We start from the raw sequence: 57671 nt of genomic DNA, 5'->3' as shown, positions 1-57671 counted from the left end.
GGTGGCGACCGTGGCGGCTTCCGCCGTGACGACCGTCCGTCGGGTGGTTTCCGTCGTGATGACCGTCCGTCGGGCGGTTTCAACCGTGACCGTGACGACCGCGGTGGTTTCCGTCGTGACGACCGTCCGTCGGGCGGTTTCAACCGTGACCGTGACGACCGCGGTGGTTTCCGTCGTGACGACCGTCCGGCCGGCGGCGGTTTCCGCCGCGACGACCGCCCCTCGGGTGGTTTCCGTCGTGACGACCGTGATGACCGTCCGCGTCGTGACGACCGTCCCTCCGGTGGCTTCAACCGCGATGACCGCGGTGGCGACCGTGGCGGCTTCCGCCGCGATGACCGTCCGTCGGGTGGTTTCCGTCGTGATGACCGTCCGTCGGGCGGTTTCAACCGTGACCGTGACGACCGCGGTGGTTTCCGTCGTGACGACCGTCCGGCCGGCGGCGGCTTCCGCCGCGACGACCGCCCCTCGGGTTTCCGTCGTGACGACCGTGATGACCGTCCGCGTCGTGACGACCGCCCCTCCGGCGGCTTCAACCGCGATGACCGCGGTGGCGACCGTGGCGGCTTCCGCCGCGACGACCGCCCCTCCGGCGGCTTCAACCGCGACCGCGGCGACCGCGGCAGTGACCGTGGCGGCTTCCGCCGTGACGACCGGGGCGGCGACCGTGGCGGCTTCCGTCGCGACGACCGCCAGGGCGGCGGCTACCGCCGTGACCGCGACGACCGCGGTGGCGACCGTCGGGACTACGACGACCGCCGGGGCAACTACGAGCCCGTCAAGCGCCTGCCGATCCCCGAGGACGTCACCGGCTTCGAGCTGGACGCGGACGTGCGCCAGGAGCTCAAGAGCCTGCCCAAGACCCTCGCGGACGACGTGGCCCGCAACCTGGTGATGGTGGCCCGCCTGCTCGACGGCGAGCCGGAGGAGGCCTACCAGTACTCGCGCATCGCGCTCCGGCTGGCTTCCCGTGTGGCCGCCGTCCGTGAGGCGGCCGGCTTCGCCTCGTACATGACGCAGCGTTACTCCGAGGCGCTGACCGAGTTCCGTGCCGCCCGTCGGATGACCGGCCGCGCGGACCTGTGGCCGGTGATGGCCGACTGCGAGCGCGGTCTGGGCCGTCCGGAGCGGGCGCTGGCGATGGCCGGTGAGCCCGAGGTAAAGCAGCTGGACAAGGCCGGCCAGGTCGAGATGCGCCTGGTGGCGGCCGGTGCCCGCACCGACATGGAGCAGTTCGACGCCGCCGTGGTGACGCTGCAGAGCCCGGAGCTGGCCTCCAGCGCCGTGCACTCGTGGACCGCGCGCCTGCGGTACGCCTACGCCGAGGCCCTGATCGCGGCCGGCCGGGCCGACGAGGCCCGTGACTGGTTCGCCAAGGCCGCCGAGGCCGACACCGACGGCACCACCAACGCCTCGGAGCGGCTGGCCGAGATCGACGGCGTGGAGTTCACCGACACGCTCGACCCGGAGCTGGCCGAGGACGGGGCCGAGTCGGCCGACGCCCCGGCGAAGAAGCGCACCGGTGGTGACAACTCCGAGGACCGCGTGATCTTCGAGGACGAGGAGGACGTCGAGGAGTTCTACGACGAGGACGACCTCGAGATCGACGACGACTTCGACGGCGTCGTCCCCGAGCGCGCCCAGGACTCCAAGGACGTCCAGGACGCCAAGGACGAGGAGCCGAAGGCCGCCAAGGCGGACGCCGACGCCGACGCCGACAAGAGCTGACCGGCTCGCCAGGCAAAGCCGTGAGGCCCTGCCGTTCCCCGGAACTCCGGGAACGGCAGGGCCTCACGGCTTTCGGGCCCGGCGCTCAGCCCAGCGCGAGGTTGCGCAGCACCAGCCCGGTGGCCGGCTTCGGTCCGAAGGAGGTGGACTTGCGCGGCATGGTGACGCCCTGTTCGGCCAGTCGGCGCACCACGGACTCCCGGACCGGGTGCAGCAGGACGGCCGTGCCGCCGGTTCGGGCGGCCTCCTGTTCGGCGGCCGCGGCGGTGTGCAGGTAGCCGATGTCGTCCGGGCCGTCGGGGACGTGCCAGGTGCGGTCGAGCAGGGTGGCGTGCAGGACGGTGGCGTCCAGGTGGCGCCACTCCTCGGGCCTGCCGTGCGGCACGGTGGCGTCGAGCAGGGCCTCCTCGGGCTCGCCGACCAGCCAGTAGACGCCGTTGCCGCCGGTCAGGACGAAGCCGTTGCCGCCGTGCCGCTTCTGCTCGGCGAGGGCCTGGAGCGCGGCGGACAGCGGGCCGGGGACCTCCTTGACCTTCCACTGGTCGCCGAGCCGCTCCAGCGCCTCGGCCACCGGCAGCCGGTACAGCACCCGGTGGATGGCCCGGACCCGCAGCGGATAGCGGGCGGTGTCGACCAGGAGCACCATGCCGCGGTCCCAGGGACTGCGCGGCAGGTGGCGGTGCTCGCGCTGGAGGCGCAGGTACATCTCCCAGCGGTGGTGGCCGTCGGCGATCAGCGCCCGACAGGTGGCGAGGTCGCGGCTGATCTCGGCGATCTCGGCCGGGTCGGTGACGGCCCACAGGCGGTGGTGGGTGTCGTCGCTGGTGGCGGTGGAGAGCAGCGGCTCGCGTTCGGCCGTCCGCTCGATCACGCCGGAGGCGCCGCCGTTGCCCCGGTAGGTGAGCAGCAGCGGTTCCAGGTTGGCCCGGGTGGTGCGCATCAGGCCGACCCGGTCGGCGACCGGTCGCGGCATCACGTCCTCGTGCGGGAGCACCACGCCGCCCTCGCGCCCGCTCACCGCGAGCGCGCCGATCAGGCCGCGCTGGAGGAGCTCGGGGGAGTCGGCGGTCGCCGGCACCCGCTGCTCGTAGACGTAGAGCGCGGGCTCGGGATCGGCGGCCAGGACGCCCTCGCGCTGCCAGGCGGCCAGCAGCCGGGCGGCGTGCCGGTAGCGGGTGTCGCGGTCGGGGCGGTCGCCGGCGTCCTCGGGCTCGGGCCTGGGCAGGATCAGCCGGACCACGTTGTGGGGGTCGGCGGTCTCCAGGTCGAGCCGGCGGCCCGGGTCCACGACGTCGTAGGGCGGGGACATCACCGCGGCGAGGGCGCCGACCCGGTCGGGGACGTAGCGCAGGCCGCGGAAGGGGGACAGGGACAGGCCGGCGGTGGCGACGTGCCCGGGATCACCGGGGCCGCCCTCGGGAGTCTCGACTCCGTCTTCTGCACTGGGTGTGCTCATTCTGGGCATCGTAACCGGGTACGCGTTGTTGAGAGATCGGAATGCCCGTGCCGGTTCCTGGGGCGGGTGTGCGACCGAGGGCGAGGTACGGCATGGACGACGGGCAGGAACGGGTGGACGGCGGCGGCCCGGCCGAGTCGGGCGGGTCGGCCGGTGCCACCCGCGGGGACGCCCCGGTCGACGGCGCACCGGGCCGCGCACCGGCCGGCGGCGCGGTGGACGACGGTGCGGCGGGCGACGGCACGCCGGTCGGCGGGGTGCCCCGGCAGAGCCGCACCGGGGAGCCCACCGGGGACGTGTACGACTGGTTCCGCCGGGGCGCCCTGCTGCTGGCGCAGGGGCACCCGGCGGCCGCCGAGCAGCTGCTGGCCCGGGCGGTGGAGGCCGAGCCGCACTCGCGCAGCATCCGGGAGGCGCTGGCGCGGGCCCAGTTCGACGCGGGCTCGTACGCGGCGGCGCTGGAGAACTTCCGCGCCGTGGCGCTCGCCGACCCGGCGGACGACTACGCTCAGTTCGGATGGGGCGTCGCGGCGGCCCGGCTGGGCGACTTCGAGACCTCCGCCGAGCACCTGGCGCTGGCCGTGGCCATGCGGCCGGAGAGCGACCACTACCGGCAGGCGCTGCGGCAGACCCGGGCGACCCTGGCGGCCCGCGCCGGAGCGTACGGCCCGCTGCTGCCGGGAGCCCCCGGGCACGTGGCGCCCCCGGCGGGCGCCGGTGGCCCGGCCGGCGGACCGGCGGACGACGCGGGCGCCTGACCGGGCGGCCCGACGACCGGTCCGACGCCGCGAGGACCGCCGCACCGGACCGCCGGGCCGGACAGCGGGCCGGACCGCCGGAGCGCACGAGGGCGTGCGCCCCGGACGACGCAGTGAACGACGACGCAGTGACGACGCAGTGAATGAGGTAGCGCAGCCATGACCGAGACGGCCACCCCCGTGCGACGGACCGCCCCCGGCGGCAGCGAGCGGCCGCTGACCGACGCGTACGACACCGCGCTGCTGGACCTGGACGGCGTGGTCTACGCGGGCGCCCACGCGATCGAGCACGCGGTGGAGGCGCTGGACGCCGCCCGGACGGCCGGGATGCGGCTCGCGTACGTGACCAACAACGCCTCCCGCCCGCCGCGGGTGGTGGCCGAGCACCTGACCGAGCTGGGCGTGCCCGCCGAGCCGGCCGACGTGATCAACTCGGCCCAGGCCGCCGCGCGGCTGGTCGCCGAGAAGGTGCCCGCCGGCTCGAAGGTGCTGGTCGTGGGCGGCCCCGGCCTGGAGGAGGCGCTGGCCGAGCTGGGGCTGGTCGCGGTCCGCTCGCTGGCCGACGGGCCGCTCGCGGTGGTCCAGGGCTTCGACCCCTCGGTGGGGTGGGCGGACCTCGCGGAGGCCTCGTACGCCGTGCAGAGCGGCCTGCCGTGGGTGGCGTCCAACCTGGACCTGACGGTGCCGAGGGCCCGCGGCATCGCGCCCGGGAACGGCACCCTGGTGGCGGCGGTGCGGGCGGCGACCGGGGTGGAGCCGGAGGTCGCGGGCAAGCCGCTGCCGCCGATGCACCGGGAGACCGTACTGCGCACCGGCGCGGAGCGGCCGCTGGTGGTCGGGGACCGTCTGGACACCGACATCGAGGGCGCCTTCAACGGCGGGGTGGACAGCCTGCTGGTGTTCACCGGCGTGACCACCCCGGAGCTGCTGCTGGCGGCCCCGGTCGAGCACCGGCCGACCTACCTGGCGGCGGACCTGCGCGGACTGCTCGTCCCGCACCCGGCGGTGGCGGCGGTGGCCGGCGGCTTCGGCTGCGGCGGCTGGGTCGCGGGCGTCGAGGGCGGCGTGCTGCGGCTGTCCGGGGCCGGGGACCGCTGGGACGGGCTGCGGGCGCTGTGCGCGGCGGCGTGGACGGTGCTGGACGCGGGCGGTGCGCCGGTGGACGGCCGCAAGGCGCTGGCCGACCTGGGGTTCTGAGCGAGCGGGTGCCTTGACCCGGGTTCAGACGGACCCGGGTCGAGGCACCCGGGTTCAGACCGGTGCCGGGGCCGGGTTCGGAGCGCCGGGTTCAGAGCAGGGTGCGCAGCCGCAGCAGGTCGCGGAAGCCCGCCTCCAGCCTGACCCGGCCGCTCGCCCACGCGGAGGCGAAGCCGAGCCGCCCGTCGACCATCGCGACCAGGTCGTCGCTGCTCATGGTGAGCCGGATCTCCGCCTTCCCGGCCGGCGGGCCGGGGGCGGCCACCACGTCCTGGATCCGGCCGTCGCGCAGCCGCCCGTTGAAGGTCAGGTCGAGGTCGGTGATCCGGCAGCTGAGCGAGCGGTCGAGGGCCGCGGCCTTGCGGACGTCGCCGGTGGACTTCGCCATGTTCCGGCTGAGCTGCTCCAGTGCCTCCCGGCACTCCTCGGCGTTCGCCACGGCGCGGCCACCTCCCCGTGTCGCTACGGTGCTGACGCGGGCCACGGTACCTCAGGAGGGTTTTGGCGGTAGCGTCGTCGGTGGGGTGCCCGAACGGCGCCCGGGTACTGACGGCGCGGAGCGACGCGCACAGGCGATTGGGAGGCACCCGGATGCTGCCGAGGACGGTTCGGGGAGTGGTGGAGACCGCTGCCGGGGTGGTCGAGGAGGTCGGCAAGCTGGTCGTCGGGACGGCGACCTCGATCCTGGAGAAGGCCGGTGTCGACGTCGCCGGGGTCGAGCGCCGGCTGGGCGGCCAGTTCCCGCCGTCGGTGGAGACCCTGCAGACCCTCGCCGGGGAGGCGGTCACCGCCGGGCGCGCCGGGGTGGACCTGGCGGTCGGCGTGGCGCGCAACGAGGCGGAGAAGGTCTTCGAGAAGGTCGGCGACCAGGTGACCAAGGTCGGCGTGGTGCTGGCGTACCTGGAGACCAAGCTGCGCGAGGTCGAGGAGGAGGCCCCGCCGGCCGGGTCCGGGCCGGGGGCGGACGAGGCCGAGGAGCCGGTGCCGGCGCCGCGGGCCGCGGACCTGTTCGGGCGCGGCTGGGAGTTCGAGGAGGAGCGGTCGGAGGCCCCGGCGTCCGGTGAGCCGATAGTCGCCGAGCGGGTGGAGGTGGACGAGCCGGTCGAGGTGGACCCGCCCGTACCGCCGCTGTCCGCGGCGACCCCGGTGACCCCGGTTCCGTCGGAGGAGCCGGCCGCGGAGAAGAGCGCCGCGAGGAAGCGCACGGCGAAGAAGGCCGCGGCCGGGAAGCCGGCGGCGAAGACGAAGAAGACGGCGGCCAAGCAGGCCGCGGCGAAGAAGACGACGACCGTCAAGAAGACCTCCACCGCCAAGCAGGCCGAGGCCCAGCCCGGGACGCCCGCCAAGCGCGCGGCGACCAGGAAGACCACCGTCCGCAAGGCCACCAGCACGAAGAAGCCCGATGCCCGAGACGAGTGAACCGCCCGCGTCCGCCCGGCAGGCCGACCCCGTCCGCCCGGCGGAGTCCGTCCGCCCGGTCGGGACCGACCACCTGCCCGCGTCCGTCCGGCAGGCCGAGCCGCTCGGCGTCGACCTGGCCCCCACCGGCCACCCCGGGGTGGATGCCGGACTGGCCCGGCTGGAGGCCCTGGACGGGGTCCCGGCGGAGGCACACGTCGCGGTGTACGAAGATGTTCACCAGCGGCTCGTCGACGCACTGGCCGCGCTCGACCAGGAATGACCCGCAGGATCCGTAGGAGCTGAAGCACCAGTGGCAGTGGCACGACGTCGACTCGACGCGGAATTGGTCCGCCGCAAGCTGGCCCGGTCGCGCGAGCACGCGTCCGAGCTGATCGCGGCCGGGCGGGTGACCGTCGGCGGCACCACCGCGACCAAGCCGGCCACCCAGGTGGAGACCTCGGCGGCGGTCGTGGTGGCGAAGGACGAGAACGACCCCGACTACGTCTCGCGCGGCGGCCACAAGCTCGCCGGCGCGTTCGCGGCCTTCGTCCCGCAGGGCCTGGTGGTCGAGGGCCGCCGGGCGCTGGACGCGGGTGCCTCCACCGGGGGCTTCACCGACGTGCTGCTGCGGGCCGGGGCCGCGCACGTGCTGGCGGTGGACGTCGGCTACGGGCAGCTCGCCTGGTCGCTGCAGAGCGACGACCGGGTCACCGTGATGGACCGCACCAACGTGCGCGAGCTGACCGTGGACCTGATCGGCGGCACCCCGGTGGACCTGGTGGTGGGCGACCTGTCGTTCATCTCGCTGGGCCTGGTGCTCCCGGCCCTCGCCTCCTGCGCGGCCGCGGACGCGGACCTGGTGCTGATGGTCAAGCCCCAGTTCGAGATCGGCAAGGAGCGGCTGGGCAGCGGCGGGGTTGTGCGCAGCCCGCAGCTGCGCGCCGAGATGGTGCGTCAGGTCGCGGGGCAGGCGTGGGAGCTCGGGCTGGGCGTGCGGGCCGTCACCGCGAGCCCCCTGCCGGGGCCGTCCGGCAACGTCGAGTACTTCCTCTGGCTGCGCCGGGACGCTCCGCGGCTGGACCCCGCGGACGCGGACCGGGCCGTGGCGGAGGGGCCCCGGTAGGGTGCCTTGCGAGCGTCCGGTCCGCCGTGTTCGGATGGCGCGGCCGCACCGGGGCCAAGGGCGACCCGGTAGGCGTTAGGGAGAGGGCAGCGGCATGAGCGATGAAGAACGTACGGTCTTCCTGATCGCGCACACCGGCCGGGAGACGGCGCTGCGCAGCGTCGAGGCCCTGGTGCAGGGGCTGCTGAAGTCGGGGCTCCGGATCAGACTGCTGGAAGCCGAGGCGGTGGACCTGGACCTGCCCGAGGGCGTCGAGAAGGTGGCCGAGGGCCCCGGTGCGGCGGACGGCTGCGAGCTGATCCTGGTGGCCGGCGGGGACGGGACGCTGCTGCGCGGGGCGGAGCTGGCGCGCTCCCACGGGCTGCCGATGCTCGGGATCAACCTGGGCCGGGTGGGTTTCCTCGCCGAGGCAGAGCGGGACGACCTGGCCGTGGTGGTCGAGCGGGTGGTGGACGCCGACTACGAGGTCGAGGAGCGGATGACGATCGACGTCATCGTCCGCACCAACGGCGACGTGGTGCACGAGGACTGGGCGCTGAACGAGGCCTCGATCGAGAAGGCGGCCCGGGAGCGGATGCTGGAGGTGGTGACCGAGGTGGACGGCCGCCCGGTCTCCAACTTCGGCTGCGACGGCGTGGTGTGCGCGACACCGACCGGGTCCACCGCGTACGCGTTCTCCGGCGGCGGGCCGGTGGTGTGGCCGGAGGTGGAGGCGCTGCTGATGGTGCCGATCTCCGCGCACGCGCTGTTCGCCCGCCCGCTGGTGACCTCGCCGGAGTCGGTGCTGGCGGTCGAGGTGCAGCCCAAGACCCCGCACGGCGTGCTCTGGTGCGACGGGCGCCGTTCGGTCGAACTGCCCGCCGGGGCGCGGGTGGAGGTCCGCCGGGGCCGGACCCCGGTGCGGCTGGCCAGACTGCACCGGGCGCCGTTCACCGACCGGCTGGTGGCCAAGTTCGCGCTGCCGGTGACGGGTTGGCGTGGCCGGGCCGACCACCCCTGACGGCGGTACGGCCCGGCAGCGACCGCACTCCCGTGCCGAAGCCGGTGCGCGCCAAGGGTTCTGATCCTCCGTGAGGTGGCGCACCGGCCCCGGCGGGCCCGTCAGACCGCCAGCGGCTGGGCCTCGTCGGCCGGTTCGAGCCGGCCGCCGGCCGCCGCTCGGGCGGCCAGGGCGGCGAGGCGCTCGACGGCCTCGGGGACGGTCGTGGCGGCCACGGTGACCGGGATGCGGATGTGGTGCTCGAAGGCGCCGTCCGAGCCGAAGCGGTTGCCGGAGGCGATCCGGACCCCGGCGAGCTCCCCGGCCCGGGCCAGCGCGGCGCCGGACAGGCCGTCGGTGGAGACCCAGAGGGATAGCCCGCCCGGCGGCATGGTGAAGCTCCACCCCGGTAGCCGCTCGGGCAGGGCGGCGGCGAAGGCCCGCGCGGTCGCCCGCAGCCGGGCCAGCTGGTGCTCCCGCACCTCGGGCAGCGGCTCGCCCAGCAGCTCGGCGACGATCAGCTGGTCCAGCACCGGGGTGCCGACGTCGCTGTAGACCCGCTCGGTGGCCAGTCGGCGCACCAGCGCGGGCGCGGCCCGGACCCAGCCGATCCGCAGACCGCCCCAGAACAGCTTGCCCGCCGAGCCGACGGTGACCACCTGGGCGGAGCGGTCCAGTGCCGCCGTCGGGCGGGGCAGCGGGGTGCCGGGCGGCATGCCCCAGCCGAGCTCGGCGGTGGTCTCGTCGGCCAGCACGATGCTCCCGGCGGCCCGGGCGGCGGCCAGCAGCCGGCGGCGCTGCTCCTCGTCGATCAGCGCGCCGGTCGGGTTGTGGAAGTCCGGTATCACGTACGCGACCCTGGGTCCGGCGCCGCGCAGCACCCGCTGCCACTCGTCGAGGTCCCAGGCGGGTTGCGGCGTCCAGGTGTACGGCACCGGGACGAGGCGCGCGCCGGTCAGCCGCAGCGCCTGGAGGGTGTGCGCGTAGCTGGGCGCCTCGACGGCGACCCGGTCGCCGCGGCCGATCAGCACCCGCTGGAGCAGGTGCAGCCCGCCCATGGCGCCGGTGGTGATCAGGATCTGGTCGGGGGTGGTGGGCAGCCCGCGCTCGGTGAAGCGGCGGGCGACGGCCTCGCGCAGCACCGGGACGCCGGTGGGGTAGTGGCCGTGCCCGGCGGCGTAGTACGGCAGCTGTTCGACGGCCCGGGCGGCGGCCCGGCCGACCCAGGGCTGCGGGGCGGGCGGGGCGGCCACGCCGAGGTCCAGGATGCGGCCCTGCTCGTCCGGCGGGACGGGGTGCAGGGCCTCGCCGGGCGGCGGGGCCCCCTCGGGCAGGGCGGTCCAGCTGCCCGAGCCTCGCCGGCTGCGCAGGTAGCCGTCGCCGCGCAGGGTCTCGTACGCGGTGGCGACGGTGGTCCGGCTCAGGGCCAGGGCGGTGGCCAGCTCGCGTTCGGCGGGCAGCCGGGCGCCGACCGGCAGCCGGCCCTCGGTGACCAGCAGTCGGATCTGTCCGGCCAGGGTGCGGTAGGCGGGGCGGCGGGCGGAGGCCGGCTCGGGGAGCCGGGCGGTGGCGAGCAGCCGGGCCAGGGCGGGCGGGGTGACGGTGGTGTGCCAGTCGGCCATCGCGATCAGTCCACTTGCTCGGTATTGGCCCTGGAGTGGGCCGTATTGGCCTGGACATCATGGCAGGGCGGCCGCACCGTCCGCCACCGCCGGGCCTCTCCGGGGGTGCAGCACCACCCGCAGGAGCAGCAGTGGCCACCACGACCACACCGGCAGCAGCCACCACCACGACCACCACGATCACCGCGACCACCGCGCCGGCACCGGGCACCGGGCACCGGACCCTCGCCGAGCGGGTGCTCGGCGACACCCGCGCCCTGGGCCGCCGGATCCCGCAGCTGTTCGTCGGCCTCGCCCTGTACGGCGCGAGCGCGGCCCTGATGCTCCGGTCCGGCCTCGGCCTCGACCCCTGGGACGTCCTGCACCAAGGCCTGCAGCGCACCGTCGGGCTTTCGGTCGGCGCCTGGGTGACGATCTGCGGCGCCCTCGTCCTGCTGCTGTGGATCCCGATGCGCCAGCGCCCGGGCCTGGGCACCGCCGCCAACGTCCTGGTGATCGGCACGGCCATGGACCTCACCCTGCGGATCGTCGGCACCCCCGGCGCCCTGCCCGCCCGGATCGCCCTGGCGGCCGCGGCGATCGCCCTCAACGGCCTGGCCACCGGCCTCTACATCGGCGCCCGGCTCGGCCCCGGCCCGCGCGACGGCCTGATGACCGGCCTGCACCGGCGCACCGGCCGCTCGCTGCGGCTGATCCGCACCGGCATCGAGGTGACGGTCCTCACCGTCGGGCTGCTGCTCGGCGGCACCGTCGGGGTCGGCACCGTGGCGTACGCCCTGGCCATCGGCCCGATGGTGCAGCTCTTCCTGCCCTGGTGCACCGTGCCGGTACCCGCCGGGGACCCCCGGAAGGGATGAACTTCCGGGCACGGAGTTGCCGCGCGCCGTTGTCGCTCGTCGCGCGCCGGGGGCGGAACCTCGTAAGGTCGTCTCCGTGTTGGACGAGATGCGGATACGGGATCTTGGGGTCATCGACGACGCGGTGGTCGAACTCGCCCCCGGCTTCACCGCCGTGACCGGGGAGACCGGCGCCGGCAAGACCATGGTCGTCACCAGCCTGGGCCTGCTGCTCGGCGGACGCGCCGACCCGGGCCTGGTGCGCAACGGCACCGGACGCGCCGTCGTGGAGGGCCGGCTGGAACTGCCCGCCGACTCCCCGGTCGCGGCCCGCGCGATCGAGGCCGGGGCCGAACTGGACGACGGCGCGCTGCTGATCAGCCGGACCGTCTCCGCCGAGGGCCGCTCCCGGGCGCACGTGGGCGGCCGGTCCGTGCCGGTCGGGCTGCTCGCCGAACTCGGCGAGGACCTGATCGCCGTGCACGGCCAGACCGACCAGCAGCGCCTGTTGCGCCCGGCCCGCCAGCGCGGCGCGCTGGACCGGTACGCGGGCGCCGCGGTGGCCGAGCCGCTGGCCCGCTACCGGGAGACCTACCGCGCCCTGCGCGAGGTCTCCGCGACCCTGGAGGAGCTGACCACCCGGGCCCGCGAGCGCGCCCAGGAGGCCGACCTGCTGCGCTTCGGCCTGGACGAGATCGCCGCCGCCGAACCGGTGGCCGGCGAGGACACGGAGCTGGCCGCCGAGGCCGAGCGACTCGGCCACGCCGACGCGCTGTCCTCCGCCGCGACCCTCGCCCACGCCGCCCTGGCCGGCGACCCGGTCGACCCGGAGGCGCTGGACGCGGGCACCCTGCTCGCCCAGTCCCGCCGGGCCCTGGACGCCGTGCGCCACCACGACGAGCGGCTGGCCGCCCTGGCCGACCGCCTCAACGAGGTCGGCTACCTGCTCGCCGACGTGGCCGGCGACCTGGCCGGCTACGCGGACGACCTGGACGCCGACCCGGTGCGCCTGGCCTCCGTCGAGGACCGCCGGGCCGTCCTGGCCCAGCTGCTGCGCAAGTACGGCGGCGAGGAGAACTCGCTCGCCGAGGTGATCGCCTGGGCCGAGTCCGGAGCCGCGCGGCTCGCCGAGCTGGACGGCGACGACGACCGGATCGACGAACTCGGCGCCCGGGAGACCGAGCTGCGGGCCGAGCTGGCCGAGCTGGCCGCCGAGGTGTCGCGGGCCCGGCACGCCGCGGCCGGGCGGTTCGCCGAGGCGGTCTCCGCCGAGCTCGCCGAACTGGCCATGCCGCACGCCCGGGTGACCTTCGCGATCAGCAGGGTCGACGACCTGGCCGGGATCGAACTCGACGGGCGCACCGTCGCGTACGGCCCGCACGGCGTGGACGAGGTCGAGGTGCTGCTCGCCCCGCACCCGGGCGCCCAGCCGCGCCCGATCGCCAAGGGCGCCTCCGGCGGTGAGCTGTCGCGCGTGATGCTCGCCGTCGAGGTGGTCTTCGCGGGCGCCGACCCCGTCCCCACCTACCTGTTCGACGAGGTGGACGCGGGCGTCGGCGGCAAGGCCGCGGTCGAGATCGGCCGCCGGCTGGCCAAGCTGGCCGAGTCCGCCCAGGTCGTGGTGGTGACCCACCTCCCGCAGGTCGCCGCGTTCGCCGACCGGCACCTGGTGGTGGAGAAGACCCACGACGGAACCGTGACCCGCAGTGGTGTCAAGGTGCTGAACGACGAGGAGCGGGTGCGCGAACTCTCCCGGATGCTGGCCGGTCTGGAGGACTCGGAGCTGGGCCGCGCCCACGCCGAGGAACTGCTGGCCGCGGCCCGGGCACCGCGCCGCCGATAGGGTCCGTCCTCGAACTCGCCCCGCGGACGCGAGTTCGACGACGGGCCCCGAAGGGGGCGTCGGACGTCGGCGACGCGCCCCCGGTGGCGCCGACTGTCCAAGAGGGCCGCCGACCTGGCATGGTGGCGGCTGGACACTGGCTTCCCAGCCCCGAGCGCCGCCCGGCGGGCAATCCTCGCGAAGCGGCGCGCGAACCTGATCGAGTCGGATGCGAGACGACGTGGACCATTCCGCCGCCCGGGCCACCGCGGCCGTCCCCGAACCGGGGCAGCTGCACGTGGTACTCGTCCTGGCCGCCAGCACCGGCGGCATCGGTGCGCACGTGCGCTCCCTGGCCCAGGGCCTGGTCGCGCACGGAGTGAACGTCACGGTCTGCGCGCCGGCCGGCACGGACGCGCTGTTCGGCTTCTCCCGCACCGGTGCCAGGTTCCACACCGTCGACATCACCCCCACCGCGGGCGCCCGCAGCGACGCCACCGCGATCGGCGAGCTGCGCCGGGCCTTCACCGGCGCCGACGTGGTGCACGCCCACGGGCTGCGCGCCGGGCTGCTGTCGGACCTGGCGCTGCGCACCGCCGGCCGCTTCCCGGGCCTGCGGCCCGAGACCCCGCTGGTGGTCACCTCGCACCACGCCCTGCTGGCCACCGGCATGGAGCGCCGGCTGCAGCGGCTGATGGAGCGTCGGGTGGCGCGCGCCGCCGACCTGGTCCTCGGCGCCTCCTCCGACCTCGTCGCCCGGGCCCGCGAACTGGGCGCCAGCGACGCCCGGTTGGGCCCGGTGGCCGCGCCGCCGATGCCCGAGGGCCTGCTCGGCCGCACCGAGGCGCGCGCCGCGCTGCTCGGCGGCGGCCCAGACCGTCCGCTGGTGCTGGCGGTCGGCCGGCTCGTCCCGCAGAAGGCCTTCGGGCTGCTGCTGGACGCCACCCGGGAACTGTCCGTCCTGGACCCGGAGCCGCTGGTGCTGCTCGCCGGGGACGGCCCGGAGGCGGGCGCGCTGCGCGAGCGGACGGCCGCGGAGAAGCTGCCGGTGCGGCTGCTCGGCTACCGCACCGACGTGCCCGACCTGCTGGCCGCCGCGGACGTGGTGGTGGTCTCCAGCCGCTGGGAGGCCCGCTCGCTGGTGGTGCAGGAGGCGATGCGGGCCGGCGTGCCGGTGGTCGCCACCGCCGTCGGCGGCATCCCCGAACTGGTCGGTGACGCCGCCGTGCTGGTGCCCCCGGGCGACCCGGAGGTGCTCGGCCGCGCGGTGCGGGCGGTGCTGTCCGACCCGGCCCGCCGCGAGCGCCTGGTGGCGGCCGGCCGCCACCAGGCCGAGACCTGGCCGGACGAGGCCGCCACCGTCGCCCAGGTGCTCAGCACCTACGACGAGCTGGTGCAGCGCGGGTAGCGCTAGACGGTGGCCCGCTCGACCCGGTCGGCGGCCGGGCCGTCCGGCTGGGCGGACAGGTACGCGGCGCCGCAGGCGGTCAGCCGCAGGGCGGTGTCGATCAGCGGGACGTGGCTGAAGGCCTGGGGGAAGTTGCCGACCTGGCGCTTGAGCCGCGGGTCCCACTCCTCGGCGAGCAGGCCCAGGTCGTTGCGCAGCGCCAGCAGCCGGTCGAACAGCTCGCGGGCCTCCTGCACCCGGCCGATCATGGCGAGGTCGTCGGCCAGCCAGAACGAGCAGGCCAGGAAGGCGCCCTCGTGGCCGGAGAGGCCGTCGACGTTGTTGCCCGACTCGTCGTGGGTCGGGTAGCGCAGCACGAAGCCGTCCTCGGTGGACAGCTCGCGCTGGATCGCCTCGATGGTCCCGATCACCCGCTTGTCGTCCGGGGGCAGGAAGCCGACCTGGGGGATCAGCAGCAGCGAGGCGTCCAGCTCCTTGCCGCCGTAGTACTGGGTGAAGGTGTTGCGCTCGGGGTCGTAGCCCTTCTCGCAGACGTCCGCGTGGATCTGCGCGCGCAGCTCGCGCCAGCGCTCCAGGTGGCCGCCGGAGGCGTCCTCGGGGGTCTGCTCCAGCAGCTTGATGGTGCGGTCGACGGCGACCCAGGCCATCACCTTGGAGTGGACGAAGTGCCGACGCGGGCCGCGGACCTCCCAGATGCCCTCGTCCGGCTCCTGCCAGTGGTCCTCCAGGTAGTCGATCAGGCGCAGCTGGAGCTGGTGGGCGTGGTCGTTGCGGACCAGGCCGGTCATGTGGGCGAGGTGGAGGGCCTCGACGACCTCGCCGTAGACGTCGAGCTGGAGCTGTCCGGCGGCGCCGTTGCCGACCCGGACGGGCTGGGAGCCCTCGTAGCCGGGCAGCCAGTCCAGCGAGGACTCGGTGAGCTCGCGCTCGCCGGCGATGCCGTACATGATCTGGAGGTTCTCCGGGTCACCGGCGACGGCGCGCAGCAGCCACTCGCGCCAGGCGCGGGCCTCCTCGCGGTAGCCGGTGCGCAGCAGCGAGGAGAGGGTGATGGCGGCGTCGCGCAGCCAGGTGTAGCGGTAGTCCCAGTTGCGCTCGCCGCCGATGTCCTCGGGCAGCGAGGTGGTGGGGGCGGCGACGATCCCGCCGGTGGGGGCGTAGGTGAGGCCCTTGAGGGTGATCAGGGAGCGGATCACGGCCTCGCGGTAGGGGCCCTGGTAGGTGCACTGGTCGGCCCACTCGTGCCAGAAGTCGGCGGTGGCGTCGAGCAGCTCCTCGGCGTCCGGGGTCCGGGGCGGGTCGAGGTGGGAGGCCTGCCAGGTGAGGGCGAAGGCGATCCGCTCGCCGGCGGTGACGGTGAAGTCGGCGTAGGTGGTGAGGTCACGGCCGTAGGTCTCGGCCTCGCCGTCCAGCCAGACCGAGTCGGGCCCGGCCATGGCGACGGTGCGGTGGCCGCCGTCGGGCTGCTCGACTCGGTGCACCCAGGGCACCACCCGGCCGTAGGAGAAGCGCATCCGCAGTGCCGAGCGCATCCGCACGGTGCCGGAGACGCCCTCGACGATCCGGATCACCTGGGGGACGGCGTCCTTGCCGGCCAGCGGGCGCGGCGGCATGAAGTCGATCACCCGGACGGTGCCGCCCTGGGCGTCCCACTCCTGCTCCAGGATCAGCGAGTCGCCCCGGTAGCGGCGGCGGTCGGCGGGCAGCGCGGGGGCGGCGGCGGTGGGCGGGGGGACCCGCAGGTCGGAGGTGTCGGCGAGGCGGGTGCGGCCGGCGCCGGCGGGGGGTGTGGCGGCGGCCGGTGCGGGGACCTCGGTCAGGACGGCCTCGGCCGGGCCGATCCGCCAGAAGCCGTGTTCATCGGTGCCGAGCAGGCCGGCGAACACGGCCGGCGAGTCGAAGCGGGGAAGGCAGAGCCAGTCCACCGCCCCGTCCCTGCTGACCAGGGCAGCGGTCTGCATGTCCCCGATGAGTGCGTAGTCCTCGATACGGCCGGCCACGTGGATCTCCAGTTCGCAATGTGGTCAGGGCATCGGCGAGCGGAGGGAGCGAGCGGGCTGCGGGGCCGGATGTCCACCCCGGGACGTCCGGCCTGCCGGGGGTGGTGGCAGGCCCTGCTGGAGTGTCCGCGGGGCTCGGTCGAGCCCCTGGAGTGGGTGGGGATGGGCTTGGAATACGGGGAGGTCCGGTCGCGCATCGGGGACCGGGAGTGTCCTGACCCTCCCACGCCCTCCGCGTGCTCGTGCTGTCGGCGATGCGTCCGAGCAGCTTACGACGGACGAAAGGGGCGAAGCACGCGGACGCAGCCCGGTGTGGCGCCGCAATTCGGCGGAAATGCCGTGCATCGTGAGGGCGCGGCGCAGGATGGTCCGGAAGGATCACCTCCGCCTGGTCCGGGCGGAGGGGACGGCATGGTCCGGACGGACACCGCGCCCTGGCCCGGTCCGGTGGGTTGTGCGACCGGTGTGACGGCTGCGCCTCCTGATGCGCCGGTGGTGCGCCCCGCGCGCGCTCCCGGCGCGGCGCGCGCGGCCCGAACGGCGTCCGGGTCAGGGCACTGATACCCTGGTATCCCGTGGACCGGCGGGATCAAACGCCCCGGACCAGCCGAACCGACGACCAACGAGCGCCGCGCACCGAGCCGGCCTCCGTCGCCCGGCGAACCCCGAGCCTCCCGCCCACGTCTGCTTCGACACGCGACCCACGGGAGCCCCCTCTTGGCACAGCCCCATTCCGGCAAGGCAGCGAACGGCCGCGCCGTGACGACCAAGCACCTCTTCGTCACCGGGGGTGTCGCCTCTTCTCTCGGAAAGGGGCTCACCGCCTCCAGCCTCGGTGCGCTGCTCAAGGCCCGCGGCCTGCGCGTGACGATGCAGAAGCTCGACCCGTACCTCAACGTGGACCCGGGCACCATGAACCCGTTCCAGCACGGTGAGGTGTTCGTCACCGACGACGGCGCCGAGACCGACCTGGACATCGGCCACTACGAGCGGTTCCTGGACACCAACCTCCACGGCTCGGCGAACGTCACCACCGGCCAGGTGTACTCGACCGTCATCGCCAAGGAGCGCCGCGGCGAGTACCTGGGCGACACCGTCCAGGTCATCCCGCACATCACCAACGAGATCAAGTCCCGGATCCGCCGGATGGCGACCGAGGACGTCGACGTGGTGATCACCGAGGTCGGCGGGACCGTCGGCGACATCGAGTCGCTGCCGTTCCTGGAGGCCGTCCGCCAGGTGCGCCACGAGGTCGGCCGGGACAACGTCTTCTTCGTGCACGTCTCCCTGCTGCCGTACATCGGCCCCTCGGGCGAGCTGAAGACCAAGCCCACCCAGCACTCCGTCGCCGCCCTGCGCAACATCGGCATCCAGCCCGACGCGATCGTGCTGCGCGCCGACCGCGAGGTCCCGCAGGCGATCAAGCGCAAGATCTCGATGATGTGCGACGTGGACGAGGAGGCCGTGGTCGCGGCCATCGACGCCAAGTCGATCTACGACATCCCGAAGGTCCTGCACGGCGAGGGCCTGGACGCCTACGTGGTGCGCCGCCTGGACCTGCCGTTCCGCGACGTCGACTGGACCACCTGGGACGACCTGCTGCGCCGCGTCCACGAGCCGCAGCACATCGTCAAGGTCGCCCTGGTCGGCAAGTACATCGACCTGCCCGACGCCTACCTGTCGGTGACCGAGGCGCTGCGCGCCGGCGGCTTCGCCAACAACGCCCGCGTCGAGATCAAGTGGGTCACCTCGGACGACTGCGAGACCCCCGAGGGCGCCCAGGCGCAGCTCGGCGACGTCGACGCGATCTGCATCCCCGGCGGCTTCGGCGACCGCGGCGTCAACGGCAAGGTCGGCGCCATCACCTTCGCCCGCGAGAACAAGGTGCCGCTGCTGGGCCTGTGCCTGGGCCTGCAGTGCGTCGTCATCGAGGCGGCCCGCAACCTGGCCGGCCTGCCGGAGGCCAACTCCACCGAGTTCGACGCCGCCGCCAAGCACCCGGTCATCTCCACCATGGCCGAGCAGCTGGCCATCGTCGACGGCAAGGGCGACCTGGGCGGCACCATGCGCCTGGGCCTGTACCCGGCCAAGCTCGCCGAGGGCTCGATCGTGCGCGAGGTGTACAACGGCGAGCAGTACGTCGAGGAGCGCCACCGCCACCGCTACGAGGTCAACAACGCCTACCGCGCGGACCTGGAGAAGACCGGCCTGGTGTTCTCCGGCCTCTCGCCCAAGGGCGACCTGGTCGAGTACGTCGAGTACCCGCGCGAGGTGCACCCCTACCTGGTGGCCACCCAGGCCCACCCGGAGCTGAAGTCCCGTCCGACCCGCCCGCACCCGCTGTTCGCGGGCCTGGTCAAGGCGGCCATCGAGATCAAGACCGCGGTCTCCGAGTAGTCCTCCCCGGTCGTTCACCGGACGGCGGCCCCGCGATTCCCGCGGGGCCGCCGTTCGGCGTTAGATTGTGTCGTACTGACGAAAAGGGGAGAGCGATGGACGAGCAGGGCCGCCAGGGGATCTTCGACGTGGCCGAGGAGTGGGAGGTCCGGGCGAGCGGGACCCCGTTCCAGGGCAAGGTCACGGGGGTGCGCAGCGAGGAGGTCCGGATGCCCGACGGCAGCTGGGCCCGCCGGGACTACCAGACCCACCCCGGCTCGGTCTCGGTGCTCGCCCTCGACGCCGAGCAGCGGGTGCTGGTGCTGCGCCAGTACCGCCACCCGGTGCGCCAGCGGCTGTGGGAGCTGCCGGCCGGCCTGCTCGACGTGCCCGGCGAGAACCCGTGGCACGCCGCGCAGCGCGAGCTGTACGAGGAGGCCTACTGCAAGGCCGGCACCTGGCGGATCCTCGCCGACTACTACACCTCCCCGGGCGGCACCGACGAGGCGCTGCGGATGTTCCTGGCCACCGACCTGGCGCCGGCCGAGGGCGAGCGCTACGCGGCCGAGGGGGAGGAGCAGGAGATCGAGGTCGCCTGGGTGCCCGTGCCGGAGCTGATCCGGCTGATCCAGGCCGGGGAGCTGCACAACCCGACCCTGGTCACCGGAACCCTCGCCGTGCACGCCGCGCTCACCGGCCCGGACGGGCTGGACGCGCTGCGCCCGGCGGACTCGCCCTGGCCGGCCCGGCCGTTCGAGGCCTGAGCAGGTCCGGCCGCTTCCGGTCCCTCGGGGGCCCGGCCCTTCCGGCCCTTCCGGCCCTTCCGGTCCTTCCGGTCCTTCGGGGCCTTCCGGCCCTTCCGGCCCTTCCGGTCCTTCCGGTCCTTCGGGGCCTTCCGGCCCTTCCGGCCCTTCCGGCCCTTCCGGCCCTTCCGGCCCTTCCGGTCCTTCGGGGCCTTCGGGGCCGGAGGCGGCCGGTCGGGGGACGGCCGGCCGCGTGCGTTGAGTCGTTGGGGTGATTTGCCGATTCGTACGACCGGATGTCACCTCGGCTGAGCCGGACGGTCGAACTACGCTTCGCAGACAGGGCGCCCGTCCCGGGCCGCCTCCGCCGAGCTCCTCAGGAGCTCCGGAGGCTGGGCACCGGAAGCCGAGCGTCGGATGCCGAGCGCGGGATGACGTCGGGAGTGGCACGGGTGGCGAGGAAGACGGCGACGATGGACCCCGGCCCCGGCGCGCCCGCCGGGGCCGTCCCGGGCCTGGAGCGGCTGCCGGCCGCGCCCGCGCTGTTCGTCGGGCGGCGCGCCGAACTGGCCGCGCTGCGGGCGGCCGCCGCCCGCCCGGCGAGCGGGCGCTGCCCGGTGCTGGTGCTGGCCGGGCGCCCCGGCTCCGGACGGACCGTGCTGGCCGCCCGCTTCGCCCGTACCGTCGCCGCCTCCTACCCGGACGGCGTGCTGTTCGTCCGGCTGTCCGCCCCGGACGGCGGCCGGGTGCCGCCCGCCCGGGCCGCCCGACTGCTGCTGGAGCAGCTCGACCCGCAGACCGCGGTGCCGCTTCCCGGGGCCGGCGAGGACGGGCGGGACGAACCGGGCTGCGTGGCGCTGCGCGAGGCGCTCGCCGGGCTGCGGGTGCTGCTCGTGCTGGACGACGTCCGCGACGCCGGGCAGGTGTGGCCGCTGCTCGCCGACGAGCCCGGGTGCCTGGTGCTCGCCACCACGGCCGGGCCGCTCACCGGGATCGAGGACATCGACCCGGTGATCCTCGGCGGGCTGGACCGGCAGGCCTCCGGGGAGCTGCTGGCCGACCTGGTCGGCGGCACCCGGATCTCCTGCGACCCGGTGGGCGGGGCCGACCTGGCCGAGGCCTGCGCCGCCCGGCCGGCCGCGCTGCGGCTGATGGCGGGGTGGCTGCGGGCGAACCCGAAGATCGCGGTCACCGAGGCGGCGCGCGAGCTCAACCGGGTGGTGGGGGAGGAGACGGCGGTCGCGGGGGCTTCCGCGGAGCCGGCCGGTGCGGCGAAGGAGAAGGAGAAGGGCGGGGCACCGAAGAACAAGGAGGGGGAACGGACGGCGAAGCCCTCCCCGGCGAAGCCCGCTCCGGGGAGCCCCGTGCAGGGGAGGGCGGCCTCGGGCGGCCCCGCGCAGGGCCGGGCCGGCGAGCCCGCCGCGACGGCCTCGGCCGCGGTGGCCGAGTCGGCCGGTGACCCGGCGGCCTGGGTGAAGCCCGGCCCGGAGCCGGCCGAGCCGGTGCCCGTGCCCGACAACGATCCGCTGCTCGGGGCGTTCACCCTGCTGTACCGCGGGCTGCCGGCCGCCCAGGCGCGGATGCTGCGCACCCTCACCCTGGCCCCGGCGCAGACCGCCGACCCGCGCACCGCCTCCGCCCTGGTCGGCTGCCCGGTGCCGGACGCGGCCGTGACGCTGGCCGCGCTGGCCGAGCGGGAGCTGCTCGGCGAGGAGGCGCCGGCCGCCGACGGCACCCCCCGCTACCGGGTGCCCGGGCGGCTCTACCCCCGGCTGGTCCGGCTGCGCGAGCAGGAGGACCGGCCGGCCGAGACCGAGCTCGCCCGGGCCCGGTTGCTGGAGCGGCTGGTCCGGCTCACCGAGTCGGCCCGCGCGCTGCTCGACCCGGCGGCGGGCCCGAGCCCGGAGCCGCTGCCCGCCCCGCTGCGGCTGCGCTCGGCCGAGCACGCCCGCGAGTGGCTGCTCGGCGAGCGGGAGCTGCTGCTCGGCGCGGTGGCCGACGCGATCGGCCAGGGTGACCTGGACGGTTCGGCCGGGCGGCTGGTCACCGCGCTGCTGCGGACGCTGCCGCTGACCGGGGCCGCCGCCCCCACCGACCTCTACCGGCTGCACGAGCTGGTGCTGACCGTCGCCGAGCGCAACGGCCGGCCGCGCCGGGCCTCGGCCGCGCTGCTCAACCTGGGCGACCTCCAGGCCTCGGCGGGCCGCTGGGATCCGGCCGCCGTCCACTACCGGGCCGCCCTGGAGCACGCCCGGAAGGCCGACGACGAGCCGCTCTGCGCCAGGGCCCTGGAGAGCGCCGCGAACTGTCACCGGGCGCTCGGCGACGCGGTGCGGGCCGCCGACTGGTACGGCCGGGCGCTGGGACTGCGGCAGGCGCTGGGCGACCACGCGGCCGAGGCCCGGCTGCTCGCCCGGGTGGCCGAGGCGCACACCGCGCAGCGCCGCTTCGACGAGGCCGACCGGGAGTACCGGGCCGCGCTCGCGGTGCTGCGGCGGCTGGGGGACGAGCGGGGCCGGGAGGCCGTCGGATCCGCCCTGGCGGACCTGCGGGAACGCGTCGACGCCGGGTGGTGATGGGCCCTTTCGGGGGTATTGTCGAAGATGTCCGGTAGTGGCGTCTTTGGCGGGTAAGTCGCAGGGGAAGCCTACGAACCTGCCAATGCGCGCGGGAAAATTATTCACTTTGGAAGGCTGACACGCCGACTGGGCTTCATTACACTCGGACTCAGTCGCGCAGCGATCCCCGCCCCGGGCTGTCCCGGAGGCTTCCCCACGTGCGCGTCGCCCACCGGTCTTCTCCGGTCGGGACCCCCATGGCAAGAGGACGTGTTCAGTCGTGAAGGTCGGCATCCCCCGCGAGGTCAAGAACCACGAGTACCGCGTGGCCATCACGCCCGCCGGCGTGCATGAGCTGGTCCGCAACGGGCACGAGGTCTACATCGAGGACAACGCCGGTCTCGGCTCCTCGATCCCGAACGAGGAGTACGTGGCCGCCGGCGCCACCATCCTCCCCACCGCCGACGAGGTGTGGGCCACCGCCGACCTGCTGCTGAAGGTCAAGGAGCCCATCGCCTCCGAGTACCACCGGCTGCGCAAGGGGCAGACCCTCTTCACGTACCTCCACCTGGCGGCCGACCGGGCCGGCACCGACGCGCTGATCGCCTCGGGCACCACCGCCATCGCGTACGAGACCGTGCAGCTGTCGAACGGCGCGCTGCCGCTGCTCGCCCCGATGTCCGAGGTCGCGGGCCGCCTGGCCCCGCAGGTCGGCTCGTACCACCTGATGCGTCCGGCCGGCGGCCGCGGCACCCTGCCGGGCGGCGTCCCCGGCACCCACCCGGCCAAGGCCGTCGTCATCGGCGGTGGCGTCTCCGGCTGGCACGCCGCCACCATCGCCGTCGGCATGGGTTACGAGGTGACCCTGCTGGACCGCGACATCAACAAGCTGCGCGAGGCCGACCGCATCTTCGGCACCAAGGTCAAGACCATCGTGTCGAACTCCTTCGAGCTGGAGAAGGCCGTCCTGGAGGCCGACCTGGTCGTCGGTGCCGTGCTGATCCCGGGCGCCAAGGCCCCGAAGCTCGTCACCAACGAGCTGGTCTCCCGCATGAAGCCGGGCTCCGTGCTCGTCGACATCGCCATCGACCAGGGCGGCTGCTTCGAGGACTCGCACGCCACCACGCACGACGACCCGACCTTCAAGGTCCACAACTCGGTCTTCTACTGCGTGGCCAACATGCCGGGCGCCGTCCCGAACACCTCCACCTACGCGCTGACCAACGCCACCATGCCGTACGTGCTGGAGCTGGCCAACCGCGGCTGGAAGGACGCGCTGCGCCGCGACGCCGCGCTCGCCAAGGGTCTGAACGTCCACGAGGGCCAGATCACCTTCCCGGCCGTGGCCGAGGCCTTCGGCCTGGAGTCGGTCTCCCTGGAGAGCGTCCTCGCCTGAACCCCCTGACCGCCCGGCGGTCGTTCGCCCCCGACCCGATCACTTCGGGCCGGGGGCTTCGCCGTGCCCGTGAACGGCGGACGGATCGGGTTCGTCGCTCTGTCGTCAATGTCTGTCGGTCACGTCACCCGCCCGCAGAAACGTTGGGGCCGGTGACCCTCTCATCCCTTGACAGCAGCCCGCTCGATAGTCGACACATCCTGCCGACTACCGTGGATTGTGTTGCTGCGAACGCCTTGAACGGCCTAGAGTCGCAAACCGTCGGCATGCTGCCACGCTGACGAATCGACATAGAGTCCTGGATGCCCAAGGAGGTAAGACGACTTGTGAATGAGTCGACAATTGCTCCCGGGGGTGGTCAGCCAGGACTGGCGGAGCTCACCGCCGGCCAGCCGAGTGAGGAGCCCGGGGCCCGGCAGCCCTCCGTGGGCTCGGCCGAGGTCGGCTCGGTCGCACTCCGTACCTTCGAAGCACGCCAGAACACAGCACAGGTGACCACGGTGACCGATCACGACGCCGACTTGGCGGCCTACGGCCTGGCCTACGGCGAGTTCGCCTACGGCGCCTACGACGACCCGGACGCCGAGTACGAGCCGGACCCGGAGTACGCCGCCACGCTGGCCCCCGACGCCGCGCGCCAGCGCCGCGAGCGGGTCGGCCCGACCGGCCGTCCGCTGCCGTACTTCCCGATCCCCGCGCCGGTCGGCGAGCACGGCCCCGCCCAGATCATCGCCATGTGCAACCAGAAGGGCGGCGTCGGCAAGACCACGTCGACCATCAACCTGGGCGCGGCACTGGCCGAGTACGGCCGCCGGGTGCTGCTCGTCGACTTCGACCCGCAGGGCGCGCTCTCGGTCGGACTCGGCGTCAACCCGATGGAGCTCGACGTCACCGTCTACAACCTGCTCATGGAGCGGGGCCTGACGGCCGATGAAGTGCTGCTGAAGACGGCGGTCCCCGGCATGGACCTGCTGCCGTCCAACATCGACCTCTCCGCCGCCGAGGTGCAGCTGGTCAGCGAGGTGGCCCGGGAGTCCGCGCTGGCGCGCGCCCTGAAGCCGCTGCTGCCCGACTACGACTACGTCATCATCGACTGCCAGCCCTCGCTGGGCCTGCTGACGGTCAACGCGCTGACGGCCGCTCACAGCGTGATCGTCCCGCTGGAGTGCGAGTTCTTCGCACTGCGCGGTGTCGCGCTGCTCACCGAGACCATCGAGAAGGTGTGCGAGCGGCTCAACCCCGAGCTGCGCCTGGACGGCATCCTCGCCACCATGTACGACTCGCGCACCGTGCATAGCCGAGAGGTGCTGGCGCGCGTCGTCGAGGCGTTCGGCGAGCACGTCTTCCACACCGTCATCGGGCGGACCGTGCGCTTCCCGGAGACCACCGTCGCCGGCGAGCCCATCACGACGTACGCGACCAACTCGGTCGGTGCCGCCGCCTACCGTCAGCTCGCCAGGGAGGTGCTCGACCGGTGCCGCCCCGCCGAGTGAGTCTCCCGGGTGCCGACGAGCTGTTCCGGACCACGGGAGGGATGGCGCTGTCGCCCTCCCTCGCGCCGCGTCCGGCCGCCGAGGCATCCAGACCGGAGACCGCGCGGACCGTCACCGGCCAACCGGACGGCACCGAGGGCGCCGCGTCCGCCCAGGGCGCCCAGGACGACCGGCAGGTGACGCCGGAGCAGCAGGCGGGCGCCTCGGTACCGGCGCCCGCGCAGCGGTCCGGCACGGCCCCCGGGCCCGCCCCCGCCGCAGGCGCTGCTGCGGCCGGGAAGACCGCCCCGGGCGGCCGTGGCGCGGCCCCCGCGCCGGCGGCCCGGACGCACCAGGGCGCCGTCGAGGAACAGCCCGGTGCGGCCGGCCGTGCCCGGCCCCGAGGCCGCGCCCCGCGCCGGCCCAGCGGGCGCGAGCGGCACGACGAGAAGATCACGGTGTACGTGTCCGCCGAGGAGCTCATGGACCTGGAGCACACCCGGCTGGTGCTGCGCGGTGAGCACGGCCTGGCGGTGGACCGCGGACGGATCGTCCGGGAGGCCATCGCGGTCGTCCTGGCGGACCTGGAGCAGCGCGGCGAGGCCTCGATCCTGGTCCGGCGGCTGCGCGGCCGGTAGACGGCGCGGAAGGGCGGCCGGCGGGTTCCGCCGGGCGTCGAGGGGGGCCGCCGGCCCGGCGTGGGGAGGCCGCCGGTCGGCAGGAGCCGGGAACGCGGCAGGAGGCCCTGGGGACGCGGGCCGGGAGCGGGGAAGGCCCCGGGAACCGAGGCGGGGCCGTGTCGGGGCCGCAGGGGTGCTTCCCGGGCGTCGGAGCTCCGGAGCGACGATCCGGGACCAGTGCGGCCGCAGAGGCCCGCACGAGGCCCCGCAGGGCCGCTGGAACGGCGTGTCGGGCCGCCCTGTGGCGGGGCCGGAGCCTGCGACGGGTGAAGATGGACCGTCATGCCCAGAACCGCCGAACCACCAGCCGCCACCGCCGCGAACGCGACCGACGACGAGTCGCGGGGCGGCTTCCGGGTACGGCTGGACAACTTCGAAGGCCCCTTCGACCTGCTGCTCAGCCTGATCGCCAAGCACCGGATGGACGTCACCGAGGTGGCGCTGGCCACCGTGACGGACGAGTTCCTGGCGCACATCCGGGCGATGGGCCCGGACTGGGACCTCGACGCGACGACCGAGTTCCTGGTGGTGGCCGCCACCCTGCTGGACCTCAAGGCCGCCCGGCTGCTGCCCGCGGCGGAGGTCGAGGACGAGGCGGACCTGGCCCTGCTGGAGGCCCGCGACCTGCTGTTCGCGCGGCTGCTCCAGTACCGGGCGTACAAGCGGGCGGCGGCCCTGTTCGGCGAGCGCTGGGCGGCCGAGCTGCTGCGCCGGCCCCGGACGGCAGCCCTGGAGCCCCGGCACGCGGAGCTGCTGCCGGAGGTCGTCCTCGGCATCGGGCCGCGGCGGCTCGCCGAGCTGGCGGCCAGGGCGATGGAGCCCAGGCCCGCGCCGGTCGTCTACGTGGACCACATCCACACCCCGCCGGTGAGCGTGCGCGAGCAGGCCTCCCTGGTGGTGGGGCTGCTCACCGAGCTGGGCGAGGCCTCGTTCCGGCGGCTGGTCGAGGACGCGCCGGACGACCTGGTGGTGGTCGCCCGCTTCCTGGCCCTGCTGGAGCTGTACCGGGAGCGGGTGCTCGCCTTCGAGCAGCCCGAGGCGCTCGGCGAGTTGCTGGTGCGCTGGGTCGCCGAGGAGGGCCGGGGCGCGGTCGAGGTGACAGACGAGTTCGACCGGCCGGCCGGCGAGGCCCGTGCGGCCGACGAGGCCCGTACGGCCGGCGAGGCGGAGGAGGGCGGCGAGGCCAGGGAGGACGAGCGGTGACGACGAGCGGCGGGAACGAAGGCGGGCGGCCGGTGCGGCGCCCGCTGGGGCTGCCGGGGCAGCCGCGGGCGGAGGAGTGGCTGGAACCGGCCTTCGCGCTGCTGCCGGACCCGGTGGCGCCGCCGGAGCCCGAGCGGCCGCCGGAGCCGGTGGAGCGGGCCGGGGCCGAGGGGGCGGCGCAGGGGCGGGTCGTGCACCAGAAGCCGGCCCCGTCGGCCTCCGGCGCCGAGTGGCCCGCCGACGCCGGGCTGCGGGCCGAGCTGGAGGCCGTCCTGATGGTCGTCGACGAACCGGTGGCGGAGGAACGGCTGGCCGGGGCGCTGGAGCGGCCCCGGGCCGAGGTGGCCGCCGCGCTGCGCGAGCTGTCCGCCGAGTACACCGCCCAGGGCCGCGGTTTCGACCTGCGGCAGGTCGCGGGCGGGTGGCGGTTCTACAGCCGGGACACCTGCTCCGAGGCCGTCGACCGCTTCCTCCTGGACGGCCGCCAGGCCCGGCTCACCCAGGCCGCGCTGGAGACCCTGGCGGTGGTCGCCTACCGGCAGCCGGTGTCCAGATCACGGGTTTCCGCCGTCCGCGGTGTGAACTGTGACGGCGTGATGCGTACCCTGGTACAGCGAGGACTGGTGGAAGAGGCCGGATCCGAGCCCGAAACAGGTGCGATCCTGTATCGGACGACGAACTACTTCCTGGAACGGATGGGGCTCCGCGGCCTGGACGAGCTGCCGGAGCTCGCTCCCTTCCTGCCCGAGGTCGACGACGTGGAAGCGGAGTCCCTGGAGGGCACGATGATCGCGGAGGCGGTCGCCGCCGCTGCCGCGCAGGCCGCGGACGGCAGTGGCGAGGCCGGTCGGGCCGGGCCCGATCGGTAGGGGGCGGTGAGGTCGGCCGAAACGACCGCACATCCCAGACGGAACGACGTACGGACACTTTGATGCGTAGCAGTGGCAACGGCAGGAACAGCAGCGGCGGCGGGAGCGGTCGCGGCGGACAGGGCGGGGGCCGGGGCGGCAGCTCCTACGGCGGCGGCAGCGGCCGCGGCGGCTCGGGCTCGGGCTCGCGCGGGGGTTCGTACGGCGGCGGCAGCGGCCGCGGCGGCTCGGGTTCGGGTTCGCGCGGCGGTTCGTACGGCGGCGGCTCGGGCTCGGGTTCGCGCGGCGGCTCGTACGGCGGCGGCTCCTACGGCCGTGACGACCGGCGCGAGGGCCGTCGGGACGACCGGCGCGACGACCGCCGCTACCCGGACCGCCCGCTGCGGCCCGAGGAGCGCAAGTACGACCGCCCCGAGTACGGCGGCGGCCCCAACGCCACCCCGGCCCGCGGCGGCTACGCCGGCCGGCGCCCCGGCCCGGCCCCGCGCCCGCGCCGCGAGGGCCAGGGCGCCCCGGGCGACCCGCGCCGTCAGCCGCAGCGCTCCCGCGAGCTCCAGGCCAAGATCGAGGACGCCGTCCTCGCCCGGCACGACAAGCCGGCCGTCAAGCTGCCCAAGACCTTCGGCGAGCCCGAGGGCGAGCGTCTGCAGAAGGTGCTGGCCCGGGCCGGCATCGGCAGCCGCCGCGCCTGCGAGGAGCTGATCGAGCAGGGCCGGGTCGAGGTCAACGGCAAGCTGGTCACCGAGCAGGGCAAGCGGGTCGACCCGCAGAACGACGAGATCAAGGTGGACGGCCTGACCGTCGCCACCCAGTCCTACCTGTTCTTCGCGCTGAACAAGCCGGCCGGCGTGGTCTCCACCATGGAGGACCCGGACGGCCGCCAGTGCCTGGGCGACTACGTGACCAACCGGGAGACCCGGCTGTTCCACGTCGGCCGCCTGGACACCGAGACCGAGGGCATCATCCTGCTCACCAACCACGGCGAGCTGGCCCACCGCCTCACCCACCCGCGGTACGGCGTGACCAAGACCTACCTGGCCGCGATCCAGGGCCCGATCCCGCGCGACCTGGGCAAGCAGCTCGCCCAGGGCGTGGAGCTGGAGGACGGCTACGCCCGTGCCGACAGCTTCAAGGTCATCTCCAACGTCGGCAAGAACTACCTGGTCGAGGTGACCCTCCACGAGGGCCGCAAGCACATCGTCCGCCGGATGCTGGCCGAGGCCGGCTTCCCGGTCGAGAAGCTGGTGCGCACCCACTTCGGCCCGATCGCCCTGGGCGACCAGAAGTCGGGCTGGCTGCGCCGCCTGACCAACCCGGAGGTCGGCCAGCTGATGCGCGAGGTCGGCCTGTAGGCCCGTCCGCCCGTCCGTTTCGCCGGAGCCCCCGGCCGCACGCGCTGCGGCCGGGGGCTCCGGCGTTCCCGTGCTCCGGCGTTCCCGGCGCGTCCGGTGTGTGTCCGGGGGGCTGGTGTCCACGTTTCGGACGGGTCGTGTGAGCCGGGACGCACCAGCTGGTCATGGCCTTGTCAGCGCCATGATCCGTGGCCGAGGATGGCCAGCGGAGCACCACCCGGCGGTGTGGCGGGACTGCGCCAGCGCGGGGCGCGCGGGTCGGGGCGGGAAGGGGCCGACGGGGCCCACGGGAACGGGCGAGCAGGGGGAGAGGGCGTCGTGTCCGATGCAGCACTGGGGCGGGCCGGCGGACAGGCCCTCGGCGCACTGGGACTGGCGGAGCCGGACGGGCAGGTCTACGCGGCACTGGTGGCCAGCCCGCAGTCCACGGCGGAGGAGCTGGCGGAGAGCTGCGGGCTGACGTTCCAGCAGAGCGTGCGCGCGCTGGACCGGTTGGCGCAGCAGGGCATGGCCACCCGGGCCCCGGTGGACCGGCACCGCTACCTGCCCGTCCCCCCGGACGTCGCGATCGGCACCCTGATCGGCCACCGGGAGTCGGAACTGCGCTACGCCCGGGCCGAGATGCACCGGCTGATGGACGCCTTCCGGGAGGCCTCTCGGTACACCGACCCGGCGCACTCGGTGGAGGTGCTGACCGGCGGGGAGGCGATCGCCCAGCGACTGGAGCACATCACCGAGACCAGCCAGTACCAGGTGCGCGGCTTCGACCGCCCGCCGTACATCCAGGACCCGGTGGCGCCCATGCCGCTGCAGCGGCGGCGGCTGCGCGAGGGCGTGAAGTTCCGCACGGTCTACGACCGGGAGGCGGTGGCCTGGCCGGGACGGCTGGAGAAGAACATCCTGGTCGGTGTCGTGGACGGCGAGGAGGCGCGGGTCCGGCCGACGCTGCCGATGAAGATGATCATCTCGGATGATCGGATGGCGATCATCCCGATCAGCGTCGGAGACAGCGTGCTGGACGCCGCGTACGTCATCCACCCCTCGGCGCTGCTCCAGGCGCTGGACACGCTGTTCGAGGCGGAGTGGGAGCGGGCCGTGCGCCTGCAGGCCGAGACCGGCACCGGGGACGCCGGGGCGGGGCCGGAGGCCGACCACCGCAAACTGCTGGGCCTGCTGGCGGCCGGGCTCACCGACGAGTCGATCGCCCGTTCGCTTGGCTGGAGCGCCCGGACCACCCAGCGCCGGCTCCAGAGCCTGATGCGCTCGCTGGGCGCCACCACCCGCTTCCAGGCCGGGATGGCGGCCCGGGAGCGGGGGTGGCTGTAGTCCGGAGCGGGGCGGCCGCGGGGAACGGCTCCCCGGCCGCGCCCGTCAGCTCCAGGGGCTGAGCGAGGCCCAGCGGCCGTCCGGCCCGCGCTCGACCTTCTCCAGGCCGACCACGGCGGTGCGGTTCAGCCGCCCGTAGACGTGCGGGAACAGGACGCCCGGCGTGGCCCCGGGCGGCGGGGCGCCGTGCGGGGCCTCCCACTTCACCATCGGCTCCACCAGCGACTCCTCGATCAGCAGCACCATCAGGGGGTCGGGGGTGTCGGCGAAGAAGGCGTTGGCCACCGCGAGTGCCGTCCGCTCGTCCGCCGAGCAGTGGATGAACCCGTCGGTCAGCAGTGACGCGGTGGCGTACGGGCGGCCGGGGTCGGCCAGCCAGTCGTCCAGGGGAGCAAGGTGGAGGATCATGTTTCCTTTTCTACCCGTTGTCTCCGGTTTGGTCCTGAGCGGCCGTCATCGGCACGGTGGTGTCCGCGGGCGGCTGCCAGGTGTCGGTGCTGCCAGGTGTCGGTGCGGCCGGAGTCGGTGCGGCCCGGAGTCGGCCCCGTTCAGAGCCCGGCCACCTTCGAGGAGGCGGACACCTCGTACACCAGGGTGAGGGTGCGCCGGGCGCCGGGGGCGAGCGGGACGTCCCAGCGGACGATGCCCTCGGCGTCGAAGGAGTCCGGCGCCGGGGAGCAGTCCTCCTTGCGCAGCCGCACCTCGACCGCCGACACCTCGGAGACCGGCACCCGCTCGCGCACCGTGACGATCCGGTCGTCGTGCTCCTCCGGGCCGGAGAAGCGGGACAGGTGCAGCCGGACCGTCCGGGTGGTGGTCTGGCGGCCGGTGAGACCGGCGGTGGCCTGGCGCTCCTCCGTCTCCCGGACCACCCGGTAGCCGTCCGAACTGCCGAAGGACAGCTCGGCCTCGGCCCCGGCCGCGGTGAAGCGCAGCTCGCCCCGGCCGGTGAAACCGCTGCCGCGGACCAGCTCGACCGGGCCGGACAGCAGCGGGTGCCCGGCCGCGTTGCGGAACCGGACCACCTGGGTGACCAGCGGGGACAGCTCCGGGGCGCTGGCGTACTCGCTGCCCGCCGGGCCGGTGAAGGCCCCCAGCGGCACCCGGTGCGCGCGGCCGTCGGAGGGCACGGTCGCGGGGGCGGGGGCGGGCAGCACCCGGACCTCGCCGCCGTCGTCCACACCCGGCACCCGGGAGGCCGGGCCCAGGGTGGCGACCGCCTCCTCGCGCAGCTCGACCTCCACCGTGCGGCGCTCCTCGTCGGTGCGCTCGCGCAGCACCAGCACGTCCTCGGCGACCGCGGGCGGCGCGGTGGCGAGGGCGGACCGGGCGGTGGAGAAGGTGAGACGGGCGTTCGTCCAGTCCTCGCCGGTGCGCTGCCAGACCACCGCCTCCGACTCCAGGCGCAGCTCGCCGCCGTCCAGGGTCGCCCGGTAGGAGGGCCGCCACAGCGCGCAGGGCACGAGGTGGGAGACCGTCAGCTCGGCGGGGCCGGAGCGCGCCGCCTCCACGGTGAGCTCCAGGTGGGCGGTCAGCTCCGCCGGTTCCTCCTCGGCCTCGTCCAGGGCGATCAGGGCCTGTGAGCGTTCCTCCTCCAGCCGGCGCAGCCGGGAGTGGGTGGCGCGCAGCTCCTCGCCGTAGCGCTCGCGCTCGGCGTCCACCCGGCCCAGCTCCCGCGCCCAGCGGTTGGGTTCGAGCTCGCCGAGGCCGGCGCCCTCGCCGATCTCGCGCAGCAGGTCGGCGGAGAGCTGGGCGAGCAGCGCCAGCCGGGCCTCCAGCCGCCCCCGGGTCTGGTCGGCCAGCCGGCTCTCGGCGTCCAGCCGGTGCAGCCGGTGGCGCAGTTCGGAGTCCTCCGGGCCGGGCGGCAGCGGGGCGCGCGGGGACCAGCCGCGCACCAGCCGGGAGTCCAGCACCCGGACGCCGGCGGTGGCGGACTCGGCGCGCAGGGTGCGGTCGACGGCCAGGGCGGTGAGCGGGCCCAGGCGCAGCCGCTGCACGCCCGCGGCGAGCCCGACCGTCGTGGTGCGCTCGACCTGGCCGCGGTCCTCCAGGCAGGTCACGGCGGTGACGGGCAGGGGAATCGTTTCGACGGTCATCGCTCAGTTCCTCCGGTTTCCGCCGACGATGGCCTTTCCGGCCGGGATCTTGATCAGGTAGCCGCCGTCCAGCTCGACGCGTCCGCCGGGCGGCAGGTCGACCCGCCAGAGCCGGGTGCTGGGCGGGCAGTCAGGCGTGGAGACGGCCGGGGCGTGCCAGTCGGCCTGCTCGTCGATCCGGATCTCGGCGTCGGAGGCGACCGGCACCCGTTCGCGGACCTCCACCGTGACGGCGCGTCCGAGCCGGTTCGCCAGCTGGACGTGCACCCGGTGGTCGAGGACGGTGCTGTTGCCCTTCAGCATGCCCGTGGTGGACTCGCGCAGCTCGGTGCGGCGCGCCACCTCGACGCTCTCGGCGACACCGATGCCCAGCCGCCGCTCGCCGCCGGGCGCCAGGGTGGGCAGGGCGGCGGTGAGTAGGAACCCGCCGTCCACGGTGACCTCGACCGGGCCGGCCAGGACGGCCTGGTCGGTGCGGTTGGCGAGCACCAGGGTCGCGTACACCTTCTCCTCGACGGCGGGGACGGTGACGTACTCCGGGCGGACGGCGAGCGGGATCTCGCCGACGGTCACGGTGTGCCAGGTGCCGTCGGACGGGATGTCGGCGGGGGCGGCGGCGTCGAAACGGTGGTCGAAGGAGCCGGCCGACTCGCGGGGCGGGACGGCGTGCCGGGGCGGCGTGAGGTCGCGGAGCCGGGCGGAGTCGCTGCCGGGCGGGGTCCAGAGGGCTTCCGGGGCGTCCGATGCGGTTCGTGCGGTTCGTGTGTCTCGTGCGTCTCGTGCGTCTTGTGCGAGGCGCGGGTGCAGGGTGCCGCGCCGGGCGGCGGGCTCGTCGGGGCCCGCCAGGACGAGGTCCGGGTAGTCGAGCAGGGCGGCGTCCGGGGCGAGGCCGGGCGGAGGGGGCGGAGCGAGGCGGGCGGAGCGCAGGCGCGCCCCGGCGGGCGGCCGGCCGCCCGGGGCCTGCGGCAGCGGTGCCGAGGGGGCGACGGGAGTGGGGGACGGCGACGGGGCCGAGACCGGGGCCGGGAGCGGCGGGGCGCCGTAGCCCGCGAAGCCGCCCGGCACCATCGGGCCGCCCGGGCCGCCGGGAGGCGGGGGCATCGGCTGGTCGGCGCTCAGCAGGCCGCCGCCGTACGGGCCGGCGGTGGCGGGGGCGATTCCTTCGTCGGGCGCGAATTCCTGGGCCGCGAGGTCCTGGGCGCCGAAGTCCTGGGCGGCGAAGGCCTCGGCTCGGGGGCCGCCCCGGAATGCGCCGCCGGGGTGGGCGGAGCGGTCGAGGCCGGCGGCGACCGGGCGGTACGGGCTGCGGTGGGGCTCGCGGGGCGGGGCGGGACGGTCGGCACCGGCCGCGTCGTAGCCGGTGAAGAGGTCGCTCAGGCCGGCCGGGGGCTCGCGCCAGCCGGAGGGCAGCGGGGCGGGCTGGCTGCGGCCGATCCGCAGCGAGGCGAGCCGGGGCAGGTCGGTGCGGCGGTCGAGGTCGGCGGTGGACAGCGCGAGGTCCACGCCCGTCCAGTCCTCGCCGGTGCGCTGGGCGACGGCGGCCCGCAGGACCAGGTGGGCCGTGTCGGTGCCGGTGCGGTAGGAGAGCCGGTAGGCCGGGACCCAGCGGGCGGCGGGGACGCCGTACTCCAGTTCCAGCTCCAGGGTGAGGTCGTGGTCCTGGGTCGTGCCCTCGGGGGTGCTCCGGGCGGTGCTTCCGGTGGTGCTTCCGGTGGTGAGGGTGAGCAGGGCGGTGGTGCCGGTGCCGACCGGCTCGGCCCGGTCGGCGGTGGACGCCCGCTCCAGGCGGTCGGCGGCCAGGTCGCGCTCGTGGTCGGCGAGTTCCAGCTCCCGGGTGAGCTCCTCGGCGCGCTCCTGGAGTCGGGCCAGACGCCCGTCGACGAAGTCGGCGAGCTCCAGCCAGGCGTCGGCGGGCGTGCGGCGCAGCGGCTCGTCACGGCGGCGCTGCGGCGGGACGGCGCGCAGCGCGGCGGTCTCGGAGATCGCGCTCCGGACCAGCCGGAGGCGCTCGGCGAGCGAGCTCCGGTGCTCGGCCGCCTCGTCCAATGCCCGCTTCAGCTCCGGGAGTTCGTCGGGTTCGCGGAGCTCGGCGAGCAGCTCCAGCCGGGCCTCGGTGACCGCGGTGCCGGCCGGCCCGGCGAGCACCCGGGCGCGCAGTGAGCGGCCGTCCAGGGCGGAGGGCAGGCCGGTCAGCCGCAGCCGTCCGCCGGGCGGGACCGGGACGGTGGCCCGCCGGCGGCACACCGCGCCCTCGGCGTACACCACGACGGAGTCCAGGACCGACGGGTGGGCTGGTACGGCCGGTGGTGTCGACGGCCCGTTCCCGCTGTCGTGCTGATCGTCCAGGTGATCGTCCATGCGCAACCCCTTCGTTCGCGTGTCGCCCGTCGTGCATCGCCCGGCGCCCGGCGCGTGTCGCCCGTCGTGCGGTGCCCGTTGTGCCGGGCTCGGCCGTCGGCGCCGGTCGGGTGCCCGGTCGGTCCGCTTTCCCTCCCGGGCGGCCAGTCTGCCCGGCTTCGGGGCGGGCGTCGCAGGATTTCCGGGTGCGGCGTGTGCACTGTGTGGGACGGGGGCGGGCCCGTCGCGGTTGCCGGTGCCGGAAGCTGCCGGGGCCGCCCTCCCGGTTGCCGGACGGACGGTGGGGACTTCGGCGGGGCGGATGAGGGAGGATGGGGCGCGGGTGCTCTCGGCCGGTCCCGGCACCCGTCGAGAATCGTGATGAGGAGAGCGACCCGCCATGCGCACTGCCGTTGTCGTCGGCACCGGACTGATCGGCACCTCCGCCGCGCTCGCGCTGACCGCTCGCGGGCTGACCGTCCATCTGGAGGACGCCGACCCGGACGCGGCCCGTACGGCGGAGTCGCTCGGAGCGGGTATCACCGACCCGGTCGACGGCCCGGTGGACCTGGCGATCATCGCCGTGCCGCCCGCGCTGGTCGGCAAGGTGCTGGCCGACTGCCAGCGCCGCAACCTGGCGCACTGGTACACCGACGTCGCCAGCGTGAAGTCGGGCCCGGGCAGCGAGATCGCCGAGCTCGGCTGCGACACCGTCCACTACATCGGCAGCCACCCGATGGCCGGCCGCGAGCGCTCCGGCCCGCTGGCCGCCCGCGCCGACATCTTCGAGGGCCGCCCCTGGGTGCTCACCCCGACCGCGGACACCGACACCGAGACGCTCAACGCCGCGCTGGAGCTGGTCGCGCTCTGCGGCGCGGTGCCGATCGTGATGAACGCCGCCGAGCACGACCGGGCGGTCGCCCTGGTGTCGCACGCCCCGCAGCTGGTCTCCTCACTGGTCGCGGCCCGGCTGGAGAACGCCGACGAGACCGCCATAAGGCTCTCCGGCCAGGGCGTGCGCGATGTCACCAGGATCGCCGCCTCCAACCCCGGCATGTGGGTCGACATCCTCTCCGCCAACGCGGGCGCGGTCGCCGACGTGCTGGACGGGGTCGCCCGCGACCTCGGCGACACCGTCACCGCGCTGCGCGCCATGCAGGCCGCCGAGGAGAGTGAGCGCCGGGCGGGCGCGGCCGGGATCGAGGCGGTCATGCGGCGCGGCAACACCGGCCAGGCCCGCATCCCCGGCAAGCACGGCGCGCCGCCCACCCGGTACGAGACCCTGACGGTCGTGCTGGGCGACCAGCCGGGCGAGCTGGGTCGGCTGTTCGGGGAGGTCGGCGAGGCCGGGGTCAACATCGAGGACGTCGTCATCGAGCACTCGACCGGGCAGCAGGTCGGCTTCGTCCAGCTGTCGGTGGCGCCGACGGCGGTGAAGCGGCTGACCAAGGCGCTGCGGGCGAGCGGCTGGAGCGTTCGGGACTGAGCCGGAGGTCCGGGGGTGGGTACCGGACTGGGTTCCGGACTGGGTTCCGGGGACGGGCGCGTTGCGTTGCGGGGAGGGGCTGGTGTGATCATCGACTTGCCGCTGGGGGATACCCGGCACGGGTTCGCCGGAGAACCGGTGGACCTCGGGAACGAGCGGTTCCTGCGGGCGGTGCTGGGTGATCGGCACCTGATCCGCCACCGCAGCGTCGAGGCGATGTACGAGCGCCCCCGGCCCGTACCGCGGTCCCCGGAGTCCGCGGAGCCCGAGCCGACCTTCAGCCTGCTGCTGCGGGCGGCCCACGCCGCCTTCGCCGAGCACCTGCCGTTGAGCCTGTCCCCGGACGTGCTCTGGTACGCGGTGGTGCACGAGGTCGCCGTGCACGTACGGACGGACCCGTCGCGCCACCGCGAGCTGTTCGGCGCGGCCGACGGGCGCCGGGATCCGATCGTGGTGCGGGACGACGGCCTCGCGGGGCCGTCGGCGCGGTGGTCCGGGCCGGACTGGTCGCGTTCGGTGGGCCTGGTGCGGGAACCGCTCGCGGCGGCCCTCGGCGCGGAGCTGGTGGACCTGTTCCGGCCGGACTTCTCCACCACGACACCGGACGACGCCGCCTCGGCGCTGGTGGCGCTGATGGACGTGGTCAGCCCGTACTACGACTTCCGCTGGGAGACCCGCTGCGGCATCCCGAAGGTACGCCTGGAGGGCACGGCCGAGGACTGGGTCCGGCTGGCGGACGGCGTCCGCGCGCTGGCCCGGCACTTCGACGGGCTGACACCCTGGTTCGCCCGGCTGCGGCCGGTGGTGGACGAGATCGCCGCGACGGCGGCCGGCGGGCCGGTGGACGAGGACTTCTGGCGCTCGCTGTTCAAGTGGCACGGGAGGTCCGGCGGGCCCCGGGTGACCGGCTGGCTCACCACCTTCCTCGCCCACACCCGGACACCGGACGGGCCCCGGCCGCGGAGCTCCTTCGACTGGCGGGAGGCGGCGGACGACGCGTACCACCCGAACGCGTTCGAGGTGAACGACTTCCCGTCGCACCTGTCCAGGGTGCCGTTCGTGTGGGAGGTCCTCGGGCGGGAGGTGCCGATGGTGCTGGTCGGCGGGGTGCTCGGGGTCGAACGGGACGGGGAGTACCTGCGGCCGCGGCTCGGGACGGCGGTGCTGGAGGCGGTCGGGTAGCGGGGCCGCCCGTCGGGGCCTGTCGCGGGGTGGACGGGGTCCCGGATCGGAGCCGGTCGGGACCGGGGCGGGCCTGGACCCGGCCTGGATCCGGGCCGGATCCAGGCTGGATCCGGCCCGGTGGGGAGGGGGCCGGATGGTGGCGGAGTATGTCACCCCGGCGGTCCATTAACCTTGAGGGAGACAATCCCCGGCCGCCCGCCTGCCCAGGCTCCGGCTCCCATGCTCAGAGAGAGGTTCGCCCCGTGGACACTGCCGACCGAGCGCACGCCCCGGTCGTCGTCGCCATCGACGGGCCCTCCGGCTCCGGCAAGTCGACCGTCTCGCGGGCGGTCGCCGCCCGGCTGGGCCTGAGCTTCCTGGACACCGGTGCCATGTACCGGGCGATGACCTGGTGGATGCTGGCCAACGAGGTCGACGTCGACGACCAGGAGGCGGTGGCCGTCGCGTGCGGCAAGCCGGTGATCGTCTCGGGCACCGACGCCGACGGCCCCACCATCACGGTGGACGGCCAGGACGTGTCCGGCCCGATCCGCGGCCCCGAGGTGACCGCCAAGGTCAGCGCCGTGTCCGCGGTGCCGGCCGTACGGTCCCGGTTGGTGGAGCTGCAGCGCGGCTGCGCCGAGGTCGCCGAGCGCGGCATCGTCGCCGAGGGCCGGGACATGGGCACCGTGGTGTTCCCGGACGCCACCGTCAAGGTCTTCCTGACCGCCTCCGAGGAGGCCCGGGCCGCGCGCCGGGCCGCCGAGCTGCGGGCCAAGGGCGTGGACGAGGCGACCATCACCGCGATGGCCGCCGACCTCGCCCGCCGGGACGCCGCCGACTCCTCCCGGAAGACGGCCCCGCTGGCCCAGGCCGCGGACGCCGTCCTCGTGGACACCAGCGAGCTCACCCTGGAGCAGGTGATCGACCGGATCGCCGGGCTGGTGGAGGAGCGGGCCGGACTGTCCTCGGTCTGACCGACTGCCGTCGGGGCGACCGGAACCGGTCCGGCTGCGGCCGGGCCGATCACGACTCCGGTCCGGCTGCCGTCGGGCCGATCACGACCCCGGTCCGGCTGCCGTCGGGCCGACCACGACTCCGGTCCGGCTGCGGCCGGGCCGAACCAGAGCCGGTTCGACCGCCGTCGGGCCGATCAACGAGTGAACCGCGGGCCGTCGAGGTGCCGCGGAGCCAACCATCGCGCTGCCCCGAGCGGGGCAGGTACGCACGGCACGCCCCTGGGAAGGGCCGGGCCGGGAAACGGAACAGACGAACATGACCGCAGAGCACGCCGCCACCGGCCCCGGTGAGCTGGACGCCGCCGACTACGCCGAGTTCATGGCACTCGCCGCCGAAGAGGGCTTCGACCTCGACGGCATCGACGCCGCGGACGGCGCCGAGCACGTCCGACTGCCGGTGCTGGCCGTGGTCGGCCGCCCCAACGTCGGCAAGTCGACCCTGGTGAACCGCATCATCGGCCGCCGTGAGGCCGTCGTCGAGGACAAGCCGGGCGTCACCCGCGACCGGGTCACCTACGAGGCCAGCTGGAACGGCCGCCGCTTCAAGGTGGTCGACACCGGCGGCTGGGAGATCGACGTCCTCGGCATCGACGCCATGGTGGCCGCCCAGGCCGAGCTGGGCATCGAGCAGGCCGACGCGGTGCTGTTCGTGGTGGACGCCACCGTCGGCGCCACCGACACCGACGAGGCCCTGATCAAGATCATCCGCCGGGCGGGCAAGCCGACCGTCCTGTGCGCCAACAAGGTCGACGGCCCCTCCACCGAGGCCGAGGCCGCCTACCTGTGGTCGCTCGGCCTCGGCGAGCCCTTCCCGGTCTCCGCCCTGCACGGCCGCGGCTCGGGTGACCTCCTGGACGCCGTCATGGACGCGCTGCCCGAGGCCCCGCCGCAGACCTTCGGCGACGCCGCCCCCGGCGGCCCGCGCCGCATCGCGCTGATCGGCCGGCCCAACGTCGGCAAGTCCAGCCTGCTGAACAAGGTCGCCGGCGAGGAGCGCGTCGTCGTCAACGAGCTGGCCGGCACCACCCGTGACCCGGTCGACGAGATGATCGAGCTCGGCGGCAAGACCTGGAAGTTCGTGGACACCGCCGGTATCCGCCGCCGGGTCCACCTGACCGCCGGCGCCGACTTCTACGCCTCGCTGCGCACCGTCGCCGCGCTGGACAAGGCCGAGGTCGCGGTCGTCCTGATCGACGCCAGCGAGACCCTCGCCGAGCAGGACACCCGGATCATCTCGATGGCCGTCGAGGCCGGGCGCGCCGTCGTCGTCGCCTACAACAAGTGGGACCAGCTCGACGAGGAGCGCCGCTACTACCTGGAGCGCGAGATCGAGCGCGACCTCGTCCAGGTGCAGTGGGCCCCGCGGGTCAACGTCTCGGCCAAGACCGGCCGGCACATGGAGAAGCTCGTCCCGGCGATCGAGACCGCGCTGGAGGGCTGGGAGACCCGCATCCCGACCGCGCGCCTGAACGCCTTCCTCGGCGAGCTGGTCGCCGCCCACCCGCACCCGATCCGGGGCGGCAAGCAGCCGCGCATCCTGTTCGGCACCCAGGCGGGCACCCGTCCGCCGCGCTTCGTGCTGTTCGCCTCGGGCTTCCTGGAGGCCGGCTACCGGCGCTTCATCGAGCGCCGGCTGCGCGAGGAGTTCGGGTTCGTCGGAACGCCGATCTCGATCTCGGTGCGGGTCCGGGAGAAGCGCAAGAAGAAGTAGGCAGTGAGCAGTGAGAAGTAGTCGGTAGGAGCGGCTGGTCCGCCGACCGACGGCCGGAGGGCCCCGCCACGGTGGTGGCGGGGCCCTCCGGCGTTCTCGGGGCTTTCGGGGCTCCCGGCCGGGGCTCGCGCGTCCCGTGCGGGTGTCCTGCTCGGCTCCCCGGGCGGGCCGGGGCGCGGGGTCGGCGTCAGCGGTGGTCGACGGTGGAGCCCGGGGGCAGGGAGAGCATCTGGCGGTGGCGGCCGCCGGTCGATGGCGCGGGGGCGAGGCCGGCAGCCGTACCCATCACCGGGGCGGGCGCGGGCGGCATCGGCGGCGGGGGCGCGGGGAGCGGCATCGGCGGGAGCGCGGGCGCTGGCACCGGGGCCGCGCCCAGGTAGCCGGCCGCGACCCAGCCCTGACCGTTGGTGAACTGGGCCGCGGGGAGGGCGGGTTGGTCCTGCGCGAGGGGCGGGGCCGGGCGCCGGAGGCCGTCGCCGGTGGGGGCGGCGGGCTCGGGCCGGCCGACGGGGTGGCCGTGGCCCTGGTGGGGGGTGTGATGGCTCTGGTGGTTGTGGTTGTGGTTGTGGTTGTGGTGGCCGGTGGCGTGGGCGCCGGCGTGGGCGGGGGCATGACCCCCGATGTGGCTTCCGGTGGTGTGACCGCCGGTGGTGTGCCCGCTGGAGTGGGCGGCCGTGTGGCTGCCGGTGTGGCCGTGCTGCTGGGCGACGGGGTGGCTGCCGGTGTGGCCGTGCTGCTGGGCGGCGGCGTGGGTTCCGGTGTGGGCGGCGGCGTGACCGCCGGTGTGGCCGTGCTGCTGGCCGCCGCTGGAACCGTGTTGCTGGCCGCCGGTGGGGCCGGAGCCGTGGTGCTGGGAGCTCGGCATGAACTGGGGGAGGCCCGGTGCCTGGCCCGGGAGGGTGTGGAAGGCCTGCTGCTGGGGCGGGTACGGGCGCTGCTCGCCGATCGGGGGGTAGCCGTCACGGACCGCGAAGCCGGTGAACTTCAGGTCCTCCTCGCCCGAGCGGTCACCGGGCAGGGCACGGAAGAGGCGTCGGTACTCGGAGTACAGCTCGTCGTAGATCGGCGTGGCGGAGTGCGGGTGCTCGGCGTCGTACGACGGGCGCATGCCCGGGATCGAGCGCGAGGCGGTGGCGGACCGGCCGGGGGACGCGGAGACGTCGTAGCTGTACACGTAGGAGCCAACGATCGAGAGGGGCGGGGGATGCGGTGCCCAGGGGCGCGGGTGCGCCCGCACGCCGGGGTGCGGAGGGGGTCGGCGCGCCGGGCGGGGTGTGGACGCGCCGGGACTCGGGGTGCGGAGGGGGCGCGTCCGCCGGAAGGCCGCCGTGGGGGTGGGCGGCGGCCTTCCGGCGGGTCCGGGGCCGCCTTCCGGCAGGACCGGAGGGCGGAGGCGGATCAGGTGCCGGCGAGCGGGAGGGAGGCGGCGACCACCTGACCCAGCGCCACGGCCCGCTCCAGCGCCTGGCGCAGCAGGTCCTCGCGGGGCTGTCGGCCGACCATGCCGGCCGGCACCGCGTACATCGTCACCTCGGAGAGCTGGCTCGCGGCCATCCGCCAGGCGTCGGTGACCTGGAGCGGCTGGTGCGCCTGCCACCAGCCGGTGCTGCCGCCGGCCGCGGCGGGCTGGAGGATCGCGTGCAGCTTGCCCATCGCGACCAGGACGGACCACCCGGGCAGCTGGTCCGGGGTCTCGTCCAGGTCGGTGACGGGCTGGAAGCCGGCGTCCTGGAGCAGGTCGAGGAACTCGTCCTCGCCCGAGGTGCTGCCGGGGCGGCCGACCGGCCCGGTCGGCTCGACCACCAGCGAGGCGTGCCCGACCTTGCCGTGCAGGACGAGTCCGCAGGTGATGCCGAGGATGGCGGCCTGGCCGGCCGCGGCGGGCTGGGCGGCGGACGGGCCGGGACCGACGGGCACGGCCGGGGTCGGCGCGGGGCTGCCCGGTACGGGGGTGCCCGGTACGGCGGCGGGGACGGCGAAGTCCGGGCCGCCGGGCCGGGACTGGCCGGGCTGGGACTGGCTGATGCTGCGGACGGCGCCGGCCAACTGCTCCTCGGAGACCGGTACGACCTGCGAGGGGATGCAGCGGGCGTGGGCGAAGGCGAGGACGGCGGTCTCGTCACCGACGAACAGCACGGTGCTGGTGGGCTCCACGTGCGTGTCGCCGGGCGTCCGGCAGGAGGTGCACTCGTAGCTGTCGGGGGCGCGGTCGCCGCCCAGCAGGCGGTCGGCCTCGTCGTCGCCGATCTCGGACCGGACCTCGTCGCTGACGTCGAGCATGCGCGGCACAGGGTCTCCTCGGATGGGTGCGGATGGGGTGCGGGGGCGGACACGGAGAGGTCGTCATGCCCAACGGGCCCTTGTGTCGGGCGTCACGGGTGCCCATGGAGGCTGACGGGAATTGCCCCGGATCCGACCGCGCGGCGTGTTCTCGTGGTCGCAATCTGTCGATGTCGGTGCCGGGACTGCCGGAATCAAACAGTGAGGTGGGTCACGCGGCCTGGATGTTTGATCCAGGAATCAATGGCTAAATCGGACATTCCGGGCGTGATTGCATGGTCGTTACCTCCGGTAACCCCTGTCTGAGCTGGGCAGACCGTCAGAGTTTTGGTTTCCCCGCCGACCGGCTCGTAGCTTCTTGGTCGGCGCAACGAGCGCCACCCGGGTTCACCCCCGACGCACAGCCCCCCGGTCCGCCGGGCGCGGCAGGTGCCCGCCGACGCGATCGCTCGAACAGGTCGCCCGGCGAGCGGCGAGGTGGCCGGGGCGGCAGCGGCACGTCCGACACGTGCACGGCCGTCCGACGGACGCGGCAAGCGAACGCGGCCCTTCCCAGGGCCTGGTTCCGCATGCCCGCCCGGGGCTGTCGAGAGGAACCCCATGACCTTCCGTCACGAGACCGCCGCTGCCACCACCACCGCCGCCACCAAGCGCAACCGCGTTCGGATGGCTGTCGTGGCGGGCGCCGCTGTCGCGGCCCTGCCGGTGGCCGGCCTCGTCACGGCCACCTCGGCCTCCGCCGCCTCCGTCTCCACCTGGGACGCCGTCGCCCAGTGCGAGAGCGGCGGCAACTGGGCCATCAACACCGGCAACGGCTTCTACGGCGGTCTGCAGTTCACCTCCAGCACCTGGGCCGCCTTCGGCGGCACCGCCTACGCCTCGCAGGCCAACCAGGCCACCAAGGCGCAGCAGATCGCCGTCGCCGAGAAGGTCCTGGCCTCGCAGGGCCCGGGCGCCTGGCCCGTCTGCTCCGTCAAGGCCGGCCTGACCAAGGGCGGCGCCCCGGCCGCCGTCGACACCTCGGCGGGCTCCGCCGCGGGCTCGACCGCCGCCAAGCCGGCGCAGACCCCCAAGGCCGCCGCCAAGCCGGCCGAGGCCCCGAAGGCCGCCCCCAAGGCCCAGGCCGCGCCGAAGAACGACGCTGCCGCGCCGAAGGCGGCTCCGAAGGCCGACGCCCAGAAGTCCGCGCCGAAGGCCGACCAGGGTGCCAAGTCCTGGAACCGTTCGAACGACGCCAAGCCGGCCGCCAAGGGCAGCTACACCGTCAAGACCGGTGACACCCTGAGCTCCATCGCCGCCGCGCAGGGCCTGGACTGGCACGACCTGTACAAGAACAACGCCAAGGTCATCGGTGGCAACCCGGACCTGATCCTCCCGGGCCAGACCCTCAGCATCTGAGGTCCGAACCGGCACGTGAGGCCTCGTCGGTAGCCGGTGCCGGACTGCCCGGACTGCCCGGACTGCCCGGGTAGCGCGGGCTTCGCGGCGCCGAGGTGCTGGTGCGTTGACGCGCTGATGCGTCGACGAGCTGACGTACCGAGGTGCTGACGCCCTGACGTACCGACGGGCCCGGCTTTGACGGCCGCTTCTCCGCCGCGCGGGTTCTTCCGCCGGCCGGGGGAGCGGCCGTCGGCGTTCCGTGATGCCGGGTCCAGCCGGCGACGGGTGCCGGGTTGGGCCCCGCCGTCCTGCGTGCCGTCCTGCGCACCGCCTCGGGGCCGGGCCTTCGGCCGGGGCTGGGCCCGGCAGGTGCCGGTGCGGGAGGATGGTGGGGTGATCCAGGGCGAGCTGTTCAGCGATCCGGGCGGGTCCGCGGGGGCGCGCGAGCGCTCCGAGCCCGCCCCCGGCGCGGTCCTGCTCCCCGGCTGGCTGGACCTCGACGCGCAGCGCCGCCTGGTCGCCGCCTGCCGGGAGTGGGCGCGCCCGCCGGCCGGCCTGCACGCCGTGCGGATGCCCACCGGCGGGATGATGTCCGTCCGGATGGTGAGCCTGGGCCTGCACTGGTACCCGTACGGGTACCGGCGGGTTGCCGAGGACGGGGCGCCCGTCAAGCCGTTCCCGCCGCTGCTCGGGGAGCTGGCGCGCAGGGCCGTCGCCGAGGCGTACGGGGACGCGCTGGCGGAGGTCGCGGGTGGGGCCTCGTACGCGCCGGACATCGCGATCGTCAACCACTACGCGCACGGCGCGAAGATGGGCCTCCACCAGGACCGCGACGAGCGGGCGGACGCGCCGGTGGTCTCGCTCTCGTTGGGCGATGGATGCGTCTTCCGGCTCGGGAACACCGAGACCAGGACCCGGCCGTGGACGGACCTGGAGCTGCGCGGCGGCGACCTCCTGGTGTTCGGGGGCCCGTCCCGGTTCGCGTACCACGGGGTGGTGCGGACGCTGCCGGGGACGGCCGATCCGGCGCTGGGGCTGGTCGGGCGGCTCAACATCACGGTGCGGGAGTCGGGGCTGGGGGAGTAGGCGGAGTGGGCGGGTCCGCGGGGCGGTGGGCGTCCCTTCCGTCACTTGCTCGTTTGATCGCCTACTCGCCTACTCGCCTACTCGTCTACTCGTTCGAGTGAACTGGGCGTTCCGGACCGGTGCGCGGGAATGACCCGGGTCGCCAGGGGATTCGAGTGAGCTGGAGAATTCGTTCGGAGTCCGGAGAGGAAGCGTGCGCATGGGTACCCCCGTCGACGACCTTGTCGATCTGCTCGACCTTGAGCAGATCGAACTCAACATCTTTCGTGGGCGCAGCCCCGAGGAAGCGCTGCAGCGGACGTTCGGCGGCCAGGTCGCCGGTCAGGCGCTGGTGGCGGCGGGGCGCACGGTGGACGACGAGCGCCCGGTGCACTCGCTGCACGCCTACTTCCTGCGCCCCGGCGTCCCCGGCGTCCCGATCGTTTACCAGGTCGACCGGATCCGAGACGGCCGCTCCTTCACCACCCGGCGGGTGCTCGGCATCCAGGGCGGCCGGTCGATCTTCGCGCTCACCGCGGACTTCCACAGACCCGAGGAGGCCGGCATCGAGCACCAGTTCCCGATGCCGGCGGTCGCCGCCCCCGAGGATCTGCCCAGCGCCCTGGACGAGGTCGGCTCCCGACTCGGTGAGCTGCCCCCCTTCATCAGCCGCCGCCAGCCGTTCGACATTCGCTACGTCGACCGGCTGCGCTGGACCACGGAGGAACTCGAGGGCGTCGAGGCACGCAGCGGCGTCTGGCTGCGCACCAACGGCCCGCTGCCGGACGATCCGCTGATCCACGTCTGCGCCCTCACCTACGCCAGCGACATGACGCTGCTCGACGCCGTCCGCGCCCCGGTCGAGCCGCTGTGGGGCGAGCGGAACTTCGACATGGCCTCGCTCGACCACGCGATGTGGTTCCACCAGCCGTTCCGGACGGACGACTGGCTGCTCTACCAGCAGGAGTCCCCGATCGCCCACGGCGCGCGCGGCCTGGCCCGCGGGCAGATCTTCGACCGGCACGGCCGGCTGGTGGTGTCCGTGGTGCAGGAGGGGCTGTTCCGTCCACTGAAGCGCCGCGACGGGTAGGCGGGTGGACGGGCAGGCGGGCAGGCGGGTGGACGGGCAGGGGCCGGGCGGCTGATCCGTGTGGCCGTTGTTGTTGTCCCCGGTGTGCCCGGTGTTGTGCTCCGTGTCGGTGTGTTGCCGCGGTGTTGCGGTTTCGGCGGTTCGCGCCCGGCGGGAATGATCCGTCCGCACGGACGGTGTTGTGAATGACCGAGACGGACGGCCCGAACCGCGGGCCGTCCGCGGACCGACCGGGAGGGTGGACCGATGACGGAGACGGCCGCGGAGGACTGGAAGCACTGGAGCGACGGCCGGGCGGCGTCCGTGAGCGCGCTGCACGGCCAGCTCGCACTCACCGGCACCCACTGGCTGGAGCCCGAGCCCGCCGAGGTCCCCGGCCTGCCCGGGCTCTGGTGGGCCGACGCCGAGGGCGTCCGGGTCCGGGCGGCGGCGTCCGACGGCATCACGGTCGACGGCGCCGACGCACCGGTGGACGGCGAGGCGCTGCTCCGCCCGGACACTGACCCGGCCGCCGACACCGCCACCCTGGACGCCCTGCTGCTCGTCCCGATCGAGCGCGAGGGCGAGCTCGCCCTGCGGGTCTTCGACCCGGCCGCACCCCGCCGGGTCGCGTTCGCCGGCATCTCCGCCTACCCGTACGCGCCGGAGTGGGCCGTGCCCGCGGTCTTCACCCCGTTCACGGACGACGACGCGCGGTCGGTCGTGGTCCCCAACGCGGACGGCCGGGAGCGCCCACTGGCCGTCTCCGGGCAGATCGCCTTCACGGTGGCGGGCGAGCACCGCACCCTCACCGTGAGCCGGTCGGGCGACCGGCTCAGCGGGGTGATCGCGGACGCCACCAGCGGCATCGACACCTACCGCTTCCGTTTCATCACCCTGCCCGCGCCCGACGCGGAGGGCCGCACCGTCCTCGACCTCAACCGGGCGTACCTGCCGCCGTGCGCCTTCTCGGAGCACTTCATCTGCCCGTTCCCGCCGCCGGGCAACCGGCTGGACTTCGCGGTGGAGGCCGGCGAGAAGCAGGTGCTCGGCCGGTAGCGGGAGCGGGAGCCGGAGCCGGAGCGGGGCGGGGCGGGGCGCACGGGGCCGGGGCTTCGCCTGGCAGGGCTCCGTGCAGGCTCCGTGCCGGCTCCGGGACTGGGTCCGTGCCCGGCTCCGGGGCGGGCTTCGAGGCAGGCGCCGAGGCCGGCGCCGACGCCAGACGTGGAGAGCACGGCGGGGACCAGGGGCGGGACCGACGGCCGGGCCCCGGTGCGAGGCCGCCCGGGGGCGGGGCGGAGCATGGGGATTATGTCGAAGGATCAACATTCCACGCCGCCCACCGCCGCGGAGCCCGAACAGGATCCCGCCCCAGGGCCGGGGCACGGACCGGCGCCGGAGGCGGCCGCCGACGCGCCCTGGTACCGGCGGGCGTTCGCCGACCTCAGCCCACTGCGCGAGAACCCCGACTACCGCCGGCTCTGGGCCGGGCAGGCCGTCTCCTCCATAGGCCAGCAGATGACGGCCGTCGCCGTCTCCGTCCAGGTCTACGACCTGACCGGCTCGGCCTTCGCGACCGGCCTCGTCGGCATCTTCTCCCTCGTTCCGCTGGTCGCCTTCGGCCTCTACGGCGGCGCCATCGCCGACACCGTCGACCGGCGCCGGCTGGGCCTGCTCGGCTCGGCCGGCCTGGCCGTCGTCTCCGCCGTCCTGGCCGTGCAGGCCCTGGCCGGCCTCGGCCTGGTCGCCGTCCTCTACGCCGCCGTCGCCGTCCAGGCCGGCTTCTTCGCGATCAGCTCCCCCGCCCGCTCCGCGATGATCCCCCGCCTGGTGCCCAGCCACCAGCTCCCGGCGGCGAACGCCCTGAACACCGTCAGCATGAACCTCGGCCTCACCGTCGGCCCGATGCTCGGCGGCGTCCTCATCGGCGCGTACGGCGCCCAAGCCGCCTATCTGGTCGACACCGTCGCCTTCACCGCCACCCTCTACGCGATGTGGCGCCTGCCCGCCATGCGGCCGCTCGGCGAGCGCAAGGGCCGCGCCTCCGTCCTCGACGGCCTCCGTTTCCTGCGCGAGCAGCCCAACCTGCGCACCAGCTTCCTCGCCGACCTGGCCGCCATGGTCTTCGGCATGCCGCGCGCCCTCTTCCCCGCCATCGCGGTCACCTTCTACGGCGGCGACGCCGGCACCGTCGGCCTGCTGGTCTCCGCCCCGGCCGTCGGCGCCCTGATCGGCGCGCTCTTCTCAGGCTGGGTCGGCCGCGTGCACCGCCAGGGCGTCGCCGTCCTCGCCGCCGTCACCGCCTGGGGCCTCGCCATCGCGGCCTTCGGCGCCCTCCACAACCTCTGGCTCGGCCTCCTGTTGCTCGCGGTCGCGGGCTGCGCCGACACCGTCAGCATGATCTTCCGCAACACGATGATGCAGGTCGCGGCCCCGGACGAGATGCGCGGCCGCCTCCAGGGGATCTTCATCGTGGTCGTCGCCGGCGGCCCCCGCCTCGGGGACTTCGAGTCCGGCAGCGTCGCCGCCCTCACCAACCCCGCCACCTCCGTGATCACCGGCGGCCTCGCCTGCGTCGCCGCGGTCCTCCTCCTCGCCGCCCGCCGCCCCGCCTTCCTCACCTACGACGCCCGCCACCCCACCCCCTGACCCACCCGCCCCCAGAACCTGGCAGCGAGCACCCCCCGACGTGCTGTATTGTTTTCCACGTCGCCGGGACAACCGGAGACAAGGTCGAGAAGCCCACAGTAGAGCCCCCCGGGCCCCGCTGCAGGCACCGAGACCACGGGACGTGGCGCAGCTTGGTAGCGCACTTGACTGGGGGTCAAGGGGTCGCAGGTTCAAATCCTGTCGTCCCGACTGTGAAGTCGGTTGTGAGAGCGGGTACTTGGGAAACCAGGCACCCGCTCTCAGTCGTTTCCGGGGGCCGCGTGGTCGCAGGGTGATCGCGACTCCTGATGTGGCGTCAGGTGGTCTCGCGTGGGAGGTCGGCTCGATCGAGCGCGTCGGCGAGAGCGGTGACGGCTTCGCGGGCGGCTTGGGGGAGCAGGTGGCCGTAGATGTTGACGGTGGTGGCCAGGGTGGAGTGCCGCAGGGTCTTGGAGACGACGGCGAGCGGCACCTGGGAACTGATCATGATGGTGGCGGCGGTGTGGCGCAGGTCGTGAAGGCCGATCTTGGGCAGGCCGATCTCGGCTGAGCGTTGGCGCAGGGTGTGCAGGAGCCGTTCGGGGCTGACGGGCTTGCCGTCCGGGCGGGTGAAGACCATGCCGTTCAGGCGGGGCTGGTCGGGATGCATGCCGCGATGGCGGGTGGCCTGGCGGCGCAGTGCGGCCGTGACGCGGGGGGAGAGGCTGACCCAGTTGCGGCTGGCGCGGGTCTTGGGCGCTTGCAGGTGCAGGCGGGCGTTGTTGATCGATGCGAGGGTCCAGCGTACGAACAGGACGCGCTGGCGAAAGTGGACTTCGGGCCAGTGCAGACCGAGGACCTCGCCGCGGCGCATTCCGGTGCCGAGGATGACCTCGAAGATGTCGGCGTAGACGTCGTTGTAGGTCTCGGTGTTGTGGTGGAGGAAAGCGGATGCCTGCTGCGGTGTCCAGCACCGGCGCTCGGGTGCGGCGGGACGCTTGAGCGCGGCGTTGCGGGCGGGATTGCGGGCCAGCAGGTCGGCGCTGACGGCGGCGTTCATGGCGCTGGAGAGGATGGTGCAGCAGCGGTGGACGGTGGGGCGTCCGCGGCCGGCGGCCAGCTGTTTGCGGGACCAGGTGGTGACGTGTCGGTCGCGCAGGGCGTTCAGGGGCAGGGAGCCGAAGGCGGGTATGAGGTCGTGGTGGACGTGGCGGTGGTAGCCGGCGTAGGTGGTGGCCTTGAGGACGTCCTGTTTGGAGAGCAGCCACTCGGTCAGGTACTCGGCGACGGTCAGGGTCTCGTCCAGCGTGATTCCGGTGCGCTCTGCCGCCAGGAATCGCTGCAGGGCGGTCAGGGCCGTGTTCTCGTCGGGGAAGCCGCTGCGGCGGCGGGTCTCGCGCTTGCCGGAGGTGCTGGGCAGGTCGACGGCGTAGGCCCAGCGGCCGTGCTCGGGCTGGGTGTTCAGTATCGGGCAGCGGGCGCCGTACTGGCGTCCGGCGGCGTCGCGGCAGCCGCAGCGCCGGTAGACGCGTCCGCGCTGGGGATCGGTCAGGCTCATGGGATTCGCTCCTTGTGTGATCGGACTGCCGCAAGCATCACGCCGTGGCGCCCTGGCGCGGCAGGGAGCGGACCATGGCGCGGAGGAAGCGAACTGTGCGACCACCTGTGCCTGTGAGCTGCGGCGATCCCTTTGGAAAGCGAACAAAGGGGCGGGTTGGCGAATTCGGCGGCTTCTTCTTGCGGTGCGACGGCGCGATTTTATGAGCGTCGAACAATGAGCGTTGTAGTTCGGTGACCTCCCGAGATCCTGCGCGCGGAGCGTCGGATTTCTGGTGCGCAGCAGTCATTCGGCGTGCCGGATCCTTGGGGAGTTTTTCGCGTCTATCGAGCAGCCCGTGGGACGGGAATGCGCTGCGGCGGCCTTCGGCCGCGCCGGTGCGCCAGGCTGGGAGCTGCCAGGCGGTTGCACCGGATGGCCCCAGGGAGCAGTGAAGCGCGCTTGCGGCGCGCGCCGGACGCGGCCCCCGGAGCAACTGGAATGGTCGTTCCGGCCCCAGCACTGGGGCTGGCGTGGACGGCGGCTCGAAGGGGCGGTCCACGGATGGTGGGTTCCCTTTCTCGGGATGAGACATCCCGAACTCTGTCATATGGTGCAAACCTGAACTATTGGTGCCGCCATCTCGGGCTCTGGCGCGGACAGGGGAGGAGGGCAGTGCCGTGTCCAACAGTGCTGAGCCGATCCACACGCGCCTTGCGGAGCTTGCCGGCCCACAAGATCCCGACCAGGTTGTTGTTGATCTCGGCTGCGGGGCGGGACCGACGCTGCGGGCTGTCAGTCGGATAGCGCCGCAGGCTTCCCTCGTGGGGATCGACCGTTCGGCGGAGTCGCTGCACCAGGTCCACGCGGCTCTGGCAGGCCACAAGGGGTCGACGGCGACGATCGTTGCTGATCTGCGCGACCCTCTCCCGTGCTCCGATACGAGCGTGGACGTCGTCTTGTCGTACAACACCATCGAGTGCCTGCCGGACCCGCTGGAGATGCTGGCCGAGGTGGCGCGGGTCCTTCGCCCTGGAGGGCGGGCGGTCATCGCGCACGTCGACTTCGACTCGATGGTCATCGCGGGCGCGGGCGCCGATCTCGATCGGCGGGTGTGTCACGCGTTCGCGGACGATGCGCAGAGCTGGATGGATCACGCGGACGGCAGGATCGGACGCAAGCTGGGGCTGCTCCTCGCCTGCAGTCCGCTGGAGCTCGTCGGCGTCGAGCCGTTGCTGGCGTGGTCGACCGAGTTCACGGGGCATGCGAAGGATCGGGTTGACCAGATTCGGAAGGCTCTGTTGTCGGCCGCCAAGCATGGTCGGGGTTCGGTCGCCCCTGAAGAGGTCGAGGCGTGGTACGCCGCGGTGTGCGAGGCGGACCAGCTGGGCGGTTTCTTCTTCTCCGAGCTGGCGTTCATCGCGGTGGCGGAGAAGGCTAGGGGCGGTCGCATCGGGCGTGGCGCCGCCTCGCACGACGGCCGGCAGGCGGCACCCGTACGAGCCGGATCGATGCCGCATCTCCCGACTGCTGCTTGACCAGCGTCTATGGGGAAGCGGCGTTCGCGAGGGCGGTAGCGGCGAAGTTGCAAGGGCGTTCGCGGTGGTGCTGAGCGGGGCCGTGGTGTCCAGCGCCAGCGCGGGCTGTTCGGGATCGGACCAGGACAGCTCCGGTGCGTCCGGGGCCGGGTTGGTTCGGTAGGCGCGGACGGTGCGGAGGGCGTCGCGGGCGTGGCGCACCGGTTCGGGTGCGTGGACGTGGATGAGGCGGAGGCGTTCTCCGAGGAGGTCTGCGGCGAGCTGGCGCTCCGCCTCGGTGGAGGTCACCAGGGTGACGATGCCGACCTGGTGCTGGCCGGCTGCGTGCGCGAGGGCGCGGATCGTGGCGATGCGGTCGGAGGGTGACCAGTCCAGATCTCGCAGGACGCCGGTGGCGCGTTCGACGTCCGCGTCGTAGAGCCCGCAGTCGGCGCCGTGCTCGGTGCTGAGGTAGTCGAGGAGGTGGCGAGCGAGGGTGGTCTTGCCGGAGGCCGGCAGTCCGAGGAGCCAGAAGACGGTTGATGATCGCGGCTGGCTCATGGGGCGTAACCCCACTTCTGGCACCAGGAGTTGAGCAGCAGCGGGACGCCGTCCCCCGGCGGCGGCGGGGTGGCGGCCTGGATGCGGCCGGAGGCGATCTGGGGTGACCAGTCGCCGATGCCGTAGACGAAGGGGCCGTGGTCGTGACGGCCGTAGTCGAGCATGCTCGGATCCCAGGGGATGCCGATGTGCTCGCACAGGGCCTTGCAGGTGGCTTCGGGGTCGGCGGTCAGTTGCTCGTAGGTGACGTGGACGGCGTCCGGCAGGTTGGCTGCGGCTTCGTCGAGGGCGGTGGCGAACTTGTCGAGGGTGACGGCGGCTTCGGCGATGTCGTTGGCGTCGCCGGCGCGGCGGATGGAGTCGGCGATGGCGACCGGGTGGCGGCGCAAGACGATGTAGCGGGCCTGGGGCCAGCAGGCGGCGAGGCGTTGCCAGATGAACACGTTGCCCGGGGACTTTTCGACGAGCACGGTCTTGCCGGCCTCGGTGAGTTGGTGGTGGAGCAGGCGGTCCCAGAGCAGGTGCTCGAGGTCGGTGTGGTTGAGGCCGAGGGTGCGCATGGACAGGTCGGTGAACTCGTCGTCGACGGCCACGGTGTAGCCGGCGAGGTGGAGTTCGTGCGGGGCGTGGACGGCGGGGTGGGATCCGAGCAGGCAGCGCAGCAGGGTCGATCCGGAGCGGATCGGGGAGAGGAGGAACACGGGCGAGGGGACGAGACGGTGGTCAGGCACCGAGTTCCTCCTTCACGGCGCGCTCGCGTTCGGCGAAGACACGCAGGCGGGTGGCGATGTCACGGCGGTAGTGGGCGGAACCGGGCTCGGTCTTCTCGTCGCAGTGGAAGACCCGGAGCGGGAGGCGGTGCAGGTAGCCGATTCCGAGGCCGGCGGGCTGGGCGAAGGTGTGGGAGAGCCAGTCCTCGTAGTTCATCCAGCGCCGGCCGTCGTCGTGGAACCGGTCGCCGGGGACGCCGCCGGCCGCGGCCATGACGGGGCGGGCCCGCTGGGTGTCGTAGATCAGGAAGTGGGAGGAGACGCGGTTGACCGAGCGGGCCCGGTCGCTCAGCGGCGGGCCAGCCTCTTCGAGCTTCCACTGCCAGCAGTCATGGTCGTCGATGCGCTGTGCGAGCGCGAGCTGGGGGCACTGGTCGAACGTCTCGGCGATCTCGGCGAGGACATCGGTGGCGTTCGGGTCGCGGAAGGCGACGACATCGCCTTCGATCGTGATCAGGAAGCGGCTCTTGTCGCTGACGAAGTGGGTGTGGATGTTGTTCGCCTGGTCGCCGGAGGCCCGGTGGCGGGTGCGCCAGCGCAGCCGCACTTCGTCGAAGCCCCAGGTGCTGTGGGCGAGTTCGACGATCTCGTCGGCCGGGGCGCTTTCTGCCCCGTCTACGACGAGCACCAGGTCGTACGGGTGGCGGGTGCCGCGGGTCAGGGCGTCCAGGGTGCTGGGGATGGTGCGGCGCAGAAGTTCGACGTCGCTGTGGACGAGGTAGGCGATCGTGAACGCGGGTGGATAGGTCACGGCGGTCACCAGCCCGCCGGTCCGGTCACGTCCGGCCCCGGGGTGCTGGCGGTCGGGTCCGTGGACGTGAGCAGGGCGCCGAGGTCTTCCAGCATGCGGCCGGTGAGGTCGCGTGCCGCTTCGGTGATGTCCTGCTCGATTCCGTGCTCGATCTCGTCGGGGACGTGCGGGTGGCCCACGCACATCCCCATGACCTGGTACTTGGCGCCGCTGCCGAGGCGGTCGGCGAGGTCCTGCAGCGCGAAGAGATCGAAGACGACCGTGCCAGCACGGTACAGGCGGTTGGCGAAGGCGGCGGTGTAGCGGGAGATGAGGTCGCGCACCATACCGTGGTGCGCGGCTGGCAGGGCGGCCAGTTCGAGGGCTTCGGCGACCAGGGTGGGGAGGAAGACGAAGGCGCACCGGTAGAAGTCGGAAGTGCCGAGCATTCGGAGGCAGCCGGTGCGTTCGAGCAGGTCGACCATCTTCTGGAAGGTGGCCTGACGGTCTTCGACGAGTCGGCCGATGCCGTCGACGCCTTGATGCTTGATCAGTGCCCAGAGCTTGAGCGATTCGAAGCCGCGGGAGCCGTAGAACGGGGTGATCAGGCCGAGGTCGAGGCAGTCGGGGTCGTCGGCGCGGTCCGGGTAGCGGGCGAAGCGGCCGAGTGCGGCAGGGGCGCGGAAGAGGACGTAGCTGGAGGGGTAGCTGACGAACAGGCCCTTGTGCGGGTCGAGGGCGACCGAGTCGGCGTGCTCGATTCCGGCGAGCCGGACCTTGAGCTTCTCGGAGAACAGCAGGCTGCCGCCGTGGCAGGCGTCCACGTGGAACCACACGTTGTGCTGCTCACTCAGCTCGGCGAGGGCCTGCAGGTCGTCGATGCCGGTGGTGCGGCAGTTGCCGGCGACGCCGACGACCATGAAGATCCGCTTTCCCGGAGGCGACGAGGCCAGCAGGCGGGCGACGGAGGCGGGGTCGCTGGTGAACTCCGGGGTGGCGTCCGCCCAGAGCAGTCCGTCGGTGCCCAAGCCGAGGGCCTGTGCGGCGGCGAGGTAGGAGAAGTGCTCGACTCCGCCAGCCAGCAGGATCACTGGCTGCTCGGGCAGTGCCCGCAGGCCGGTGGTGCGGATCTCGGGGTAGGTGTGGGCGAGGGCGGCGGCGATGGCGATGTGGTTGCTCATGTTGCCGCCGGAGGTCCATATGCCGCCGAGCGATGCCAGTCCTTGGTAGTCGGCCAGAGTTGTGACCGGGTAGCCGATGAGTTCCCGGAGCCAGGTGATCAGCTGGGCCTCGATCACGTTGGCGGCGGGAGCGCTGCGGTCGTAGGCGATCAGGTTCTGGTTGAGGAAGGACGCGACGATGTCGGCCGCGAGCGCGGCGATGCTGTCGCCGGTGTCGGGGAACGCGAGGTAGCGCGGGTCCGCCTGGGAGATCGACCACCTGGCGATCTCGGTCAGGGCCTCGAAGAACTGCTCGGTGTTTCCGCCGTCCTGGGGGAGCGGGCGGGCGAAGCGGTCGATGAGCTCGCTGACGGTCGCGTGCCGCAGGACGAGGTCGTCGCGTAAGGCTCCGGAGGCGAAGTCGAGGCCGAGGTCGACCGCCCGGTGCAGCAGCCGCCGACTGTCCTCGGTCGGGCGGTTGCCCAGGAGGGCGGGCGGATGGGTATCAGACACGTCCGAACTCCATTCGGTAAACGCAGCCTTCGCACGAGGACCAGGCAGGGGCCTGGGAGACGAAGGAGTCCCGCAGAGCCCCGTACGGCTTCGAGGTCCAGATCTCGGCCATCGGCGACTGGTGGATGTTGCCGAGCACATTGTGGGGTGAGGACTCCATGTGGATGCAGCACGGCGTGACGTCGCCGTCCTTGGTGATGTAGCTGGCGTCCCACGGCCAAGGGCACACGGCTCGGCCGGCGGCCGGGCCCGCCAGCCGGGAGTAGTCGAAGATCGACAGCTGCAGACCCAGCTCGTCGGCGCGGGCGAGGCCGGCCTCCAGGTGCGGCACGACCTGCGATGGTGCGATCGCGAACAGAGACTCGGTGTTGAGGGTCTTGTCCTCGCCCCAGTGGTGCAGGCTCTCCACACTGATGCGCGTGACGCCGTGGTCCGCGACGAAGTCGACGATCGCCGGGAACTGGTCGAGGTTAGCGGTGGAGAGCGTCACCGCGGCCGACAGTGCGGTGTCGCGGTGGCGTGTCATCTCCGCGGCCTCGCGCAGCGCGGTGGACAGTTGGGATCCGCGCAGGCCGGAGCGCATCCGCCCGAGCGCGGCATCGTCGGCGCCGTCGACGCTGACGGCGAGCGGGCCCAGTCCGGCGTCGAGGACCGGCTGGAGACGACGGCGCACGAGCAGGCCGTTGGTGTTCGTCGAGGTGAACACGGACCGGTCGGTACACGCCTGGACGAAGGAGGCGAAGTCGCGGACGATCAGCGCCTTGCCGGCACCGACGAAGGACACGTGGCCAAGATCGGGCAGCTGCTCGAGCAGCGCAACGAAGGCGTCCAGGGACAGGTGCCCGCCACTGCTGTCGTGCACCGCCCGAACGCATCCGGCGCAGGAGAGGTTGCACAGGTCGGTGAGTTCCACCTGCAGGTACTGGGGAGTTGGCGTCGGCCGGCCCGGTTCGAGCCCGTAGCGGTCGAAGTCGTCGGTGACGAGGAACTTCCGAAAGCGCTCCGGCACCACGATCGAAGGCACCTGTTCGGGCATCACCTGGTCACCTCCTTCCGGTAGACGGAGACCGTCTCGTCGACGAACGCCTCGAACGCCGACGCCCGGCGGCTGAACGACGGCACCCGCAGCTCCTGGCATCCAGCCGCCACATCGATCGCCTGTCTCCATGAAGCCGGGTCGGCGTACTGTTCGACGAGGTGGACGCCCTCGTCGTCCGTGAGGTGGCGCATGGATGGCACCGCCGAGGACCACACCGGCACGCCCAGGGCATGGGCCTCGTGCGCCACGATCGGATGGTTCTCCCACCACTGCGAGGGCACCAGCAGCGCCCGGGCGCCGGCCAGCACCGGTCCTACGTCGGAGCGGGAGAGTGGAGGAAGCCAGCGCACCCGCCGGTCGGCTGCGGCGACCAGGCGCATTCGTTTCTCGTAAGCGGCGTCGTCCGGCACCGTTGCGACCAGGACCGGCAGCTCGACCCGGCTGTCCGCGAGGGCGTCGAGCAGGACGTGGAGGCCCTTCTCGGGTGAGCATCGGCCAAGGAACAGCAGGTACTCGCCGCTGGCGCTGCTCTCGGCCAGCGACTGCCAGCTGTCGGGTAGCCCGTAGCAGGCCCGGTCCCGGACCATCTTGTTCACCACGACGCCGGCCATGGCGAGCTCCACAGCCTGGTGCGGTGTCTGCGTCCACAGCGCCCGCACCCGTCCGTTCAGCCACGCGGCATTGCGGGCCCGCCACGACTCCACGTCCCCAGCTGCTGCACTCGGCGAGCCCAGGCATCCCAAGCAGCTGGTAGAGGGCGCGGTGCTGGTGCACTGGCCACCGGTGGAGCGCACGAGGAGTTGGTGGTCGGGGCAGACGGCGGTGTAGTCGGTCAGCGTCGAGACGACCGGTACGTTCCGCAGCGGCGCGGTGTCGAGGAACGCCAGGCCGATGCGGCTGAAGTGCAGGACGTGGACGAGGTCGACGGCAGGTCGCGAGGCGAGCAACTGCTCGATGCGCGCTGCCTGCTGAGCCTCTTGGGCGCGCCAGCCAACCGGGTAGTCGTGTGCGAAGACCGCGGGCACGCTGATGTACTCGGCCGCGGTGCGTCGCTGCTGCGGTGGCGGGTCGTCGGCCGCCAGCCACGCGACGTCCAAGCCTCGCGCCATCAGGGCCCGGGCGAGGTCGTCGGCCAGGATTTCCGTCCCGCCGGCTTCCTCTCCCGCGAACCGGTGGGTGACCAGAAGAATGCGCATCTCGCCTCCCGTCAGAGGGCGTTTGATCTCGTGAGTTCCATGATGTCGGGTTCAGGTGCCTCGCCAGGTGGGTGTTGATTCGCCGGTGAGGCGGCGGGTCATGTTGTC

At 74.0% G+C, this 57671-nt stretch carries 45 protein-coding genes, 1 tRNA gene and 2 pseudogenes (1 of these 48 running past the window's edge); 32 read left to right on the top strand and 16 right to left on the bottom strand.

The features are described 5' to 3' along the window. A pseudogene (locus ACWD4P_RS21195) lies at window positions 1–375 on the top strand (DEAD/DEAH box helicase) (its annotated part extends 72 nt beyond the left edge of the window); the annotation flags it as partial. Window positions 376–831: 456 nt separating this feature from the next. Further along, a complete protein-coding gene (locus ACWD4P_RS21190) occupies window positions 832–1728 on the top strand; it encodes a hypothetical protein (protein WP_449780590.1) in 897 nt (298 codons plus the stop codon). A gap of 85 nt (window positions 1729–1813) precedes the next feature. On the opposite strand, the gene ACWD4P_RS21185 is transcribed toward ACWD4P_RS21190, so the two are convergent. Next, window positions 1814–3184, bottom strand: a complete 1371-nt coding sequence (locus ACWD4P_RS21185; RefSeq protein WP_449780585.1) for a DUF1015 family protein — start codon at window positions 3182–3184, stop codon at window positions 1814–1816. Between the two features lie 92 nt (window positions 3185–3276). On the opposite strand from ACWD4P_RS21185, the gene ACWD4P_RS21180 reads away from it, so the two are divergent. Both ACWD4P_RS21180 and ACWD4P_RS21175 read left to right on the top strand, forming a co-directional pair. Then, window positions 3277–3942: a tetratricopeptide repeat protein gene (locus ACWD4P_RS21180; RefSeq protein ID WP_449780584.1), complete on the top strand. Its 666-nt coding sequence runs from the start codon at window positions 3277–3279 to the stop codon at window positions 3940–3942. 159 nt (window positions 3943–4101) lie between these two features. Beyond that, window positions 4102–5139, top strand: a complete 1038-nt coding sequence (locus tag ACWD4P_RS21175; protein ID WP_359829368.1) for an HAD-IIA family hydrolase — start codon at window positions 4102–4104, stop codon at window positions 5137–5139. A 91-nt stretch (window positions 5140–5230) separates the two neighbouring features. On the opposite strand, the gene ACWD4P_RS21170 is transcribed toward ACWD4P_RS21175, so the two are convergent. Next, window positions 5231–5578, bottom strand: a complete 348-nt coding sequence (locus ACWD4P_RS21170; protein WP_359829369.1) for an SCP2 sterol-binding domain-containing protein — start codon at window positions 5576–5578, stop codon at window positions 5231–5233. 176 nt (window positions 5579–5754) lie between these two features. Here ACWD4P_RS21170 and ACWD4P_RS21165 point away from each other — a divergent pair, with 176 nt between their 5' ends. The 4 genes from ACWD4P_RS21165 (at window position 5755) to ACWD4P_RS21150 (ending at window position 8663) form a co-directional block, all read left to right on the top strand. Beyond that, complete coding sequence (locus ACWD4P_RS21165; protein WP_359829370.1) at window positions 5755–6558, top strand: hypothetical protein; 804 nt, start codon at window positions 5755–5757, stop codon at window positions 6556–6558. Further along, window positions 6542–6820 (top strand): hypothetical protein, encoded by a 279-nt coding sequence (locus ACWD4P_RS21160; RefSeq protein ID WP_359829371.1) that lies wholly within the window; start codon window positions 6542–6544, stop codon window positions 6818–6820. The genes ACWD4P_RS21165 and ACWD4P_RS21160 overlap by 17 nt, the downstream gene beginning before the upstream one ends. A 36-nt stretch (window positions 6821–6856) precedes the next feature. After that, entirely contained in the window at window positions 6857–7663 is an 807-nt protein-coding gene (locus ACWD4P_RS21155; RefSeq protein WP_359829372.1) for a TlyA family RNA methyltransferase, read from the top strand. Between the two features lie 94 nt (window positions 7664–7757). Next, window positions 7758–8663, top strand: a complete 906-nt coding sequence (locus ACWD4P_RS21150) for an NAD kinase (RefSeq protein WP_449780583.1) — start codon at window positions 7758–7760, stop codon at window positions 8661–8663. A 101-nt stretch (window positions 8664–8764) separates the two neighbouring features. Here ACWD4P_RS21150 and yczR read toward each other — a convergent pair whose 3' ends face one another. After that, a complete protein-coding gene (gene yczR, locus ACWD4P_RS21145; RefSeq protein ID WP_449780582.1) occupies window positions 8765–10264 on the bottom strand; it encodes a MocR-like transcription factor YczR in 1500 nt (499 codons plus the stop codon). Window positions 10265–10500: 236 nt separating this feature from the next. On the opposite strand from yczR, the gene yczE reads away from it, so the two are divergent. The 3 genes from yczE (at window position 10501) to ACWD4P_RS21130 (ending at window position 14330) form a co-directional block, all read left to right on the top strand. After that, a complete protein-coding gene (gene yczE / locus ACWD4P_RS21140) occupies window positions 10501–11121 on the top strand; it encodes a membrane protein YczE (RefSeq protein WP_449780589.1) in 621 nt (206 codons plus the stop codon). A gap of 88 nt (window positions 11122–11209) precedes the next feature. Then, complete coding sequence (recN, locus tag ACWD4P_RS21135; RefSeq protein ID WP_359829377.1) at window positions 11210–12943, top strand: DNA repair protein RecN; 1734 nt, start codon at window positions 11210–11212, stop codon at window positions 12941–12943. A gap of 208 nt (window positions 12944–13151) precedes the next feature. Then, a complete protein-coding gene (locus tag ACWD4P_RS21130; protein ID WP_449780581.1) occupies window positions 13152–14330 on the top strand; it encodes a glycosyltransferase family 4 protein in 1179 nt (392 codons plus the stop codon). 2 nt (window positions 14331–14332) lie between these two features. On the opposite strand, the gene ACWD4P_RS21125 is transcribed toward ACWD4P_RS21130, so the two are convergent. Then, window positions 14333–16330, bottom strand: coding sequence for a glycoside hydrolase family 15 protein (locus ACWD4P_RS21125; RefSeq protein WP_449780580.1), 1998 nt, complete (start codon window positions 16328–16330; stop codon window positions 14333–14335). 759 nt (window positions 16331–17089) lie between these two features. Between ACWD4P_RS21125 and ACWD4P_RS21120 the strand changes: the two genes are divergently transcribed. The 10 genes from ACWD4P_RS21120 to ACWD4P_RS21075 all read left to right on the top strand — a co-directional run bounded on the left by ACWD4P_RS21120 (window position 17090) and on the right by ACWD4P_RS21075 (window position 30305). Next, window positions 17090–18727 carry a CTP synthase gene (locus tag ACWD4P_RS21120; RefSeq protein ID WP_359830875.1) on the top strand — a complete coding sequence of 546 codons (1638 nt, stop codon included), beginning with the start codon at window positions 17090–17092 and terminating at the stop codon, window positions 18725–18727. A gap of 95 nt (window positions 18728–18822) precedes the next feature. Beyond that, window positions 18823–19470, top strand: a complete 648-nt coding sequence (locus ACWD4P_RS21115) for an NUDIX hydrolase (RefSeq protein WP_359830872.1) — start codon at window positions 18823–18825, stop codon at window positions 19468–19470. Between the two features lie 431 nt (window positions 19471–19901). Continuing rightward, a complete protein-coding gene (locus ACWD4P_RS21110; protein ID WP_449780579.1) occupies window positions 19902–22025 on the top strand; it encodes an AAA family ATPase in 2124 nt (707 codons plus the stop codon). A gap of 262 nt (window positions 22026–22287) precedes the next feature. Next, complete coding sequence (gene ald / locus ACWD4P_RS21105) at window positions 22288–23403, top strand: alanine dehydrogenase (RefSeq protein ID WP_359830918.1); 1116 nt, start codon at window positions 22288–22290, stop codon at window positions 23401–23403. A 425-nt stretch (window positions 23404–23828) separates the two neighbouring features. Next, window positions 23829–24896: a ParA family protein gene (locus ACWD4P_RS21100; RefSeq protein WP_449780588.1), complete on the top strand. Its 1068-nt coding sequence runs from the start codon at window positions 23829–23831 to the stop codon at window positions 24894–24896. 41 nt (window positions 24897–24937) lie between these two features. Further along, window positions 24938–25513, top strand: coding sequence for a hypothetical protein (locus ACWD4P_RS21095; protein ID WP_449780578.1), 576 nt, complete (start codon window positions 24938–24940; stop codon window positions 25511–25513). A 324-nt stretch (window positions 25514–25837) separates the two neighbouring features. Next, window positions 25838–26758: a segregation and condensation protein A gene (locus ACWD4P_RS21090; protein WP_449780577.1), complete on the top strand. Its 921-nt coding sequence runs from the start codon at window positions 25838–25840 to the stop codon at window positions 26756–26758. A 275-nt stretch (window positions 26759–27033) separates the two neighbouring features. Further along, a complete protein-coding gene (gene scpB, locus ACWD4P_RS21085) occupies window positions 27034–27627 on the top strand; it encodes an SMC-Scp complex subunit ScpB (RefSeq protein WP_449780587.1) in 594 nt (197 codons plus the stop codon). A 62-nt stretch (window positions 27628–27689) separates the two neighbouring features. Continuing rightward, the gene (locus ACWD4P_RS21080) at window positions 27690–28979 is read left to right on the top strand and encodes a pseudouridine synthase (RefSeq protein ID WP_449780576.1); all 1290 of its coding nucleotides are present in this window, start codon (window positions 27690–27692) and stop codon (window positions 28977–28979) included. Window positions 28980–29297: 318 nt separating this feature from the next. Next, window positions 29298–30305, top strand: a complete 1008-nt coding sequence (locus tag ACWD4P_RS21075; RefSeq protein WP_359830566.1) for a helix-turn-helix domain-containing protein — start codon at window positions 29298–29300, stop codon at window positions 30303–30305. Between the two features lie 45 nt (window positions 30306–30350). On the opposite strand, the gene ACWD4P_RS21070 is transcribed toward ACWD4P_RS21075, so the two are convergent. From ACWD4P_RS21070 to ACWD4P_RS21060, 3 genes are all read right to left on the bottom strand, one after another. Beyond that, the gene (locus ACWD4P_RS21070; RefSeq protein WP_359830569.1) at window positions 30351–30713 is read right to left on the bottom strand and encodes a DUF952 domain-containing protein; all 363 of its coding nucleotides are present in this window, start codon (window positions 30711–30713) and stop codon (window positions 30351–30353) included. A 140-nt stretch (window positions 30714–30853) separates the two neighbouring features. Next, entirely contained in the window at window positions 30854–32401 is a 1548-nt protein-coding gene (locus ACWD4P_RS21065; protein ID WP_359830571.1) for a mucoidy inhibitor MuiA family protein, read from the bottom strand. A 3-nt stretch (window positions 32402–32404) separates the two neighbouring features. After that, complete coding sequence (locus ACWD4P_RS21060) at window positions 32405–34759, bottom strand: DUF4139 domain-containing protein (protein WP_449780575.1); 2355 nt, start codon at window positions 34757–34759, stop codon at window positions 32405–32407. A gap of 379 nt (window positions 34760–35138) precedes the next feature. Between ACWD4P_RS21060 and ACWD4P_RS21055 the strand changes: the two genes are divergently transcribed. From ACWD4P_RS21055 to der, 4 genes are all read left to right on the top strand, one after another. Beyond that, on the top strand, window positions 35139–36224 hold the full coding sequence (locus ACWD4P_RS21055; protein ID WP_359824289.1) for a prephenate dehydrogenase: 1086 nt from the start codon (window positions 35139–35141) through the stop codon (window positions 36222–36224). An 84-nt stretch (window positions 36225–36308) separates the two neighbouring features. Then, entirely contained in the window at window positions 36309–37406 is a 1098-nt protein-coding gene (locus tag ACWD4P_RS21050) for a DUF4419 domain-containing protein (RefSeq protein WP_449780574.1), read from the top strand. Window positions 37407–37651: 245 nt separating this feature from the next. After that, window positions 37652–38365: a (d)CMP kinase gene (gene cmk / locus ACWD4P_RS21045; RefSeq protein ID WP_359824291.1), complete on the top strand. Its 714-nt coding sequence runs from the start codon at window positions 37652–37654 to the stop codon at window positions 38363–38365. 298 nt (window positions 38366–38663) lie between these two features. Then, window positions 38664–40118, top strand: coding sequence for a ribosome biogenesis GTPase Der (der, locus tag ACWD4P_RS21040; protein WP_449780573.1), 1455 nt, complete (start codon window positions 38664–38666; stop codon window positions 40116–40118). A gap of 187 nt (window positions 40119–40305) precedes the next feature. Here der and ACWD4P_RS21035 read toward each other — a convergent pair whose 3' ends face one another. Continuing rightward, window positions 40306–41292: a hypothetical protein gene (locus ACWD4P_RS21035; protein WP_449780572.1), complete on the bottom strand. Its 987-nt coding sequence runs from the start codon at window positions 41290–41292 to the stop codon at window positions 40306–40308. 224 nt (window positions 41293–41516) lie between these two features. Then, on the bottom strand, window positions 41517–42407 hold the full coding sequence (locus ACWD4P_RS21030; protein ID WP_449780571.1) for a hypothetical protein: 891 nt from the start codon (window positions 42405–42407) through the stop codon (window positions 41517–41519). A 591-nt stretch (window positions 42408–42998) separates the two neighbouring features. Between ACWD4P_RS21030 and ACWD4P_RS21025 the strand changes: the two genes are divergently transcribed. From ACWD4P_RS21025 to ACWD4P_RS21000, 6 genes are all read left to right on the top strand, one after another. Continuing rightward, window positions 42999–43796: a transglycosylase family protein gene (locus ACWD4P_RS21025; protein ID WP_449780570.1), complete on the top strand. Its 798-nt coding sequence runs from the start codon at window positions 42999–43001 to the stop codon at window positions 43794–43796. Between the two features lie 378 nt (window positions 43797–44174). Then, on the top strand, window positions 44175–44864 hold the full coding sequence (locus ACWD4P_RS21020) for an alpha-ketoglutarate-dependent dioxygenase AlkB family protein (protein WP_449780586.1): 690 nt from the start codon (window positions 44175–44177) through the stop codon (window positions 44862–44864). A 199-nt stretch (window positions 44865–45063) separates the two neighbouring features. Beyond that, window positions 45064–45933, top strand: a complete 870-nt coding sequence (locus ACWD4P_RS21015) for an acyl-CoA thioesterase (RefSeq protein WP_359825538.1) — start codon at window positions 45064–45066, stop codon at window positions 45931–45933. Between the two features lie 246 nt (window positions 45934–46179). Beyond that, window positions 46180–46971 carry a DUF1684 domain-containing protein gene (locus ACWD4P_RS21010; protein WP_359825539.1) on the top strand — a complete coding sequence of 264 codons (792 nt, stop codon included), beginning with the start codon at window positions 46180–46182 and terminating at the stop codon, window positions 46969–46971. A 252-nt stretch (window positions 46972–47223) separates the two neighbouring features. Then, window positions 47224–48561, top strand: a complete 1338-nt coding sequence (locus tag ACWD4P_RS21005) for an MFS transporter (RefSeq protein WP_449780569.1) — start codon at window positions 47224–47226, stop codon at window positions 48559–48561. 136 nt (window positions 48562–48697) lie between these two features. Beyond that, a tRNA-Pro gene (locus ACWD4P_RS21000) sits at window positions 48698–48771 on the top strand. A gap of 106 nt (window positions 48772–48877) precedes the next feature. Here ACWD4P_RS21000 and ACWD4P_RS20995 read toward each other — a convergent pair. Then, entirely contained in the window at window positions 48878–50098 is a 1221-nt protein-coding gene (locus ACWD4P_RS20995; protein WP_449780568.1) for a tyrosine-type recombinase/integrase, read from the bottom strand. Between the two features lie 659 nt (window positions 50099–50757). Between ACWD4P_RS20995 and ACWD4P_RS20990 the strand changes: the two genes are divergently transcribed. Continuing rightward, window positions 50758–51615, top strand: a complete 858-nt coding sequence (locus ACWD4P_RS20990) for a methyltransferase domain-containing protein (protein WP_449780567.1) — start codon at window positions 50758–50760, stop codon at window positions 51613–51615. Window positions 51616–51858: 243 nt separating this feature from the next. Here the strand turns inward: ACWD4P_RS20990 and ACWD4P_RS20985 are convergent. The 6 genes and pseudogenes from ACWD4P_RS20985 to ACWD4P_RS20960 form a co-directional block, all read right to left on the bottom strand. After that, window positions 51859–52155 (bottom strand): annotated as a pseudogene (locus ACWD4P_RS20985) (adenylyl-sulfate kinase); the annotation flags it as partial. Beyond that, entirely contained in the window at window positions 52152–52886 is a 735-nt protein-coding gene (locus tag ACWD4P_RS20980) for a sulfotransferase family protein (RefSeq protein WP_359829685.1), read from the bottom strand. The pseudogene ACWD4P_RS20985 and the gene ACWD4P_RS20980, both read right to left, overlap by 4 nt. Further along, entirely contained in the window at window positions 52879–53676 is a 798-nt protein-coding gene (locus tag ACWD4P_RS20975; RefSeq protein WP_449780566.1) for a hypothetical protein, read from the bottom strand. Before ACWD4P_RS20975 ends, ACWD4P_RS20980 begins: the two co-directional genes overlap by 8 nt. Window positions 53677–53681: 5 nt before the next feature. Further along, window positions 53682–55328 (bottom strand): pyridoxal phosphate-dependent decarboxylase family protein, encoded by a 1647-nt coding sequence (locus ACWD4P_RS20970; RefSeq protein ID WP_359829683.1) that lies wholly within the window; start codon window positions 55326–55328, stop codon window positions 53682–53684. Continuing rightward, a complete protein-coding gene (locus tag ACWD4P_RS20965) occupies window positions 55321–56364 on the bottom strand; it encodes a radical SAM/SPASM domain-containing protein (RefSeq protein WP_359829682.1) in 1044 nt (347 codons plus the stop codon). The genes ACWD4P_RS20970 and ACWD4P_RS20965 overlap by 8 nt, the downstream gene beginning before the upstream one ends. Beyond that, window positions 56364–57563, bottom strand: a complete 1200-nt coding sequence (locus ACWD4P_RS20960) for a glycosyltransferase (protein ID WP_359829681.1) — start codon at window positions 57561–57563, stop codon at window positions 56364–56366. Before ACWD4P_RS20960 ends, ACWD4P_RS20965 begins: the two co-directional genes overlap by 1 nt. Window positions 57564–57671: the final 108 nt, after the last annotated feature.

Source organism: Kitasatospora sp. NPDC002543, from assembly GCF_053594915.1.
Note: the sequence above shows the minus strand (reverse complement) of the source record. Positions and strands in the feature narration are given on the sequence as shown.

What these genes read in the sequence shown, in the direction of transcription:
- ACWD4P_RS21185 (WP_449780585.1), bottom strand. Translation starts at nt 3,184, where the DNA reads ATGAGCACACCCAGTGCAGAAGACGGAGTCGAGACTCCCGAGGGCGGC.
- ACWD4P_RS21180 (WP_449780584.1), top strand. Translation starts at nt 3,277, where the DNA reads ATGGACGACGGGCAGGAACGGGTGGACGGCGGCGGCCCGGCCGAGTCG.
- ACWD4P_RS21175 (WP_359829368.1), top strand. Translation starts at nt 4,102, where the DNA reads ATGACCGAGACGGCCACCCCCGTGCGACGGACCGCCCCCGGCGGCAGC.
- ACWD4P_RS21160 (WP_359829371.1), top strand. Translation starts at nt 6,542, where the DNA reads ATGCCCGAGACGAGTGAACCGCCCGCGTCCGCCCGGCAGGCCGACCCC.
- ACWD4P_RS21150 (WP_449780583.1), top strand. Translation starts at nt 7,758, where the DNA reads ATGAGCGATGAAGAACGTACGGTCTTCCTGATCGCGCACACCGGCCGG.
- yczR (WP_449780582.1), bottom strand. Translation starts at nt 10,264, where the DNA reads ATGGCCGACTGGCACACCACCGTCACCCCGCCCGCCCTGGCCCGGCTG.
- recN (WP_359829377.1), top strand. Translation starts at nt 11,210, where the DNA reads ATGCGGATACGGGATCTTGGGGTCATCGACGACGCGGTGGTCGAACTC.
- ACWD4P_RS21130 (WP_449780581.1), top strand. Translation starts at nt 13,152, where the DNA reads ATGCGAGACGACGTGGACCATTCCGCCGCCCGGGCCACCGCGGCCGTC.
- ACWD4P_RS21115 (WP_359830872.1), top strand. Translation starts at nt 18,823, where the DNA reads ATGGACGAGCAGGGCCGCCAGGGGATCTTCGACGTGGCCGAGGAGTGG.
- ACWD4P_RS21095 (WP_449780578.1), top strand. Translation starts at nt 24,938, where the DNA reads ATGGCGCTGTCGCCCTCCCTCGCGCCGCGTCCGGCCGCCGAGGCATCC.
- ACWD4P_RS21090 (WP_449780577.1), top strand. Translation starts at nt 25,838, where the DNA reads ATGCCCAGAACCGCCGAACCACCAGCCGCCACCGCCGCGAACGCGACC.
- scpB (WP_449780587.1), top strand. Translation starts at nt 27,034, where the DNA reads ATGGTCGTCGACGAACCGGTGGCGGAGGAACGGCTGGCCGGGGCGCTG.
- ACWD4P_RS21080 (WP_449780576.1), top strand. Translation starts at nt 27,690, where the DNA reads ATGCGTAGCAGTGGCAACGGCAGGAACAGCAGCGGCGGCGGGAGCGGT.
- ACWD4P_RS21070 (WP_359830569.1), bottom strand. Translation starts at nt 30,713, where the DNA reads ATGATCCTCCACCTTGCTCCCCTGGACGACTGGCTGGCCGACCCCGGC.
- ACWD4P_RS21065 (WP_359830571.1), bottom strand. Translation starts at nt 32,401, where the DNA reads ATGACCGTCGAAACGATTCCCCTGCCCGTCACCGCCGTGACCTGCCTG.
- ACWD4P_RS21060 (WP_449780575.1), bottom strand. Translation starts at nt 34,759, where the DNA reads ATGGACGATCACCTGGACGATCAGCACGACAGCGGGAACGGGCCGTCG.
- ACWD4P_RS21055 (WP_359824289.1), top strand. Translation starts at nt 35,139, where the DNA reads ATGCGCACTGCCGTTGTCGTCGGCACCGGACTGATCGGCACCTCCGCC.
- der (WP_449780573.1), top strand. Translation starts at nt 38,664, where the DNA reads ATGACCGCAGAGCACGCCGCCACCGGCCCCGGTGAGCTGGACGCCGCC.
- ACWD4P_RS21025 (WP_449780570.1), top strand. Translation starts at nt 42,999, where the DNA reads ATGACCTTCCGTCACGAGACCGCCGCTGCCACCACCACCGCCGCCACC.
- ACWD4P_RS21015 (WP_359825538.1), top strand. Translation starts at nt 45,064, where the DNA reads ATGGGTACCCCCGTCGACGACCTTGTCGATCTGCTCGACCTTGAGCAG.
- ACWD4P_RS21010 (WP_359825539.1), top strand. Translation starts at nt 46,180, where the DNA reads ATGACGGAGACGGCCGCGGAGGACTGGAAGCACTGGAGCGACGGCCGG.
- ACWD4P_RS21005 (WP_449780569.1), top strand. Translation starts at nt 47,224, where the DNA reads ATGTCGAAGGATCAACATTCCACGCCGCCCACCGCCGCGGAGCCCGAA.
- ACWD4P_RS20995 (WP_449780568.1), bottom strand. Translation starts at nt 50,098, where the DNA reads ATGAGCCTGACCGATCCCCAGCGCGGACGCGTCTACCGGCGCTGCGGC.
- ACWD4P_RS20965 (WP_359829682.1), bottom strand. Translation starts at nt 56,364, where the DNA reads ATGCCCGAACAGGTGCCTTCGATCGTGGTGCCGGAGCGCTTTCGGAAG.
- ACWD4P_RS20960 (WP_359829681.1), bottom strand. Translation starts at nt 57,563, where the DNA reads ATGCGCATTCTTCTGGTCACCCACCGGTTCGCGGGAGAGGAAGCCGGC.